The sequence below is a fragment of the Streptomyces sp. NPDC031445 genome (assembly GCF_055581365.1).
In genome coordinates this window covers 227,199-282,867 of record NZ_JBVIJO010000003.1, presented here as the reverse complement: position 1 = coordinate 282,867, position 55,669 = coordinate 227,199, and the positions used below count along the sequence as shown (strand labels likewise).

The following is a 55,669-nucleotide window of genomic DNA, read 5'->3' as shown; positions in this document are numbered from 1 at the left end:
TGTCGAAGAGGCGGGGGCGCTCGTGGGCGTACGCGGTGCGGAACAGGTGGATCAGCATCACCGTGCGCTTGCCTTCGAGCAGGTCGCCGAGGGGCTCCTTGCCGTACAGGGCCTCCTCGCCGACCAGGTTCAGGATGTCGTCCTGGATCTGGAAGGCGATGCCGATCAGGCGGAACGCCTCGTCGAACCGGCTGAGAACGGCGGGGTCGGTGACGCCGGCGCAGACGGCGCCGATGCGGCACGGACTGATGCAGGTGTACCAGCCGGTCTTCTTGGTGCTCATGACGAAGTAGGCGTCGTCGGTCTCGGGGACGACCTCGTGGCGGATCCAGCCCAGTTCCATGGCCTGCCCCTCGATGGACTCCCGGCACATGTGCACCGCCTCGTGGATGAGGCCGAGGGTGCGGACCAGGCCGAGCGTTTCGAGGTTGGACAGGACGGCGTCGACGGCGAGCAGGTTCATCCCGTCGCCCACGTTGACGGCCAGGCCCAGGCCGTGTTCCTCGTGCATGGTGGGCAGACCGCGCCGGTGGGTGGATTCGTCGGCGATGTCGTCGTGGACGAGGAAGCCGTTGTGGAACAGTTCGAGGGCCGCGGCGGCGCGTACGGCGTCGTCGGGGCGCCCGCCGAAAGCGGCACAGGCGGCGATGGTCAGGGTGGGACGCAGGCCCTTGCCCTGGCGGGCGGGGTAGGAGCGCATGAGGTCGTACAGCTCGGCACGCGGTTCGCGGTCCGGCAGCAGCCGTTCGATCTCCTCGTTGGTACGGGCCCGGCACCGGAGCATGGTCTCCATCAGGTCCGCGTCCCGGACGGTGTCCTCCAGCGACCAGTCGGTGCTGGTGCGGCCGTCCCACAGCAGGCGCGGCGCGGTGACGGTGGTGTCCCCGATCAGCGCGGGCGGCGCGGGCACGTCCTCGGGGGAGCGCCGGGCGAGGAAGTCCAGGGCCGTCCAGTCGACCGGGTCGGCGGCCGGTTCCCGGACGGCGGGTGTCGCGCTGCCCCACAGCTGGGGGGCCTGTTCGCGGTACACCCCCCACAGTTCCTGCATGCTGCGCAGGCCCGCCGCGCGCTGGGACAGCAGGGTGAACGCCCGCCAGACGGCGAGGGTGTCCTCGCGGGAGCCGCGGACGTCGAGGCTGTCGGGCAGGACCTGGTCGACGGGCCGGCGCTGGAGGTCGAACAGCAGGTTCATGGCCCGGTCGTCGAAGGCGGCCTCGACGTCGGGGTCCGGGCAGCGGCCCCGGTCCACCACGATGCGACTGTGCCGAGCGGTGAGCGTGGCGTGGCTGCCGTCGTTGAAGTGCAGGCCCAGCCGGATGCCGCGCAGATGGCCGGCCGCGGCGGCGAGGATCGCCGGCGCCCGGTCGGACAGGGCGGCGACCGTCTCGTCCAGCAGCCGGGCCCCGGTGAACGCGGGGGCGGTCTCAGTCACGGGCACCCCCGGCGAACTCCACGATGCCCCCGGTGTGGAAGCCGATACGGCGTCCGCCGACCCGCCCCTCCACGGTGCACGGGCCGAGGGTCTCGTGCACGCTGAACGGGTGCAGGCTGGTCTCGGAAGGGTTGACGATCCGGCCCGCCGTGTGCGAGCGGAAGTCCAGGACGAGGCGGTCGTCGCCGAGTCGGGCGGTGATCAGCAGCCGGCCGGGCACCGCGGCCATCGGCGGGGTGCCCAGCAGGCCCGCCAGCGGCGGCACCATCACGACCCGGTCGCGGTCCAGGGTGCCGCTCACCGCCACGCGCAGGTTGCGCCGCGGGAAGTGGCGGACCATGCGCCCGTCCCGCCACAGCATCACCGATCCGTTGGCCGCGTCCGCGGGGTACGCGGGCTGGATCAGGGTGAAGACGACGGCCGACGGCGGGGCCTGGTCGGCCGGGCCCGAGGGGTCGTTGACGAATCCGAACACCCAGCCGCCGAGCGTGGGCCAGGACCACCGGCCGCGTACCCGCTCGTGGTAGCCGAGCAGGTCCGTCTCCGTCGCCGTGCCGTCGCCGTGCCGCAGGGTTCCGGCGCCCAGGACGCCGGGCTCCGACTGCCAGCGCAGATGCTCGTCGTCCCCGAACGGAGCGCACTGGGAGGTGCAGGGCCTGCTGGTCCGGGTCAGCCGTACGTCGACCGCCGGGACCGCCGAGCGGGCCGCCACCCGGAACGCGCCCGGTTCCCTGTGCGGGTGCGGTAACCGGAAGGCCGACCAGGGCAGTTCGGGCTGTTCGGCGTTGAACTGCGTCGCACTCCAGCCGTACCCCTCCCCGTAGAGGAGCAGGATCGCCATGTGCTGCCCCTCGGCCGCCGTGCCGGTGCCGCTGCGGCGCCCGGTGGCCGGGGCGCCCGGATGCGCGAAGACCGAGCCGGTGGAGGAGCCGAGGACGGACAGGTTCGCGATGAGCGCCTGTCGCCCGCACCGCGACAGGAACGCGTAGTGCAGCCACTTGCGGTCGAGCGGGTGGGCGAGCGGGGCACACGGGAAGGGGCCCGGCGGACCGAGCCGTGGAAGGGCGGGCGTGGACACGTTTCGAACGCTAACTCAACGTAGCGGATCACGTACAGTTCGTGACCTTCGTGAGGGTGACCTGGGAGCACAGAAACGATTACCTCCGCACTCAGGGTTTGAGAACGCAAAGAGCCGCCCATGGCGGGTGGTCTGCCATGGGCGGCTCCGCATCTCGTGCGCGCCCTCGTCAGCTGTCGTCGTCTGCGAGAACGCTCGCCTTGAGGCGCACTTCCGGCCGGCCCGCGATCACCGCCCGCCCGTCGGTGTACCGGCCCGGCTCGGCGTCGTTCAGGGCGCGGATGCCGAGCGTGTAGACCAGGGCCGCCGCCGGATGGCCGGGGGTGTTCAGGCGGGGCTCGTCCGTGACGGCCAACGACCGGCCGCCGTCGCCCACCGTCCCCGTCGGGTTGCCGCCGGGGATGACCGTGCGATCCGCCCGGTAGTACGCGCAGGTCACCCGGCCGTCGAAGACGAAGCCCGTCGGAGCGGTGAAGTGGTGCTCCACCCGTCCGGGGGCCCAGGGATCGGTGGAGGAGACCCGTACGTGCAGCAACTCGCCGCCACCGCGCGGGACTTCCAGGCCGACCTCCTGGCGTACGAGTAGCTGGGCGGGGGCTGGGGTGGGAGCTGGGACGGGTGCGGGTTCCGGCTCCCCCTCCTTCTCCGGCTCCGGTTCGGGCCCCGGCTCCGGTTCGGGTCCCGGCTCCGGCCCCGGTTTCTCCTCCCGTGACCGCTCGGTGTCCTGCGAGGCAGCCGTGGCGAGGGGTACCGATGCGATGCGGTGGTGGAAGTTGTCCGCCACGAGCAGGCGCCCCACGGGATCCACGGCGAGACCGCACGGGTAACGCAGCGCGACGTGGGCGACGGCATCGGGCGTGTCCACGGACGCGGTGGCCTCACGGGCAGCCGGATCGGGTTGCCCCGCGACGACACGGACCGCTCCGCCGGCCAGCCGCCACACGCGGTGTCCGGTCTGGTCGGCGACGTAGAGCACCCCCTCACCGTCGAACGCCACCGCGCGCGGTGCGCCCCAGCCGGCCGCCGTGGTGTCGGCGGCTCCGTCCGGCGGACCCGCCAGTACCCGCAGTTCCCCGTCCGAACCGAGCAGCAGTACCCGTCGGCCCTCCGGGTCGGCGATGCACAGCCGGCCGGCCCCGTCGACCGCCAGGCCGGCGGGCAGGAACGCCTCGCCCGCGTCGGCCGCTCCAGAGCCGCCGGCGTGCCCGGACGCCGCGACGACCGTGCTGATGACACCGTCGCCGTCGATGCTGCGCACACGCGGAATGCCGGCTTCCCCGACGTACAGCCGGCCCACCGCGTCGACGGCCACGGCGCACGGGGAATCGAGCCGGGCGCGGCGGGCCGGGCCGCCGTCGCCGTCACCCTCGCCGTCACCGCGCGAGCCGTCTCCCGCGACGGTGTCGATGACACCCGAGGGGTCGATACGGCGGATCCGGTGGTTCGTCTCGTCGGCGACGAACACGGTCCCGTCCGCGGCGACCGCCAGCGCGGACGGGAAGCCGAGGCGAGCACGCACCGCTTCGCCGCCGTCGCCGGCGAAACCCCGCAGCCCGTCCCCGGCGATCGTCGTCAGGGTGCCGGTGCCGTCGATACGGCGGACCCGGTGGTTCGCGTGGTCGGCGACGAAGACCGCGCCGCCTCCCAGGGCCACGTCCGCGGGGAAGGCCAACTGTGCTTGCGGCGCGGGCCCGCCGTCCCCGGCGAACCCGGCCGTGCCGTTGCCCGCCACGGTGCCCGGCAGGCCGTCTCCGTCCGGCGCGTCCGGCGGACGCCGCAGCGCCGTATCCCTGGCCGTCACGCCATCACCCGGATCGGGCGCGGCCGGGCCTCGATGATGCCCGGCACCTCACACGTCCCCGGCCTCGTTCGCCTCATCCACGTCTCCTTCCGCACCGTCATCGGCATTCCCCCTGCATACCGGTCGGGAGCGGATCGCAGGAGCAGCCACCGCGTCGGCCACTCACACGAGGGAGGAACGGGGTGAGGCGGACAGCGACGTGCTCCCCTCCGCCCCTGTGCGCCGTTTCTCGCCTCAACTGAACTCGAACAAGTGACGCAGAATCGATTCGGCATTCCAAACGGGGGAAAGGCGGCATATCACCGGTCAGTCCGGGCTAACGATGGACCCGGAGGAAAGCCCGGTGCGTGCCGCGGTCCCCGCGCGGACGCCTCGCTCGAAGCCACGGGCGGCGTCCCGCGTTCCGTCTCACGGGCGCGACCTTCACGACGACCGCGATCGGTGCACCGTGCGGCGCGCGGCGCCGATGCTCCGGCCGCCCCCTGCGGGGGCCGGGCGACCCGCACCAGGACGCCTCCCTTTCCGTCGCCCGCTTCGACCACGACCCCAGGAGGACCCGGAGATGAGCACCGACGTGCAGACCAGGAAGGAAGCCTACAAGCGGGGGGAGGAACAGGGGCGTGCCGATGCGCTCGGCGGGAAGCCCTACGCCGACCCGCCGCGTGACGGCTCGCGCGGGGAGCAGGACCAGTACGCGAACGGCTATGACTGGGGTTACGAACAGGGCCGCGCCCAGAAACTCGACCTCGTGGTGTGGCAGGAGGGCGGGGTCGAGGACGCTCCCGGTGGGCTCGGCACCACCATCAACATCTGCGTCCGCACGCCGAACTGGAGCGAGACGGTCGACGCCGGCGAACGCGAGCACATCTTCACCGCCCCCACCGGATTCCGCTGGAACGGCACGGTGGGCGCCCAGTACAAGCGCATCGACCAGACGACGGGTGGCAGCCTGCCCCCCGTCCGGGCCACGGTCAGCGACGACGGGCGCACCCTGACCTTCACCTACCACGTGCACCTGAACACCGGCGGCGAGGACAAGGACTGCATCGTCTACACCTGCGGCCTCGAAGCCGTCGACGGTGCCAAGACCGGCCGCCACACCGACGGCGTCGCCCAGATCGGCACCGCACCGCCGGCCAAGCTCAAGGCCGAGGTCATCGAGGACGAGGACTGAGAGAGCGGGATCCAGACACCATGACCACCGTCGTCACCTCCGGCGTGTTCTCCTCCACCAACCCCGCCGTCTCACCGGTCAACGGCGTGGGCACCGACTACATCCAGTGGGGCAGCGCCGGCAGCCAGAGCGGCTACCAGTTCCGCGGTGCGGCCGCTGACGTCCAGCTCGACGGCACCGAGTTCGTCGTCGGCACCTTCGTCCACCGCAACAAACCCACGAACGTCAGCCCCGGCCAGTTCGACGTCCAGCTGACCGTCAACGTCATGTTCGAGGACGGCAGCACGACCGACCTCGACTTCAGCTTCCACCACAACGAGACGCCCAACACCACCGGCACCAGCCCGGCGGACGACGACCTGGTCGACCTGCAGACCTTCGTCCACCCCCAGCCCGTCACGATCGACGGCAAGCAGTACCGGGCGGTACTGAGCGGATTCAAGCGCAACGGCCAGATCGTCCGGCAGTTCCGCAGCCCGGAGGGCGGCATCAACTTCGCCGAGGTGGTGTGCATGTTCACGCTCGACGAACCCGACGTGATCATCTCCGGCCTGCGCTATCAGGGCACGAGCACCGGCCAGGCGGACGAATACGTCGAGATCTTCAACAAGGGCGGCGGACCGCAGGACCTGACCGGCTGGAAGGTGGAGGCCAAACCCACCGGCCGTTCGTTCCCCTTCCCGCCGGGAACGGTCATCCAGCCCGGCCAGCGCTACCGCGTCTACACCAACGAGAACCACCCGGAGTACGGCGGCTTCTCCTTCAGTTCCTCCAGCGAGGTCTGGCGGGACCAGGGCGGCATCGCCCGCCTGGTCGCGGACGACGGCTTCGTCGTCGACCAGTCCCCCTACCTGGACAAGGGGTTCAACAAGACCGGCACTCCGTGAGCCGGAATCCGTCGGCCCCTCGATGACAGGTGAGGGGGAACAACTCCTCACCTGTCGTCGCCGGGGTCGGTACGCGGCGCATCATCCGCATGGACACGGCACCGACGTGTGCACGGTCGCGCACTCCCGATCACGCTGTACGGCCCTCGCTGTCCGGGACCAGGCACATCTCACACGGCCGCTCCAACGTGTGAGGCGCCACCGGTCAGCCGGGCACGCTCGGCCGCCACGGCCTCCGGGTCGGCCGGCCCGTGCACCTTGTCACAGTCCGCGATCAGCCCGTCCAGACTGTCCCGCTCGATCCGGTTCCCGTCGCCCGCTGCATGAAGAAGGCCCAGGAAGAAGGCCCAGGTCGGAGACCCGGGCCGGTTCGCTGTTCTGGGCGATCAGTCGCCGCGTCCCAAATGCGGCGTTTGGTCGCGAGTGAGGCGGCTACCCGCCGCAGGGAGCCTGCTCGGACAGCGAGGAGTTGGTCGATATGACCATGGTGACACAAGGGGGCGGCGGAGGCGGTTCCAGCGGTCTGTACGACGTGCTGGAACTCGTCCTGGACCGCGGGCTGGTGATCGACGCGTTCGTGCGCGTCTCCCTGGTCGGCATCGAGATTCTCAAGATCGACGTACGCGTCGTTGTCGCGAGCGTCGACACCTACCTCCGCTTCGCCGAGGCGTGCAACCGCCTCGACCTCGAAGCAGGCCCCCGCAAGCCGGCCGGGCTCACGGAGCTTACGGGGAAGATGATGGAATCCGGCGCCCACGGCAAGACCAAGGGAGCCCTGTCCGGTGCCGCGGAGACCATTTCGGAGGCCTTCAAGCAGGCACGCGACGAGGGCCAGGAGCGGCAGGGCGACCGGGCCGCGCGCAGGAGGGGGGAATAGCAGATGAGCACCTATGTCTACGGGATCGTCCGCGCTTCCCATCCCCCGCTCCCCCAGGACCTGGAAGGCGTCGGGGCGTCCCCGCAGCCGGTACGCGTGCTGCGCCAGGGCGAGCTGGCCGCCATCGTCAGCGACGCCCCCGAGGAGCTGCGCCCCAAACGCCGTGACCTGCTCGCCCACCAGCGGGTACTGGACGAAGCCGGGGCGGACGGCGTGGTGCTGCCCATGCGGTTCGGCAGCGCCTCCCCGGACGACGACACGGTGATCACGGTGCTCGCCGAGCGCGCGGACCGGTTCCTCGAGCGGCTGCACGCGCTGGACGGCACGGTGGAGTACAACGTCAAGGCCAACCACGACGAGGAGGCCGTACTCCGCCTGATCATGGCCGACCATGACGACATCCGGTCCCTGGCGGCGGCGAACCGCGAGGCCGGCGGCGGCACCCAGGAGGAGAGGATCCGGCTCGGGGAGATGGTCGCCGCCGCCGTCCAGGAACGCGAGGCGGCCGACGCCGAGCTGCTCCGGCAGGCGCTCGCACCGATGGCCGAGGAGGTCAGCGCCGGGCCGCCGAGCAGCGGCTGGCTGGCCAACCTCTCCTTCCTGGTGGACCGCCCCTCGGCGGAGCGGTTCCTGAGCGCGGTCGACGCGTTCAGCCGGGAGAACCCTCACCTGGAGCTGCGCGTCAGCGGCCCGCTTCCGCCCTACAGTTTCGTCGAGTCCGCCTCCTCCGGGCAGGCGGAAGGCGGCACCACGGAAGCCTTCGGCAACGCCGCCGCCCAGCCGACCGGGTAGCAGGCCACCGCCGGCCGCCGATCAGCGGTCACGCGGGCAGGCCCGGAGGGCAGGGGCTGACGTCCTCACAACTGCCCCCGCCCCGACGCGTGCCGGCCGTTCGCGTGGGCCGGCCGGTGGTGCGGGTCGGTCGCGCGGGTGATGGCCGTCTCGACGGCCGTGATCCGGTCCGCGAGCAGCCCGAGCGCCCCCACGGCCCGGATGAGGGGGTCCTCTCCGGGGCCCCCGAGGGCCTCGCCGCGGACGTACGCCGTCTTCACCTCCGCCCAGCGGGCCGCCTGACCGGCGGTGAGGGTGCCGCACAGCTCGGCCAGCTTCAGCAGGTTGGCCTCGGCGACCGTCGTCAGGGTCTGCGCCTCGGCCGTGTAGTGGTCGTCGATCACGGCGGCCGGCTCGGCGTCGTTCATGACCGGCGCTGGGCGATCTTGTTCATGTTGCGGTAGGAGCCCTGGAGCCGGAAGGGCGGTTCGGTGCGGGCCGCGTCCGACTGCGCGGCCGAGGCGATGTGGGCGGCGTTGACCGCCAGCACCGTTTCCCGGGCGGTCAGCAGGTGGCGCAACACGGCCACGACGCGCTCCAGTTCGGCGGGCGGGCAGGCGTGGGAGAGCCGGTCGGCACGGGCCGTCGGGTCGCCCTGGGCGAGGCGGACCAGCAGGTCGGTGTCGGCGCGGTCGCGGCCGGCGAGCGGGGCCAGGACCGGGTTGGCGGTGAGCGCGTTCTCGACGAAGCTCAGCTCGAAGACGTCCTGGCTGCCGGTCAGGACATCACCGAGGTTCCACACGTCGGCGCGGTTCGCGAGCATGTCCGGCACCTGGAAGCGGCTGCCGGACTCGGTGTAGGGGTTGCCGGCCATGCAGACCGCGAACCGCTTGCCGCGCAGGTCGTAGGTGAGCGGTTCGCCGTCGCGGACGCCGTCGACGCGGCGGGTGGCGTCGCACAGCGGGATGAACTTCTGGAGCAGCTCGGGTGAGGTGTGCTGGATGTCGTCCAGGTACAGCAGGGTGTTGTTGCCCGCCGCCAGCGCGAAGTTGATTTTTTCGACCTCCTGGCGTGCGGTGGCGTTCGGGGCCTGGGCGGGGTCGAGCGAGGTGACGGCGTGGCCCAGTGCCGGGCCGCTGACCTTCACCAGCATCACGCCGAGACGGTCGGCGACGTACTCCATGAGTGTCGTCTTGCCGTAGCCGGGCGGGGACAGGAGCAGCAGCAGGCCGCCGGCGCCGGTGCGCCCGGTGTCGCCGGTGGTGCCCAGTTGCCTGGCCAGGCTGTCGCCGAGGAGCGGCAGGTAGACCTCGTCGACGAGCCGGTTGCGGATGAAGGAGGACATGACGCGCGGGCGGTGGTCGTCCAGGCGCAGGCGGGCGCGTTCGGCGGCGACGAGGGCGGTGCGCCGCCGCTGGTACGCGCGGTGGGCGGGTACGTCCTGCTCGGCGAAGCGGGCCGTGCGGGCGAGGAACTCGTCCAGGCGCAGCGGCAGTCGGCGTGCGGCGATGCGCGGGTGGGTGCCCAGCAGGCCCTCGGCCGTCGCCGTGAGGCAGGCGTCGCCGTCGTAGCGCGGCAGGTCCGGGCACAGCTCGGCCGCGACATGACCAGGTAGAGCCGGCCGTGGTGCGCGCCGAAGTCGTACACGCCGACGACGTTGGGGTGGTTGAGCCGGCCCGCGGTCTGGGCCTCCAGCCGGAACCGCTCCACGTCGGCGGCCTCGTCGGTCCGCAGCAGTTTGACCGCCACGGGCCGGCCGAGGAGGCGGTCGTCGGCCCGCCACACCTCGCCCATCGCGCCGCTCCCCAGCAGGTCCCGCAGCTGGTAACGACCGGCCGGCAACCCCTGCGCATCCACCCCGCTCACCAGGACACCGTACGTCCGAATCTGCGCAGGAGCCCCACACAGGCTGCACACAGCCTTGCGAAGGGGTCGTTACCGTTGCTGATCGCTCGACCCCCTGTACGAGCGTGACCAGGCCGTGGCCCGGGCGGGCCGACGGCGCAGTCAACCGAGGAAGACCGCAGATGGACTACTGCTCCACGTGTCGTCGGCATCTCAATGGCGCCCTGGTCTGCCCCGGGTGCGGTGCGTACGCCCCGGACATCGCGCCGCCGCTCCTCGCCGACCGCGTCGGTCCCGGCCGGTCTGCCGAGTGGACGGCCACGGACGCGCCCGCCCCCTGGGACAGCGAGCCGGGGCCGGAGCACGACACGGAGGCCGCCGCCGGGCCGTCCGCCGACACCCCGTGGACGTCCCCCGCGCGACCGGGCAGGGCGGCACGCCGCCGCCGGCTCGCCCGACTGAGGAAGCACCAGCGGCGGGCCATGGTCGCCACCGCCTTCGCACTCGTCGGCGGCGGCCTGTCGCTCGCCACGCTGGACCGGCACACCGCTGGCCAGGCGCAGGCGGCTGCCGCACCGGAGGACCGGAGCATGGGCGCGGCGAGGGAGCGGGTGGAGACGGAACCCGCTCCCCAGGCCCCCCGGGCTCCGCAGGCCCCTCGGGCTCCGCACGCCCCGGAGCAGCACGCGCCCCGCACCACGCCCGCGAGGCACGCAACGGTCGACGTCACCCCCCGGCAGCAGAGCCTCCCTGCCACGCCCGGCACCGCCGCCCCGGTGACCCGGGCGGACTCCGCTCCCCCTCACCGCCCGGCCGACGCGTCGCCCCCGCGGCAGCAGACCACCGGCCCCGCGCCCTCCGGCGGTACGGCGGACACCAGCGGACCGGCCCCGGGCCACACCGGCACGGCGACCCCGCCGGCCCCTGCCCCGACGACCGGCGGCACGGCCCCGGACACCCCCGGAACCGCGCCCGCCCCGGCGCCGACGTCCCCCACCCAGCTCTGCCTGCTGGGCCTCTGCCTCGGCTGACGTTCCGTCACGGCGGCTCGGACGCACGGAGTTCACCGTGGCCGTGCAGTGGCGCGCGGCTCCGGGCGCCTAGGCCATTCGGCTCCGAGGTGGTGTACGGAGCGAGCGCATCCGGAACGCTCCGGCATGGTGGCACTCGGCGGTGATCCGCGGGCGCTCACCTTCACAGGAACGAAGGAACCGGAGCTCGAGCATGAAACATCGCCTGGTCGCGCTCGCCCTGGTGAGCGCGCTGGCCGCGGCCGCCTCGGTCACGGCCGCCGCGGCCACGACCACTGCCGTCAGGACCACCTCCGTCACCACCACCGCGCCCCCGCCGGGCGGGGCCGGCGGTGAGGCCTGGGCGTGGACGCAGCTCACCGGCCGCGGGACCCAGATCCGCTACGTGTCCACCGACGCCAGCCAGCAGTGCCCCTCGGTCCGCTACACCCTGGGGACGGCCAGGGACACGCACCCGATGCACCGGGTGAGCACCCCCATGGGGGCGCAGTTCCCCACCACCGTCTGCGAACTGGGTGTGCCGCTCACGGCGTCCGGCGCGCGGCTGGAACAGGTGCCCGCGGCAGTGCTGCACCCCGGCGACCGCCGGCTCCCCCTGCCCGGCTGGACGGCGGCGACACGCCCCGAGAGGATCGCGGTCATCGGTGACACCGGCTGCTCGGTCCCGAAGACCGGCACGGTCCAGAACTGCGCGAACCACCAGACCGGCTGGCCGTTCCCGACGATCGCGAACAGCGCCGCCACCGTGACACGGCCCGACCTCGTCGTCCACGTCGGTGACTACCTCTACCGCGAGGACCCGGACCGGGAGAACGACAAGCAGCGGAACCCGGGCTGCACGACGACCGCCGACGCGGCGAGCTGGGCCTGTGTCGTCGCCGACTTCTTCCGGCCTGCGGAGACGCTGCTGGCCGGCGCGCCGGTCGCGTTGACCCGCGGCAACCACGAGGACTGCAACGCGAGTTTCCACGGTGGTGCGGGCGGCGCGTGGTTCCGCTACCTCGCCGACGACCTCCGCGACGACGGGTCGTGCGACCGGTTCACCGATCCCGTGGCGATCCGCGCGGGCCTGCTGAACCTCGTCTCCCTGGACTCCTCGTACGCCGACCCCGGGGACACGGGGAGCACGGCGGGCAAGGCCGTCTTCACCAGGCAGCTCGACCAGGTGAACCAGTACGCCCGGCGGCGTCCCGGCGAGGACTTCTTCCTGTTCACGCACAAGCCGCTGTGGATGGTGAAGGCGGCGGGGCACACGACCGGTGACGTGACCTGGCTGACCAGGGTCCTCAGTGACGCGGTCGCCGACACGGCACTGCACCGGCTGGCACGCAACGTACGGCTGGTGCTCTCGGGTCACGTGCACCTCTACCAGATGGTCGATTTCGGCACGGTCCGCCCACCGCAGCTGACCGTGGGCTCCTCGGGCGGCCCGCTGGACAACGGCCCGGACGACCTCCTGGTCCTCGGCCAGCCGGTCGGCACCCCGCCGCAGCCCGTCCACCAGTCGATCACCCAGACGGTGGGCCCCATGGGAGGCACGGGCATCGCCGGGTACGCGGACCTCGGCCACAGCTCCGCCGGCGACACGTGGGTCCTCACCTTCCGCACCACGAACGGCCGCGTGCTCGGCCCCACCTGCCGGCTCGCCCCGAGCCTGGACGACAAGTCGTTCCTGTGCCCGCCGGGCACCTCGACCGGGCCGGGAGCCGGCCGGCCCGGCGGATACGGGGTGGCGCGATGAGCCGCCGGTCCCGGCGCGGCGGGCACCGCGCGCGGCCGTTGGCCCTCCTCGCCGCCTGTCTGCTCGTCCTGGCGGGTGCCCCGGGCGCGTTCGCGCACGTCCGCGGTCACGCGGCGCTCTCCAGGGCCCGCTGTATCGCCACGCCCGCCGAGTACCGGGCCGCCTGGGACGCGCGGCGGGTCCGGTGCGTGTCACCGGCCCTGTTCGGCACCACGCACGCGCGGGGGGACTCCTCGCTCTATCCCCGCGGCTTCTGGTACGCGTGGGCCGGGTCCGACACCAACCTCGAACGGTACCTGGAGCTGCGCAGGCGGTACGGGGACCGGCCGCCGAAGGTGGGCATCGGGGTCCTGTCGTACGTCGGGTACCCGGGACTCGAGACCTGGTCCGTCCCGACGGACCTCGCCGTCTACACCCTCCCGCCGGGCGTCCGGGCGCTGGTGCCGAGCTTCGAGACGTGGTTCCGCGTGCTCGACGAACGGTTCGGCCACACGTCCGCGTACCCGCTCGCCGCCCAGCGGGACCTCGTCGTCGCCTATTCCCGGCTCCGCAGGGACGAGGACGTCGTGGGCGCGTTCCAGAAGGTGACCGGCTGCCGCCGTAGCGCGTTGCTCGCGGGCGCGGCGCCTTCAGCGGCCATCGGCTGTAACCGCTCCTTCCTCGGTGCGCTGGCGGCCGCCGGCCCGTCCCCGTACGACGGCGGCGACTCGAAGGCGTGCTTCGCGCACTTCCAGTCGCGGTACCGGGGCCCCCGGGACGCCGCCGCGCTGAGGGGCGCGCTGTACCAGTGCCAGGACGCGGGCTTCCTCAACACGGGCGTCGGGCTCGGCTACAACACGTACGCCAACCCGTTCGTGTGCGAGCCCGCCGCCCGGCAGTCCGTGCGGGAGAGGTACACCGGCCGGGAGTTCATCGTCCCGAACACACGCCTGCCGGCGCTCCCGGAGCACGTCGACATCCCGCTGGACCTGGGGGCGCCTTCCCGGCGCGGGTTCCTCCACGCCGGGTACTGCTGAGCCGCCGTCGCGGGACCGGGACGTCAGAACACGCCCTTGTACGCCTGCCACCCCGTGCCGATCCTGGCGCGGGGCCCGAACGACCCCGCGCCGTTGCCGCTGTTGCGCCACAGGTCGCCGGCGGTGTCGCGGGAGACGATGTCCGCCTTGCCGTCGCCGGTGATGTCGCCGACACCCACGACGACGTTGTACGACGAGCCCCAGCCGGAGGCCACCTTCACGCGGGACTTGAAGCCGCCGGAGCCGTTGCCGTCGTAGCGCCACAGCGTGTTGGAGCGGTCCTGGGCCAGGAGGTCGCCGCGGCCGTCACGGTTGAAGTCCCCGACACCCACGATCTTCTTGTAGCCCGACCAGTTCGCCGCGATCCGGACCCGTGCGGACAGCTTTCCCGCGCTCGTGCCCTTGTACAGGAACACCTCTCCCGTCGACGCCTTGCGCGCGATCAGGTCGGGGCGTCCGTCGCCCGTGATGTCCCCGGGAGAGGTCAGCACGTTGTACTGGTTCCAGCCGGTGCCCAGCGAGGTGTGCGGGGTGCTCGTGAGGAAGGCCTGCCCGCGCATGGTCCGGTACGCCCGCAGTTCGCCGCTGCCGAACCGGACGAGGATGTCGTTACGGCGGTCGCCGTTGAGGTCGCCGAACGGGACGAGTGTCACGGAGGAGGGCCAGCCCGAGGCGGGCATGCCCTTGGCGAAGGCGCCCGTGCCGTTGCCCGGCCGGTAGCTGACGACGCCGGACGAGGTGAGGGTCAGCGCGTCGCCGGTCCCGTCGGGCGCCCAGGTGCCGCCGTTGGTGAAGTCATGGCGTACGGCGGCCCCGACGGACACCTTCACCGTCCGCGACACCGTCAGTGCCGGTCCCGAACCGTCGGCGGGCGGGGCCGTCAGGGTGAAGGTGTACGTGCCGTTGGGGACGAACGCACCCTTGCTGTCACGTGTGTCCCACCGTACGGCCAGGGTGCCGTCCACCTCACCGCCGGAGACCTTGCGGACCACGGCGCCGGTGGCCTTGCTGGTGAGGGTGGCCGTCCAGGAGGCGGCGGGCTTGGACAGCAGTCCGCGCCACCGCCACCACGGGGCGCTCGCCGCGCTGCTCTCCCACGCGTTGTCGGTCACCTCGGACTCGACGACGGCGAGCCGCTGGGCGGCGACCCCGCTGGGGACGAGGTGGATGCGCTGATCGGCGTCCACATAGGCCACGGGGCCGCCGAACTTGTCCACGGTCCAGGTCACTCCGCGCAGGCTGGAGGTGCCCGCCGCGAGGTCGCCGATCTTGCGGGTGGTGGCGGTGCCGCCGGAGAAGGCGGTGAGGAGGAGCGCCCCGGCCGCGGTGTCGTGCCGGACGAGGTAGCCGTCACCGAGCAGCGCCTGGCCGGACGGTACGGGGATGTTCCTCTTCGCCGTGCGGTCCCAGACGCCGGCCGTCGCGGCCGGGCCGCAGGACCAGTAGATCCAGCGGCCCACCGCCTGGAGTTCCTTGGGGACGCACGGGGCGCCGGTGGCGACGGTGCCGGTGGTCTTGCCGGTCTTCAGGTCCTTCGCGGTGACGACTCCGGTGCCGGAACCCGGCGTCCACAGGCTGGTCCCCCAGACGGAGGCGGCCGTGACGGGGCGGGTGACGACGGGCTCCAGGTCGCTGTAGACGCCGAGGTCGCCGACGTACTGCTTGGCGGGGAAGGACCCGTTGACGATGGCGTAGCGGCCGGTGACGTCGAGGACGCTTCCGGAGGCGGAGGGCACGTGGAAGAAGCCGGCCTCGTCGTTCTTGTCGAGGGACTGGACGTATGAGCCGACGGGCTCGGGCTGGGTGGTGAACGTGACCGCGCGGCCGTCCCCGGTGGCGTACGGGCCCACCCCGCGAAGGTTCCAGTTCCGCCAGGTCGGCGCGCTCGGCGTTCCGTCGGCGGCGATCCGCCGGGTGTAGTAGCCGCCGATGAAGCTGCTGTCGGCCTCGTCGGTGGCCAGGGTGCCGTTCTGCAGCGACAGCCGGTCGATCTTCGCCGCCGTGGGCGGTACGGCGGTCAGCTCCGTCAGCGCCGGGGTGTCCGCCCCGGTGTCGGTGACCCTGCGCACCGCCCAGTGCCCGGCGTCGCTGCCGCCGACGGCCAGCAGGCTGCCGTCCGGTGCCGGGACGAGGGACGTGTTCGCGTGCCGGAGCAGGGTGAGCGGGTCACCGCCCGTGAGGGGGACGGCCATGAGCCGCTCGCCGGACTTGTCGGCCTGGTCCTGCAGGTCCCACGGCACGGAACGGGCCACCACCAGCCAGCGCCCGGCGATGCCCACGTGCGGCTCGCCCTCCGTGCCGGGCAGCGTCAGTGTCGTCTCGGCGGCGGAGAGATCGGCGCGGTCGAGGACGTGCGCCACCTTGAGGTCGGACCACCAGACCAGCCGGTCGGCGCTCAGCGCGACGCCCGTCGGGGCGACGGCCACGGCCACATCGCCGGTGACCCTCGCGGCGGCCAGGTCCACCAGCGCCAGGTGCTGCTCGCCGTCCGCCCGCGCGTAACCGATGACGGCGGTGCCGCTGTCGCCGCCCAGAACCCTCGCGTTCGCCATGATTCCGGCCGGCCAGCCGTCGACCGGGGTGCCCTCGGCGGGCGCGCCCTCGCCGTACAGCCACAGCACGCGGTCGCCGTCGGTGCCGCGGGCCTGGGTCAGCACATGGGCACCGAAGGTCGCCATGTACGCGCCGTGGGTGAGGGCGACGTCCGTGGTGGTGCCGGCGGACGGGTCCCTGAGGACGACCTTCCCGGTGGGCGAGACGACATCGGCCACGACATCGGACGACGACCCCAGGTAGCCGGGGATTTCGAGGCGCGCCAGGCTGCCCAGCTCGGTCGTCGCGCCGGTGTCGTACGACGTCCACAGGAAGCCGGAACGCCCCTCCTGCGCGTGCAGGTAGCCATGGGGGCCGGCGCTGTAGAGACGGTCCCTGCGCGGTGTGTAGCGGTCCGCCTGGAAGACCTTCTCCGCCGCGAGGGCGGTGCGCGCGACATCGTTGTCCGCGTCGGCCGCGTGGGCCAGCGGGCCGGGACCGGCGGTCGCGGTGAGGATCGCCAGCGCGGCGACGACGCCACGGCTGGTGGTACGACGGGCCATCGTCGCCTCCTGGGCTTCTCGGCGGGGGTGTGCGGGACGGGACGGCCGACGGCCGGTCGGGCGCACATCGACGGTGCTGCGGAAACACCCAGCCCCCCGGCTGCCCCCCGTGCACAGCGGCACGAGAGTAGCAGCAGGCCCGGGCCCGTCCGCCACGCCGGGGACGGAGATCGATAAGAGGCTCGGGGCGCGGCCTCCCCTGCGGAGTCACCGCTCAAGTCCGGCCATAGGACGGTGAGTTCTCCAGATCACTCGGCGCCTTGGGCCCCGCCCGACGGGGGCCGGGACTCCCATCGCCCCTGTGCCGCCGTCGAGTTCGGCGTACCGGCGACTCCAGGACGTCGTCGGCACCGAGGTGAATCGCCGGCCCCCGGCACTCCGCGGATGGCCAACGGCCGGCCGGCTCCACACTGCGCCTGGCCGGGCAAACCCCGTGCACCGGGCCACGGCACCCCCGTACGATCCCCTCGCCGCTCGTACGGCAGTGCGTATCGGCGCGCCGCGTGCGGGCACCCCATGGGGAGGGAACACTTGACCATGTCCTTCGGCGCGGGACCCCGTGCGGTCCTGGCCGCTCTGGGAACTCTCGCTCTCGCACTGGCCACCGCCGCGTCGCCCGCGCACGCGGCCGACGGGACGCCCGCCACGCCGACTCAGCTGTTCGACGGCCACCGGCACTGCTCGACCGACGCGGACCGGCCCTCGTACCGCTGGGCCGGCGACGGCCTCGTCGTCGAGGGTGTCCCCGGGGTCACCGGCACCACCGGCGCCTCCCTGGTCGGCGTCCGGTACCAGGCCTGGCCGGTCACCGACCCGGCGCGGATCACCACGGTCACCCGCGACCGCGTCACCCCCGGCTCCGAGGCCCCCGCCACCCTGCCCGCCGACGCGCTCGCCGACGGGCAGACGTACGCGTGGCAGGCGCAGACGGTGGCCGGGAACGCGGTCTCGGACTGGTCGGCCCCCTGCTACGTCACGATCGACGACACCCGCCCGGCGAACGCGCCCACCGTCACCTCCCCGAACTACCCGCCGGACGTGTGGAACGAGGGCGGCGAACGCGTCGAGTTCACGCTGGGCGCGGGCGGTGCCGACGACGTCGAGGGGTTCGAGTTCTCCTGGCAGCAGGATCTGCCGGTCATCGGCACCAGCATCGGTGACCACGGCGTGCCGCAGCCCGTCGACCCGTACGCCGACACGACGTACTTCAAGCGCGCCGACACGCTCGGCGGCTCGGCCACGCTCAGCCTGGTCCCGCCGCTCGGCTCCGGCCGGATGACGCTGTACGTGCGCAGCCTGGACCGGGCCTACAACGGGTCGGCGGTCGCCAGTTACAGCTTCCTGGTCAGCTCCCCCGCGCCCACCGTCACCCCGGCCGTCCCGCGGCCCGGGTTCGGTGAGCCGACCGAGTTCACGCTCCGTCCCGACCCCGGGCTCCAGGCGAAGAGCCCGGTCGTGAGCTACTCCGTGCGGACCTCGGGCGGTCAGAGCGACAGGACCATCGAGGTCGCGGCGGGGGCGGACGGCACGGCGACCGTGGAACTCGCACTGGACGGCATCTACGGCGAGAACGTCCAAGTGACCAGCACCGGCGCGAACGGCTGGGTGAGCGGATCCGCCTGGTGGGGCACCACCTACGACACCACTCCCACCGTCGCCTCGGACGTCTACCCCGAGAACGGCTCGGGCGGCGCCGCCGGCGTCCCGGGGACGTTCACGTTCACGCCGAAGGTGGCGGACGTCGTGAGCTACACGTACACCTTCAACGACGGTGACCCCGAGGTCACGGTCCCCGCGGACGCCCGGCACACCGCGAGCGTCGACTGGACCCCGGCCGCGGCCGGCTGGTACGACCTCACGGTCTACGCGACGACCCGCTCCGGCATCCAACTGGCGCCCTACGACTACACCTTCACCGTGAACTGACGCCTCGGCGAGCGGCGCGGTCCAGGTCCCTCGCCGTCGCCGGGGTCGTCCGTCATCCGCTCGCGGGGGCCCGGCCGGTGTCGGTGAAGAGGCGCTTGTCGAGGGCGATCGCCCAGAGCTCGTCCATGCCCAGGGCCGGCGTCGGGCGGGTCACCGGGGTGCTCTCGGCGTACGAGTTGACCTCCCGCACGGCGACCCGGCGGCCGTCCGGACGCAGGATGTCGACCAGCCACACCGTGGCCGGACCGCCCTTCTCGGAGGGGCCCCTGACCTTCTTGACCTTGGTTCCGTCGGCCAGGGTCGTGGCCTCGCACGCGCCGGCCACACCGGCGCAGCCCATGTGCCGGGCCAGGAGTCTGGTCATGCCGTACTGCGCGTCCACCTGCACCATGTTCCTCCCACGCCCGTCGTCGTAGACGAGCTGGACCAGATCGTCGCTCGCGTTCAGGCCGGAGATGGTCCCGCCGCGGGGCAGGTGCGACCTCAGCACCCGGGTCATCCGGGCGCCGGGCACCCGCCGCACCGCGGCGGAGGCACCGGTGGAGGCGGCTCCCCGCGGGACCGGCAGTGCGGCGATCGCCTTGTTCCAGGCCGGGCTGCGCACGATCGAGGTCAGCTGGGCGATCGACAGCAGCGGGTCGCCCCCGTCGGCCGAGCCCTTCTCGCTGCCGCCGCCGAACTCCTGCACCGTCAGCTGCGCCCCGGCCGGGGTGGTGAGCACCACGTACCAGCGTTTCTGCCCGGTGTCGCTGCTGGGATAGGTGAACGACTCGGTGGTGGTGAGCACCGCGCCGCCCGGGAGCTTGCGGGTGGCGCACTTGTCGTAGGGGCGGACCTCCACGGGCAGGCAGCCGTCCCCGCTCCCCTGGCCGGCGGTGGCGCCGGGATCCAGCCGCGCGACGGAGACGTCGATGCCGGAGGAGCCGTGCGCGGTGGAGTAGGTGAGCTCGGCGGTCGGCCAGACGGCGGGGCCGTCCCCCGCGGAGCCCCTGCCCGAGGCCGCGGAGACGGTGCCGCCGGGAGGCAGCAGGCTCTTCAGCGTGCGGACCATCTCCTCGCCGCTGACGGACGCCGGAGCCCGGGACGGCGACCGCACGGCGGAGTGTGCGGGACCGCCGGCCGTCGGCCGCCCGGGGGTGCCGCCGAGTGCGTCCGTGCCCAGCAGCGCGCCGCCCGCGGCGATCGCGGCGAAGGCGGCCGTGGCGGCGGCGACCTGGGCGGCGCGGACCAGTCGCATCCGCCGGCCCCGGACGACGGAACGCCGCACCAGGTCGGGGGAGTGGGGCGGGAACGTCTCGGCGGCGCCGGTCATGGCGCGGGTCAGCCGTCGCTCAAGGTCCTCGTCGCGTGACATGGCGGGTCTCCGTTCGTCTGGGGCGTCGGCCGGCCCGGGTGCGGAGCGCCGCCCGGCCGTGCTCGTCATGCGGTCAGGTCGGCCAGCTGGTCGCCGAGCAGGGCGCGCAGCCGCTCCAGGGCGCGCATGCTCCGGGCCCGCACGGCGCCCGGCGACACTTGGAGGACCTGTGCGGTCTCCTCCACCGAGCGGTCCTCCCAGTAGCGGAGCACCAGGACGGCACGGTCCTTGGCCGCCATCCGGGCCAGGCCGTCCAGCAGGGTCATCCGCAGCTCGGGGTCCCGCGCCGGGGCGGCGGCGTCGGGCAGCCGGTCGCTGGGGCGCTCCGTGGAACTGCGGCGGCGCCGCTGGGAGAGGAAGCTGCGGACGAGCACGGTGTCGGCGTAGGCCACCGGGGCCTGCGCCCGGCTGATCCGCCGCCAGGAGCGGTACATCTTGGCGAGGGTCTCCTGGACCAGGTCCTCGGCGAGGTGCCAGTCGCCCGTGAGCAGGCAGGCGGTCCTGAACAGCGGTCCGCTGCGGGCGGCTGCGAACTCCAGGTAGTCCGCGGGTGCTTCCCCCACCGTGTGTCCTTTCGTGGCCGGACGTCATCTCTTACACGCGGTGGGGGTGTTCCCGCGTTACGCCGCCGGCGGCACCGGATGCCGCTCAGGCGGCGCGGGAGGTGTGCCGGCCCGTCCGGGCACGGGCGGGGGGCTCCTGGCGGCCGCCCGCGATCAGACGAAGATGGCGTGCTCCGGCGTGCCGCGGCGGCCCCGGCGAGCGCGTCAGCCAGTCCTCCACACGGTCCATGCCGTACAGCAGCAGCCCCACGAAGGGCAGGAGAAGGCAGGCAACGATGACCACGGTCGGGCTCCCTCCCGGCAGGCGACCGTGGACGGGTGCCCACGGGGCGGCCGGCCACCGGGCGAGTGCGTGAACATGCTGTGTCCGCCCGCCCCGGCGTCGCCGCTTCGCCGTGGGCTCCCGGCGCTCCCGCTCCGGCGCTCCCGCTCAGGCGCTCCCGCTCAGGCGTGCCGCGCGTGGCGCACCCGCCGCGTGGTGGCCGTACCGCGCAGCCGCCGGGCCGCGGCCAGCACCAGCGCGCCGCTGAGCAGGGCGTAGACACCGATGGCCTGGGCGATGCCGAGGGCGCCCACGTCCGGCCGGGCCCGGACGAGCACCCCGGCCGCGACCGATACGACGCCGGCCAGGAACAGCGCCCACTCGTGGTGCAGTTCATGCCGGAAGCGCACCGCCGCCCAGATCTCCGCGCTGCCGGTGACCACGGCCCAGGCGCCGATCAGCGCGGCCAGGGCGAGGGCGGTGACGCCGGGCCAGGCGATGCTGACCACGCCCGCCGCGGTGCCCAGGACACCCCCGGTCGCGTGCGCGGCGCGGTGGGCCGCGTCCCCTTGCCGGCGGAAGGCGCTCGCCAGGAGGGCCAGGCCGTCGGCGAGCGCGTACACGCCGAAGAGGAGCGCCAGCGCGAGGACGGTCACCCCCGGCCACACCAGGGCGACCACCCCGAACAGCAGGGCCGCCGTACCCCGCGCCACGAGCATCCACATCAGCTGCCGCCGCACACCATCACCCCTTGATCCGCCGAACAGAGGTGTCCCGGGTACCCCGGCGCACGGCGCGCACCGATCTCGCGCAGGAGGAGGCCGTCATCACGGCGGGAACAGCGGGAACACCGGGAACACCGGGAAAACCGGGAAAGACAGGGAACACCGCGTGAAAGCACCGCGTGAATGCCCTGCCGCTATTTCCCCCACTTTTCCTTCACAAACAAGGCGCCTTCGAGGAATGCGGGCACCGGCCGAGGGCAAACGGTGGTCCAGGAGGTAGATGACTATGGTTCCCTTGCTGCTTGTTCTGCTCCTCGCGCTGATTCTCTTCGGCGCCGGATTCGCCATCAAGATCCTGTGGTGGGTCGCCGTCGCCGTCCTGGTGCTCTGGCTGCTCGGCTTCGTCATGCGCTCCACCAACGCGGGTGGTGGCCGCGGGCGCTGGTATCGATGGTGACCTGACGCACCACTTCCGCACGCGGGGACCGGCTGGGCTTCAGCCGGTCCCCGCGCGTGTGCCGGTCTACCCGGCCGTCGAGGGCGACGGCGGCTGGAAGCACGCGGTGACGTCCTTGCCGTACGGGCAGCGGTGGACCTCCACGGTGTCGGCCAGGGCGTCGACCAGGAGCAGACCTCGGCCGCCCAGCGCCTCGGCTCCGGGGTCACGCTGCTCGGGCAGCCGGGGGGAGGCGTCGTGGACGGTCACGTGCAGGCACGACTGGTCCCAGGTGAGGATCAGCTGTGCCGAGCTGCGGGCGTGTACATGGGCGTTGGTGACCAGCTCGGACACCGTCAGCAGCACCGAGTCCACCAGGTCCGGCGCCGTCTCGGCCCACCCCAGCGCCGCCAGGTGCACGCGCGTCCAGTCCCGGGCCGCCTTCACCCCGCTGCTGATCGGCAGTGAGCGCGCCCAGCCCACCGCCTTCACCGAGGAGTCCTCGGCCATGTTCTCCTCCTTCGTTCGTCCCGCCGGTGTTCCCCCCGTCTGCCCCGGATTCACGCGGAGGAGCACCGCGCACCGGTATGCACCGGTACGCGCCGCGAGCCGCCGGCCTCCGCCGGGGAGGTCCCCCCGATTCGTGCGGACCCGGGTGTAGGTGCAGGATGAGCGGGTAGCCGCTGCGATGACGCCGGCCAGGGCCGGCGGTCGCGGACAGTTCGAACTCGGGAGGGGAACAGCATGGTGCTCACGAGCACGACGGCATCCGACACGCGGACCACCGAACTGCCCGAAGTCGCCGACCCCTCCAAGGTGGCGCCCAAGGACGCCCGGGAGCTGTCGCGGCTTTTCTTCGAGCAGCTTGCGGTCCTGGAAGAGGGCACCCCCGAGTACAGCTACGCCCGCAACACGCTCATAGAGATGAACATGTCCCTGGTCCGCTACGCGGCCGGCCGCTTCCGCAGCCGTGGACCGGAGGAGATGGAGGACATCGTCCAGGTCGGCATGATCGGCCTGATCAAGGCGATCGACCGGTTCGAGCTGTCGCGGGAGGCGGAGTTCACCTCCTTCGCCATCCCCTACATCGTCGGCGAGATCAAGCGGTTCTTCCGTGACACCACCTGGGCCGTGCACGTGCCCCGCCGCCTCCAGGAGGCCCGCGTCCAGCTCGCCCGCGCCACCGAGGAGCTGCGCAGCCGGCTGGGCCGCACCCCGTCCGACAAGGAACTGTCGGAGCTGATGAGCCTGTCCGAGGACGAGGTCCGCGAGGCCCGCCTGGCCGCCAACGGATACAACTCCTCCTCCCTGGACGCCGCGATCAACGGCAGCGAGGACGGCGAGGCGGCCCTGCAGGACTTCATCGGCGCCGAGGACGCGGCCCTGGAGCTGGTGGAGGACTTCCACGCCCTGGCCCCCCTGATCGCCGAACTCGACGAGCGGGACCGGCAGATCATCCACATGCGCTTCGTGGAGGAACTCACCCAGGCCCAGATCGGCGAGCGCCTCGGTGTCTCCCAGATGCACGTCTCCCGGCTGCTCTCCCGCTGCCTGACCCGCCTGCGCGAGGGAATGCTCAGCACCCGCTGAAGCCACCGGGCGTCGACCCCCGCGTCGGTGTGCCCGGCACCGGCCGACCGGGCGATCCGGGCGTCCTGGTCGCCGGAAGCGCTCCCTGAGCACCCGCTCGCCGAAGCCGTCGGCCCCCGCCCGGCTGAACGCCTCGCGGGCGGAGCCCGGTAGGACGCGGCTGTCCTGGCGGCGGCCCCGGCGACGCGGCCGCTCGCCGTACGGCAGACGGGCGCGGCCTCGCTGAGCGGCGCGCGCGAGCCCACCGGCCGCCCAGGGCCCCCGGGCGGCCGTGAGCGTCTTCCCCGACGAGTCCTGCCGGAGCTGCCACCAGCCCGGCGGAGCGGGCGTATCCGGACCTCGTCCACTACGGCCAGCGCACCGTCGAGGCGGCACGGCCCCGACGCCCCCCGCCAGCCCCCGTAAGATCGGCTTCGACCAAGTCACGCCATATATGGGGGAATCAACTCATGACCAAGCGTCTTTCCGCCCTGGCCGTCTCCGCGGCCGTCGTCGGGGGCTTCCTCTTCACCTCGGTGCCCGCGCACGCCGCCACGCCGGCCGGCCGGGGCGCGGTCGGCGCCAAGGCCACCGTCACGTGCAACAAGAACCAGATGCGCCAGCAGATAGCCGCCCTCAAGGACAAGGCCGCGAGGCTGAAGCAGCTCGGGGAGACCGCGGCGGCCAAGAAGGCCCTGAGCGAGGCGGCCGCCATCCAGAGGAAGCTCGACGCGTGCATCAAGGCCGAGGAGGACGCGAGCAAGCCCTTCCCCGGATAACTTCCCCGGACAAGTCTCCGGCGACGCGTGGCGCCGTCCGGCCCGTTCCACGGGCGGGCGGCGCCACGCCTCTTCTCCGGCCCGGTGGCTGCGGCACCGGCCCGGGATCACACCCGCTCGGTGACGGCCGGCGCCTCCTCCTCGAAGGTCAGCTCCGGCGGGGGCGTGCGGAAGCCTCGGGTCAGGTAGGCCAGGTAGCAGATGCCGAGGGCGAGCCAGCAGACGCCGAGGACGAGGGCCTTGGTGTCGAGGTGGGTCAGGAGCCAGATGTCCACCACCGCGCCGATCGCGGGGGCGACCACATGGCCGAGCGGACCGGGGCGGCGGCCCGCGCGCCGTTCGCGCACGTACGTGGCGATCACCGAGAAGTTGACGAAGGTGAACGCGATGAAGGCGCCGAAGTTGATGAAGGAGGTGGAGGTCGCCACGCTCAGGCGCAGGGCGATCAGGCCGACCACGCCGGTGAGGAGGATGTTGAGGACCGGGGTGCGGTAGCGGGGGTGGATGTGCCCGAAGATCCGGCGCGGCAGGACGGAGTCGCGGCCCATGGCGTAGAGCAGCCGGGACGTGCTCGCCTGCGCGGCGATGCCGGACGCGAACTGGGCCACCACCAGGCCGGCCAGGAAGACGGAGGAGAACAGATCGCCGCCGATGGTCCGGGCGATCTCGAAGGCGGCCGAGCTGGGGTCGTCGAAGGAGCTGCCGGGGTGGGCCAGCTGGGTGGCCCAGGCGACGGCCACGAAGATGCCGCCGCCGATCAGGGCGATCAGCAGGATGGCCCGGGGCATGGTGCGCTGCGGCTCGATGGTCTCCTCGGTGAGCGTGGTGACCGCGTCGAAGCCGAGGAAGGAGTAGGCCGCGATCGCCGCTCCGGCGGAGATGCCCGCCAGGGTGGTGGCGTGGTTGGCGAACGGCGCCGTGCCGGCCAGCGCCCCGGCGCCCCCGACGTGCACCACGTGCCGCAGGGAGAGCGCGACGAAGATGCCGATGACCAGCACCTGGAAGGTCATGAGCAGGTCGTTGGCCCGCTCGGCGGTCTTGATGCCCCGCACGTTCAGGGCGGTGGTCAGCACGATGAAGCCGATGATCCACACCCAGAACGGGACGCCGGGGAACTGGGCCTGGAGGTAGGCGCCGCCGATCAGCCAGATGACCATGGGCAGGAAGAAGTAGTCGAGCAGGGTGGCCCAGCCGATCAGGAAGCCCACCCGCGAGTCGATGGCCCTGCGGACGTAGGTGTACGCCGACCCGGCCACGGGGTGCGCGGCGGCCATCTTCCCGTAGCTGTGCGCGGTGAACAGCATGGCGAGCAGGGCCAGCAGATAGGCGGTGGGCACGGTGCCGCCGGTGCTCTCGGCCACGACGCCGAACGTGCCGAGCACGATCAGCGGGGTCATGTAGGCGAGGCCGAACAGGACGACGGATCTGAGCGTCAGCGCACGGGTGAGGCCCTGGGCGGATGCGTTCTCCATAGCGGGCTCCATGTCGGGCTCCATAGCGGGCTCCATGACGGGCTCCGGGGGGAGCTCCGGGGGACGGGGACGGACGAGCGGGCGGACGGATTCAGCCGGTGGCGGGGCGCCAGCGGCCGGGGTCGATGCGGCCGCCGTACAGCGGCAGGTCGATCGGGGTGTCGGCGTCGGTGAACTGGTCCCACATGCGGTTGAGCCCCGCCGTGCCGAAGGTGCGGACGCGCGTGACGTCGTCCAGGTCGAGCACGTCGGTCAGCACGGTGGGGGCCGAGTCGGGGGCCTCGGCGCGCACCCGTCCCTCGGGGTCCACCACCAGGCTGCGGCCGGTGCCGAGGGGGCCGGCGGTGTTGACGCTGAGCACGAAGACCTGGTTGACGATGGCGTTGGCCCGGGCCAGCACCAGTTCCTGGGCGCGGTCCGCCGTGGTGGTCATGACCGGGTTGACGATCGCCTCGGCGCCCAGCCAGGCCAGCTGGCGCGCGACCTCCGGGAACCAGGCGTCGTAGCAGATGGAGATGCCGATGCGGCCGACGCCGGGCAGGTCCGCCACGACGAAGCGGTCGCCGGGGTCGTACGGCTCGTGCGGCCGCCACGGGAAGATCTTGCGGTACGAGGCGACGAGACGGCCCTCCGGCGAGTAGACCGGCGCCGTGTTGAACAGCTCGCCCCGCTCGCCGCGCTCGCACACGGTGCCCGGTACGAGCCAGATGCCCAGGTCGCCGGCCAGCTCGGCGAGCTGCCGGGAGCGGGGGCCGTCCAGCGGCTCGGCGGCCTCCTGGAGCTGCTCGGTCGCCGACGGCGAGCCGTCGACGCCGCACAGGTGCAGTTCCGGGTACACGGCGAGGCGGGTCTGCGGGAAGCGGTCCAGCAGCTGCCCGACGTCCTCGGCGAATCCGGACAGGGGTGCCGTCGCCGGGCGGGGAGGTGCCTGGACGAGGGCGAGGGGGAGGGGACGGGACATGGCGAGGAAATTAGCTCAAGGTGAGCTGTTAATCAATAGAATCATTTTGATCCGATTTCCGCTCTCGCTACATTGACGGCATGCCTCACCCCCAGGACGGCCCCGCCCCCGACGGCCCCGACACGCGGCCGGCCGGCGCGGCGGCACTGCCCTTCGACGCCCCCGCGCTCGACGGCATCCGCCGGCTCACGGCCCTGGACACCGTGCGCGCGCGCATCGGGCTCGCCGTCGACCTGGGGCTGCTCGCCCCGGGCGAGAAGCTCCCCCCGACCGACCGGATAGCCGCGGCGCTCGACGTCGGGGAGATCACCGTCCGCCGTGCGCTGTCCACGCTCTGCCAGGACGGCGTCCTGGAGCGCCGCCGGGGCCGCAACGGAGGCACCCGGGTCGCCGAGCGGCCGGCCCGGGGCGTGGTCGGCGCGATGGACGACTACCGCGCGCGGAACGACGAGGTCCACGCGCTCGTCGACCAGCGGCTCGTGCTGGAGTGCGGCCTCGCCCACCTGGCCGCCCGCAACGCCGACGAAGCCGCCCTGGCGCACCTGGAGCGGCTGGCCGACGAGATGGACCAGGTGCCGACCTGGGCGGAGTTCCACGGCTGCGACGAACGGTTCCACCTCGCCGTCGCCGCCGCCACCGGCGTCCCCGCGGCGGCCGAGGCCTACCGCGGCGTGCTCCAGCGGCTGTACCGCTTCTACCTGCCCTACCCGATGGACGCCCTGCGCGAGTCCAACCTCGAACACCGCGCCCTCGTCGACGCCCTGCGCGCCGGTGACACCGCGGCGGCGGCCGACATCGCGCGCCGGCACGTGGAGGTGCTCCACCGGACCATGTTCGTGGGACTGCTGGAGACGGCCGGGGGCCGCGGGGGCGAGCCGCGCGGGACCGCCTGACTCACCGTCCGCGGGGCTCCGTCCGGCCCGGGCGCGGCTGGGGCGGTGTGCGCAGGGCGAGGAGGGCCACGTCGTCGAGGCCGGGCGGGTGGACGCGGCGCAGGAGCTGGTCGGTGAGGGACGGCAGCGGGCGGTGGGCGAGGGCGGCGGCGTGCTGGCGCAGCCGGCTCAGACCCTCGTCGAGGGTGTAACCGGGTGCCTCGATGAGGCCGTCGGTGTACAGCAGCAGGGTGCAGCCCGGGGGCAGCAGCACGCTGGCGTCGGGGCGGGGCGCGCCGACCCCCGTGCCCAGCAGGAGGCTGTGACCTTCGGTGAGGTAGTCGGCCAGACCGTCGCGGGTGACGAGCAGGGGCGGGGGATGGCCGGCGTTCGTCCAGGTCAGCTCCCAGTCGCCGTCGTCCGTCCGGGTGAGCCGGGCGAGGATGAGGGTGGCCATGGTGACGTCGGTGATGGGCATGATCGCCTCATCGAGCCGCTGGACGATGCGGCTGGGCGGTTCCTGCTGGGACCAGGCGTAGGCGCGGAGCATGTTGCGCAGCTGGGCCATGCCGGCCGCGGCCTCCAGATCGTGGCCCACGACGTCCCCGACGGCCAGGGCGGTGGCACCGTCGGGCAGGGTGAAGGCGTCGTACCAGTCGCCGCCGACCTGGGAGGCGTCCGGGGCGGGCAGGTAGCGGACGGCCATCTGGAGCCCGGGGACCCGCGGCATCTGCGGCAGCAGGTGGTTCTGCATGGTCTCGGCGACCGCGCGCTGGCGCTGGTAGAGGCGGGCGTTGTCCAGCGCCACGCCGGCGCGGCGGGCGATGTCCTCCAGCAGGGGCAGATCGGCGGTGGTGAAGTCCCCCGGCTTCCCGGCCCGGCCCAGGGTGAGGGCCCCGAGGACCTCCCGGGTGCCGCGGATGGGGGCGATGGCCGCCGAGTGGATGCCCGTGGCCTCGAACAGACGGCGCTGTTCGACGGCGATGCCGGAATCCGGGGCACGCCGGTACGTGGCCGGCCCGGCCAGCGCGGAGGCGACACCGCGCAGTGCCCGGGACAGCGGCATCGGCGACTCCTCGGGCACCGGCGGCATCGGCCCTTGCAGGTCCTCGTGGTGGACCAGGCGGTCGCCCTCGGCGTGCACCACGGCGGTGCGCCACACCTCGTCGTGCTCGGTGATCAGGTCGATGACGGCCCAGTCCGCCAGCCGGGGCAGCACCAGGGACACCAGCCGGCGCAGTGCCTCGTCCACGTCGAGGGTGGAGGTCAGCCGGGTGGTGGTCTCGGCGAGCAGGGCCAGCCGTTCGAAGTCGGTCAGCGTCTCGGTGGCCCGCTCCGGGCGCGGCTCGGCGACGTCCGCCCGCTCGGGGGCGTGGAAGAGGACGAGCGTGCCGGTTCGCCGGTCGCCGGTGTCGCCGAGGTCGTACGGGGCGATCATCCAGGAGACGGGCAGCAGGGAGCCGTCACCGCGCAGGAAGTGCTCCGTGTGACCCTGCGCCGGGTTCCCGGCGTGGAACGCCTGGCGCATGGCGCACTGCGTCGTGGGCAGCGGCTGGCCCTGCGGCCCGCGGTGCAGCAGGTCGTGGGCGTCCTGGCCGAGCAGGTCCGCGGCGGGGCGGCCCAGCAGCCGTTCGGCGAGGGCGTTCACGGCGAGGATGTGGCCCTGCGCGTCGACGACGTAGGCTCCGGCGCCGATGGCTTCCACCGCGTCGGTGAGCCGGGCACGGGCACCGGGTTCCGTCCGCTGCCGCTGCCGGTCGGTCCCGGCTCTCTCCGCCCCTGCCATGTCGTGGCCTCCTGTGCTCGTGAGGCGCCGCGCGTGTACGTCGACCGGTGCCGTGGCGCCTGGTCTTCCGTATGCCCCGTCACGGGCGGGAACTCTCCTGACGGCTTGCGCACCGGCCCGGACAGCCGCACGCACCGGCTCCCGGGCACCCCTCCCGCCGGCCCCGGCGAGGCGGACGGCCTCACCTCCCGGCAGCCCGCACCGCCGCCGCCCGCACCTGGTGAACGACCGGCGGGCGCTACGCGGCGATGACGGCGACGCCCGTCCTGCCCCCGTCGACGTCCACCACGGTTCCGTGCACGAAGGCCGCCTCGTCGCTGGCCAGCCAGACCGCGGCATGGGCGATGGCGTCCGGCGTGCCGACGCCGCCGGCCGGGGTGCCCTTCATCATGACCTCGCCCGGATGCGGCTCGCCGCCCCGGGGCGCCGGGGGCAGGATCACGCCCGGTGAGACGGCGTTCACCCGCACGCCCAGCGGGCCGAACTCCGCGGCCCACGCCCGCGTGAGCGTCTCCATGGCCCCCTTGGTGGAGCTGTAGAGCGCACCGCTCGGCACGCCCAGGCGGGCGATCCACGAGCCGAGGTTGACGATCACCCCGGCGCCGGCCTCCGCCATGCCCGGGACGACGGCCGCCGTGAGGAAGAACGGCGCCTTGACGTTCACCGCGTAGACCTGGTCGAAGGTCTCCTCGTCGGTGGCGGCGGTGCCGGGGGCCGGGTAGACGCCCGCGTTGTTGACCAGGATGTCGATCCGCCCGCCCAGGGTCTCGCGGGCGCGGGCGGCCAGGTCCCGGGAGGCCGCGGCGCTGCCGTCGAGGTCCGCCGCCAGGAAGTCGGCCCGGCCGCCGGACGCGCGGATCCCCGCGACGACCTGGGCGCCCCGTTCCCGGTTCCGCCCGGACACGACGACGTGCGCCCCCTCCGCGGCGAACGCCTCCGCGATCGCCTGTCCGATGTTGCTGGTCGATCCGGTGACCAGTGCCGTCTTGTTCCGCAGCCGTCCGCTCATGGCGCGCTCTCCTCGTCTCGGGTGTGCGGGCCACTGTGCGCCGCAAAAAATGGACCGGCAAGTCCAGTCCACGCCGGCGCGGCCGACGGTACGGGCGGGGCGGGCGGATCAGGCGGTCCACCCGCCCCGGAGGGTCAGCGGTCCGGCCGTCCGGGCCCCGGGCCGGCCTCCGCGAACAGCGGCCCGAACTCCTCCGGAAGGGCACCGCGCAGGTCGGCTTCCAGGCCGGTGTCCTCGGCCGTGAGCCGGGAGACCACCGTCCGCGCCAGGAACAGCGCCTGCTCGGGGGTGGCGTCCACGGGCCGGCCGACGTCGGCCAGCAACGCGTCGAGCGGATCGGCCGGCCCGGCCGGCGCCTCGCCGCCGTGCCGCCGCGCGCCGATCTCCAGGGCGCCCCGCTCGTGGGGCGGCACGGCCTGCCGCAGGTGCTCCCGGTGCGGTGGGTCGAGGCGGCTGCTCAGCGCCGCGAGGACGAGGTGAACGGCGGCGTCGGCCGCCTCCTCGTCACCGAGACGGGCCCGTGACGCCACCTCTTCCACCAGATGCCGATGGCTGATCATGCTTCCTCCCGCTGGTGCGGTCAGGGGGTTGTCCTGAGGGTGGAGTAGCTGACGGGTGCCCGTGTGAACAGATGTGTACACCGCCCTCCATATCCCACTGAAGCGGACATGGAGGGGACAACGCGACGCGTATCCGGAGGGCCACCCGCGCGGCCTGGTGACGGACCGGGACTTCACCGTGCGGATACTGACCGGGGCTTCACCGTGCGGATACCGACGGAGGGCGGCGACGTCAGAGTGTGCACGTCGACGACGCGTGCGGCACCGACCTGACCACGGTCACCCCGGACGACCCCGTCGACCGCGTGGACGGCCTCATGCGGGAGAAGGCCGTGCGCCGGCTGCCGGTGGCCGATCCCGAACGGACCGCGTGGTCGGCATCGTCCCCCTGGGCGACCTGGCCGTCGAGCGCGACACCGACTCCGCGCTGAGCGAGATCAGCGCGGCCGACCCCCACACGCAGGCCGGCCGGCGTTCCCGTCCGCCGACACGCGTACTCCGTCCACCGATGGGTGGACGGAGCAGGCGCATCGGTTGCCGCGAGAGGAAGTCTGTCACGGCGAGGACAGATCTCCTAGGCCATTGGCGTCAGAGTTGGGCCTCCTCGCCGCACCCCGGGACGAAGGCGCCATGCCCGCCGAGAACGCCCCCGTCGCCGGCGACCTGGGCGACGGCTACCCCGCCTGCACGATGGGGCGGGCCGCCGAACGCGGTGCGGATATCTAGAGCCGCCACTGCAGAAATTCCGACCACGACGGCGTCAGAATACCTGGACGATCACGAAAACACGTGGGGCTTCCGGCCTGCCTGTGTTAGCGTGATACCAGTTGCAGTTTTGGTTGCCAGAGATTTTTCTTTGCAGAGCTTTCCGGATTCTTCCGGAGGGGTGATCATCGCGGCGACTCGGCTCCGTAAAGTGCGGAGTCCGGCATGGCCCCCGAGGGAGATTCAATATGGCATCTGGCACCGTGAAGTGGTTCAACGCGGAAAAGGGCTTCGGCTTCATCGAGCAGGACGGCGGCGGCGCCGACGTGTTCGCCCACTACTCGAACATCGCCACCTCCGGCTTCCGCGAGCTTCAGGAAGGCCAGAAGGTTACCTTCGACGTCACGCAGGGCCAGAAGGGCCCGCAGGCCGAGAACATCGTTCCCGCCTGACGCTGACGCGCTGCATGGTGCTGGGGTCCGCGCTCTCGAGGTGCGGGCCCCAGCCCGTTGTTTTCCCGGCCCAGGCCGGATTTTCGCATTTCCGTCGGCTCATTCTTGTGAATCCACGCGCGGCTCGTTCACCGCTGGGCGGAATTCCTCGATACGCCGCATCGAGGAAGGTTCCCTCATGAACCGCACCCGTCGCACCGGCGGCGAACCAGGCCGCTTCCGCGCGGACCGGACCTCCACCCGGACGGCCGGCGGCACGCGCGGCGGCCGTTCCCGTGCACAGGAGCAGGGCCGGCAGGGCGCCCGTCCGGGCACCGGACGCAGGAGCGGCGCCGGCGCGCGCTCCGGCACCCGCCGGCAGGAGTTCGCCCTGCCGGTCACCCTCACCGAACCGCTGCCCGCGGTCGAGACGTTCGCCGAACTGGACATGCCCGCACGCCTGCTGGCCGCGCTCGGCGCCGAGGGCGTCACCGCGCCCTTCCCGATCCAGGCGGCCACGCTGCCGAACGCGCTGGCCGGCCGGGACGTCCTGGGCCGCGGGCGCACGGGCTCGGGCAAGACGCTCGCCTTCGGCCTGCCGCTGCTGGCCCGTCTGGACGGGCAGCGGGCCCAGCCCCGGCAGCCGCTCGCGCTCGTCCTCGTGCCCACCCGGGAACTGGCCCAGCAGGTCACCGACGCCCTCACCCCGTACGCCCGCGCCCTGCGGCTGCGGCTCGCCACGGTGGTGGGCGGCATGTCGATCGGCCGTCAGGCGAGCGCGCTGCGCGGCGGCGCCGAGGTCGTCGTGGCCACACCCGGCCGTCTGAAGGACCTCATCGAGCGGGGCGACTGCCGGCTGGACCAGGTCGCCGTCACCGTCCTGGACGAGGCCGACCAGATGGCCGACATGGGCTTCATGCCGCAGGTGACGGCCCTGCTCGACCAGGTCGCCGACGGCGGCCAGCGGCTGCTGTTCTCGGCCACCCTGGACCGCAACATCGACCTGCTGGTACGGCGCTACCTCCACGATCCCGTCGTGCACTCGGTCGACCCGTCCGCGGGAGCCGTCAGCACCATGGAGCACCATCTGCTGCACGTGCACGACGACGACAAGCACACCGCCGCGACCGAGATCGCCGCCCGGGACGGGCGGGTGATCATGTTCCTGGACACCAAGCACGCGGTCGACCGGATGGCCAGGCACCTGCTGTCCGTCGGGGTGCGCGCCTCGGCCCTGCACGGCGGCAAGTCGCAGCCGCAGCGCAACCGCACGCTCGCCCAGTTCAAGGACGGCCACGTCACGGTCCTGGTGGCGACCAACGTCGCCGCCCGCGGCATCCACGTCGACGGCCTCGACCTCGTCGTCAACGTCGACCCGCCCGGGGACCACAAGGACTACCTGCACCGGGGCGGCCGTACCGCCCGGGCCGGCGAGTCCGGCACGGTCGTCACCCTCGTCCTGCCCCACCAGCGGCGTGCGATGGACCGCCTGATGGCCGACGCCGGCATCACCGCGAGCAGCGTCCGGGTCCGCCCCGGCGAGGCCGAACTGCACCGCATCACCGGCGCCCGCACCCCCTCCGGCGTGCCCGTCACGGTCACCGTGCCGGCCGCCGAACGCAGCGAGCGCACCGCGTCCGCCCCGCGCAGCCGCCGGGGACGCGCCGCCGGCCGGGGGGCGGCCGCCCGCACCCGTCGCTCCGCCCCGAGGAACAACTCGTAGTCCAGGCACCGGGATTCGCTCCCCGCGTCCGGGGCGAGCCTACGGTCGATCCCTCCGCTGTCCCTCCCCCAACCCTGTGGAGTCCGCCATGCGCTGTGTCATCGCCCGTTTCCCCTTCGACCTGACCAAGAGCGAGGTCGAGCAGTCGATGAACGGGATCTCGCCCGAACCGGTCACCGGCATCTCGGTGAGCATCGGCCGCCGCGTCTACCCCGTCATGCAGGTCGGCGAAGTGATCACCAAGCAGGACCGCCGCGACTTCACGTCGGGCGAGATGCGCCGGGCGCTGACCCGGCTCGGCTTCACCTGCCACGACGCGCCCCCGGCCGCGCCGGCCGCGCCCGCCGCGGCCCCGGCCCCGCGCGCCGACGAGGACGCCTGGCGCTGGTGACCTCCCGGTGACCACGGCGTCCCGGTTCACGGGTGTGAGCCGCGTGGGATGTGGCACCCGGAGACGGAGCGGGCCGGACCTGCGCAGTGTCCCGTGCGGCAACCGGTTCGGCCACGAGCCGGTTCCCGTGCCGGGGTGCCACGGCCCGCGCCGCCCGGTTGTCGCCGCGAACCGCCGACGACAACCGGTGTGGCCCGCGCGGCGGACCCCGGACGCCGTGCGCCCGGGACGCGGAGCCCGGGACCGAACGCCGGGTTCAGGCGGGTGCGTTCGCCCGTGCCACCGCGTCCTGCCGCTCCCGCACCACGCGCCGCCGCGGGGCCGGGACGAACAGCGGGTTGGCGACGCCCCAGGCCGCGCCCTTGCAGACCAGTTCCTTGTAGACGGCGGCGATCCGGCCGGTCAGGGCCGCCCGCACCGCGCGGTCGTCGGCGGTGACGTACTGGATCAGGCCCTCCTTGCGGCCCAGCGAGACGCACTGGTTGAAGTAGCGCAGCGGCACCTTCGGGAGCTTGCCGCCGGTCAGGCGCGCCGCGATGGCGTCGGCGGCCTGCCAGGCGGTGGGGACGCCCGAGGCGCACGACATCCGCAGCGGCTTGCCGCCGGGGCCCGTCGCCAGGGCCGCGTCGCCGACGGCGTACACGTCCGGGTGTGAGACCGAGCGCATGGACCGGTCGACGACGATCTGGCCGGTTCCGGTGACCTCCAGGCCGGTGGCCCGCGCGATCGGGTGGACGGCGAAGCCGGTGGTCCACACGGTGACCGCGGCCGGGACCGCGGTCCCGTCGGCGGTGGTGACGCGGTCGGCCGCCACGGCCGTGACGTCGGTGTGCTCGTGCACCGTGACGCCGAGCCCGGCGAAGACCTTGCGCACGTGCGCGCGGCCCTTCGCGGAGAGCCAGTCGCCGAGGCCGCCGCGGCCGACGAGGGCGACGTCGAGGTCCGGTCGGGCCTCGGCGATCTCGGCCGCCGCCTCCAGACCGGTGAGGCCGCCGCCGACCACGACCACCGGCTGCCCGGCCGTCAGCCCGGCCAGCCGCTCGCGCAGCCGCAGCGCTCCGGCACGGCCCGCGATGTCGTGGGCGTGCTCCGCCACGCCGGGCACGCCCTGGTCGTCCCAGCCGCTGCCCAGGGCGTACACGAGGGTGTCGTACTCCAGTTCCCCGGGGCCGTCCGCGTCGGTGACGGCGACCGTCCTGCGGTCGACGTCGACGCCGGCGACCCGTGCGAGCCGCAGCCGCACACCGGTGCCCGCGAACATCTCGCTGAACGGCCGGGGCTTGAGGTCCTGGCCGGTGGCGAGCTGGTGCAGCCGGACGCGCTCGACGAAGTCGGGTTCGGCGTTGACGAGAGTGAGGGAGACGTCTTCGGGGCGCAGCCGCCTGGCGAGGCGCCCGGCGGTGATGGCTCCGGTGTATCCGGCTCCGAGGACGACGATGCGGTGCGGCATTTCCTGGCTCCTGTCTTGAGCGGATTCGCCCCTTGAACCGGGCGGCCCGCCATTTCCTGACAGGAACGGGATGTGAAGCACGTCACACCGACGTCGGTGGGTGGGGAAACCGGGATCAGAAGGGGTGGAGCAGGGGTTCGCCGTGGTCGGTGGCCGCCCAGTGCCGGGTCGCGCGTTCGAGCTTGTCCGGGTTGGCCTGGCCGCGGAACGCGCGGATGCCGTCGGCGGTGACCTCCAGGCAGATGACGCCGACGACCCGCCCGTCGAGGACCGCCACGACGGCCGGCTCGCCGTTGGCGGTGGTGGCGTAGATCCCGGGCGAGCCGCCGAGCAGGTTGCGCTTGGCCGTGCCGGGCTTGAACAGGCCCCGCATGAACGTGGCGACCGCGAGCGCGCCCTCGAACGCCTTCGTGCGGGCCGGGACCTTGCCGCCGCCGTCGCCGATCGAGACGGCGTCCTGGGTGAGCAGCCGCACCAGGGGCTCGGTCCGGCCGCTGGTGGCGGCGGCCAGGAACTCCTCGACGATCCGCCGGGCGGCGGCCTCGTCGATCTCGATGCGGGCCTTGCCGTCCGCGACGTGCTTCTTGGCCCGGTGGAGGATCTGCTGGCTCGCGGCCTCGCTGATGTCGAGGATCTGGGCGATCTCCCGGTGCGGGTAGTCGAAGGCCTCCCGCAGCACGTACACCGCCCGCTCGCTGGGGGCCAGGCGCTCCAGCAGGGTGAGGACGGCGTACGACACCGACTCGCGCTGTTCCGCGGTGTCGGCCGGCCCCAGCATCGGGTCCCCGGCGAGCAGCGGCTCGGGCAGCCACTGGCCCACGTAGGTCTCGCGCCGCGCGCGGGCCGAGGTGAGCTGGTTGAGGCAGAGGTTGGTGAGCACCTTCGTCAGCCAGGCCTCGGGGACCGCGACGTGGCCGGCGCCGGCGGCCTGCCAGCGCAGGAACGTCTCCTGCACGGCGTCCTCGGCCTCGCTCGCCGAGCCGAGCAGGCGGTAGGCGATGGCCTCCAGCCGGGGCCGGGCCGCCTCGAACCGCTCCACGTCGCTCACTGTCAGGGCCATGCCCGGGATCCTAGCCGTCACGGCTCCCGCCGGGCGGGGCCGCGGGCTCTTCCCGCAAGAGGCGCCACGAGGCCCGCCGGAACGCGAGGGAGGGCCACGGGCCCCGGCTCGTTGGGCCGGACGGGTGCATCCGTCATCCGAATGGCCGCACGTCGCACGCTCAGGGCCTCCGGCGCGGCCTCGCGTGGCGAGGATGGCGGGTGACCGACGTCCTGTCGTGGGCGGACGGCGAGCATCGGGAGACGGACGACTGGTGAGCATCCTCAACGAACCACAGGGCGGTGGCGCCCCAGCCGAGGACTCGTACGAGAACGAGTTGCCGGTCCGGCGCAAGCAGCCCGGCAATGTCGTGGTGAGGTGGCTGACGACCACCGACCACAAGACGATCGGCACCCTTTACCTGTCGACGTCGTTCGGGTTCTTCCTGGCCGGCGGGGTGATGGCGCTGATCATCCGCGCCGAGCTCGCCCGTCCCGGACTCCAGATCATCTCGAAGGAGCAGTACAACCAGCTGTTCACGATGCACGGCACCGTGATGCTGCTGATGTTCGCCACCCCGCTGTTCGCCGGCTTCACCAACTGGATCATGCCGCTGCAGATCGGCGCGCCCGACGTGGCCTTCCCCCGGCTGAACATGTTCGCCTACTGGCTGTACCTGTTCGGCTCGCTCATCGCGGTGGCCGGCTTCCTCACCCCGAACGGCGCGGCCGACTTCGGCTGGTTCGCCTACACGCCCCTGTCCGACGCGATCCGCACCCCCGGGGTCGGCGCGAACATGTGGATCCTGGGTCTGGCGTTCTCCGGCTTCGGCACCATCCTCGGTGCCGTCAACTTCATCACCACGATCACCGCGATGCGCGCGCCCGGCATGACCATGTTCCGCATGCCGATCTTCACCTGGAACGTGCTGCTGACCAGTGTCCTGGTCCTGTTCGCCTTCCCGGTGCTGGCCGCCGCCCTGTTCGCGCTGGCGGCCGACCGCATTCTCGGCGCCCACGTGTACGACGCGGCCAACGGCGGCCCGCTCCTGTGGCAGCACCTCTTCTGGTTCTTCGGCCATCCGGAGGTGTACATCATCGCGCTGCCGTTCTTCGGCATCGTCACCGAGGTCATCCCGGTGTTCTCGCGCAAGCCGATCTTCGGCTACATGGGCCTGGTCGCCGCGACCATCGCCATCGCCGGCCTGTCGGTCACGGTGTGGGCGCACCACATGTTCCCCACCGGCGCCGTGCTCCTGCCGTTCTTCTCCTTCACGACCTTCCTGATCGCCGTGCCGACCGGGGTCAAGTTCTTCAACTGGATCGGCACGATGTGGAAGGGCTCGCTGTCCTTCGAGACACCGATGCTCTGGGTGACCGGCTTCCTCGTGACGTTCCTCTTCGGCGGCCTGACCGGTGTCATCCTGGCCTCCCCGCCCATGGACTTCCACGTGACGGACAGTTACTTCGTGGTGGCCCACTTCCACTACGTCGTCTTCGGCACGGTGGTCTTCGCGATGTTCGCCGGCTTCCACTTCTGGTGGCCCAAGTTCACCGGCAAGATGCTCGACGAGCGCCTGGGCAAGATCTGCTTCTGGACCCTGTTCACCGGCTTCCACGGCACCTTCCTGGTCCAGCACTGGCTGGGCGCCGAGGGCATGCCGCGCCGCTACGCCGACTACCTGGCCGCCGACGGCTTCACCGCGCTGAACACGGTGTCTTCCATCAGCTCCTTCCTGCTCGGTCTGTCGATCCTGCCGTTCCTCTACAACGTCTGGAAGACGGCCAAGTACGGCAAGCCGGTCGGCAGGGACGACCCGTGGGGCTACGGCCGTTCGCTGGAGTGGGCGACCTCCTGCCCGCCGCCCCGGCACAACTTCGTCACCCTGCCCCGCATCCGCAGCGAGTCCCCGGCGTTCGACCTGCACCACCCGGACATCGCCATGCGGGAGCAGGAGGGCCACAGCACCGCGATCACGAGCGACCGGGGCCGGGAGTGAGCGGTCTGCCCCAGCAGGGGACCGGAGTGAGCGGCGACCTCGGCAACGAGGTCGAGGGCTATCTGCTGTGGCAGGCCAGGGTCGCGGAGGCGGAGCAGCGCGCCCGGGAGTTCGCCGGCTCCCTCGACTGGCTGACGACGGCGCAGCGTGAGGAGGTCGAGCGGCGGTACACCGCCGACAGCCTGCTGCGGGCCCGGGCCGACCTCGAACGCGTCGCGGCCCGGTGCGTGTCGCTGCGGGCCGAGTACGAGCAGCGGTACGCCGAACTGCGGCGGCGTTGCGTGGGCGTGGCGCTCGCGGTGTGCGCCGGCTTCACCGCCCTGGCCGCGCTGCTGCTGGCCCTCTGACCCACGCCGGCCGGTTTGCCGGGGCACGCGTGGGTCACTCGGGACCGGTGGCGTCCAGGGGGGCACGAGGTGACCGGGAGGAAGCCGATGAGCGCGGTGACCGTGGCCCGGGCGCAGGGCCTGTTCGATCTCGTCGGCGGTGGGTGGCCCCTGCTGCGCACCGGTCCGGCCCCGGAATCGCTCGGCCAGGCGCGCCGGGCGGGCATCGGGCCCGCCGTGACCCTGCCGGCCGTCGACCTCGTCTACGTGCCCCTCGGCCGGATCCGCCCCACGTACCTGCTCGACGCGGCGATGCAGGCGGGCTGGTGGCGGTGCGGGAGGCCGCGGTGCGCGAAGCCCGGCGGGAAGCGCCGGGGCGGTGCCCGGTCCGTGCCGCGCTTCCGGTGACGCGGTGCAGCGGTGACGGGTGACGCGATGCCCGGCCGGCGGACGCGGACGCGTTTCGAGGGGTGGATCGTCGGGACCGGGACGGCGTCCGGCACCCGGGTGGTGCTGGGCCACTGGGACCGGTCGCCGTTCGGGCGGTTCGGCGACGTCATGGTCGAGCGGGCGGACGGGCACCGGCTGCTGTTGGCGCCGTCCCGGCGGACCGCCGACTTCATCGCCGCGACCTACACCTTCGACGACGTGGTGGTCACGCCCGTCACCGTACGGATCGCGGGCCGGCACTGGGAGATCACGGCCGGCCCGCTGGACCTGCGCCTCACCACCGGCCCGCGCGGCCTCATGGGCCGGCTGCTGCGCGCCGTGCCCGCGCCGCTCGCCGCCCGGCCGGCCTGGACGGTGCTGACGTACCCGCCCGCGCGGCTGCTGCTCGGCGTGCGCACCCGGGGCAGCGCGGGCGGCGGGCGGCGCGAGTGGTACGGCGCCCTGGACCTGCTGCCGGTCGTGTCGGCCACCACGGTGTACGACGGCCGGGACCAGGGCCCGCTCGCACCGGTCGCGCCGCCCGTGCGGTTCGGGTTCGGCTCCACGCCCCGCGCGCCCAGCGCCGTACGGGTGGTCACGACCGTCGGGCTCCGCCGGTCTCCCGGCCCGGTGCCTCCCGACTACTCCTCCTCGCTGGTCCTCACGTGTGTCGCCCTGCCCGGCTCCGGCAGCTGGGCCAGCTCGGAGCGCAGGAGCAGTACGTCGCCGATGAACAGGTCGTAGACCACGATCCCGATCACGCCGCCGACCAGCGGACCGACGATCGGGATCCACCAGTACGCGCTGAAGGAGCCGGACACGCTCCCCGGGAACGCCAGGCTGCCCCAGCCCGCCGCGTAGGTGAGCAGGCGCGGCCCGAAGTCACGGGCCGGGTTGATGGCGTAGCCGGCGTTCGCGCCGTAGGACATGCCGACCGCGGCGACGACGAAGCCCACGACCAGTGGGCCGAGATTGGCCCTCACGGCCTGGTTGCGCAGGTCGAGCACGGCCGCGATCAGCATGAGCAGGAAGGCCGTGCCGACGATCTGGTCGATGAGCGGCCCCCAGATGCCACCGTGGAAGTACGGGGCCGGGAACGTGGCGAAGATCGAGAACGTCGTGTTGGTGTGCCCGTTCACCTTCGGTCCCGGCACGGTGCTGTCGTAGGCGTCGATCGCGTTGTGGTAGACGAGGTAGACCAGCGCGGCACCGGTGAGGGCGCCGACGACCTGCGCGAACCAGTACGGCAGCACCTTGGCCCAGGGGAAGCCGCGGCGCACGGCCATGGCCAGGGTCACCGCCGGGTTGATGTGGGCGCCGCTGACGCCGCCGGCCACGTAGACGCCGAAGACGACGGCCATCGCCCAGCCCCAGGTGACCAGCAGCCAGTCACCGGCCGCGAGGAAGATCGTGGTGGGGGTGGCGGCCCGTCCCGAACCGGGCAGCGCCGCGACCGCCATCGCGACCACACCGCAGCCGAAGGCGATGAGGACGAAGGTCCCGAGGAACTCCGCCAGGCACTCGCCGAGCAGCCCGCCCCGGCTTCTGAGCCGTGACGTCCTGACGAGCGGAGGGATGTCGACAGCCATGGAGGCCCCCTTTGAAGAGAGCGAAGCGGCCAATAGCCCCATATTGGCCCACAACGTCACTCCCCGCAGGGTGACCGCTTCCAGCCGGTCAGCAGCCGGGTCAGCGCAGCGCTCAGCCGTCGAGGTCGTCGGCGTAGTGCCGGAACCCGTGCCGCTCCCGGTGCAGGCTCCACAGCCGCTCCGCGAGCACACCCGGGTCCTTGCGCTCGTGACCTGCCGTGATGACCCCGGGAATGACCAGCTGGGCGACATGGATGCCCTCGCCCGCCAGCCGGTCGTGCAGCAGGTGCCCGTACGCGCTCTCCGCCGCGAAGGCGATCGAGGTGCCGGCCCGCTCGGGATGCGGTACGGCGGCGCTCCCGCCGTTGACGAACAGGATCGTCCCGCGCCCCAGCCGTCGCATGCCCGGCAGCACCTGCTGCACGGCGGCCACCGGCCCGTACACGGAGAACTCGATCGGCCCCACCAGGTCCCGGTGCCGGGTCTCCAGCACGGGCCGCATGAAGTCGCGGTGCGGCACCGGGCTGTACTGGAGCACCTCGACGGTCCCGAGGGCGTCGGCCAGCTCGTCCAGCGCCGCGGCCAGCTGCTCCGGCCGGCGCACGTCGGCGGCGAACCCGCGGGCGGTGACGCCCTCGGCCGCCAGTGCGCCGGCGATCGCGTCCAGCCGCCCCCGGTCCCGGGCGACGAGCCCGACGGCGAACCCCTCGCGCCCGAACCGCCGCGCGACGGCGGTCCCGAGTCCCGGTCCGGCTCCCACGATGGCGACACTGCTCATACCGGTCATGGGTACCGCACGCCCGGCCCCCTCACACCGTCCGCGGCCGGACGCGGGGGCGGGCGGTGTGCGGCCGTACCGGTCAGGCCATCCAGAAGAACACCGCCGTCATCCGCTTCTCCTCCAGCGTCCGGCCGGAGTAGCCGGTCGCGCTGTGCACCAGGTTGGCGTGGTAGAGCAGCAGGCGGTTGTACCGGTGCGGGACGCGGACGTCCTCCTCGAAGTGGTCCGCCGGGACGAACCGCGTCCCCAGCGCCTCGACCAGGTTGGTGTGCGGGGCCTGCACGATGTTGCCGCCGAGCCGTCCGCCCGGCAGCGACTGGCGGTAGAAGGCGGTCCCGCAGTCCTTGGGCGCCCGGGGGTTGAGGTAGAGCACGGCCGCGTACCGGCACAGCGCGCGGGAGTCGGTGTGCGGGCGGGGCTCGCTCTCGCCCTCGCCGACCACCTGGACGCAGTTGTGGTTGAGGGTGCCGCCGCCCGGCGCCCGCTGCACCCACAGCTCCCGCGCCCCGGTCGCCTTCCGCACCAGCCGCTCGATCCGGGCGAGTTCCCCCGGCTCCAGGGCGGGCATGGCGCGCAGGCCGGGCCAGGTCTCGGAGGTGTACGGGTACCCCTCGGCCCAGTCGTCCTTGGCCAGGCACCGCTCCCGTACGGCGTCGGCGTCCGGCAGGACGTCGTCCAGCACCCAGTAGTCGCGGCCCCGGGTGGGCTTGCGGTAGGGCAGGACGGGCAGCGCGGCGGGGGGCCGGTGAGGCGACGGTGGGGGCATGCGGCGAATCTAGGGGCGGTCCCGGTCTGCCTTCTCCCGGGGAGTGGTCAACCTTGTGCCGGGCAGCGGTCAACCTTGTGCCAACCGCCCCGGAAGATTCTTTACCCGCGCCCACTGAGCCGAACGGCCTCCGCGTCCGTACTGCTGTGCGTCCGAACGACGGGCGGGACCCGCAGGCAGGAGGAACGGTGCGCTTTTCGCGGAACGCGACGGGAACTCTCTTCGTGGGCGGTGCGATGGCCCTGACCCTCGCGGCCCTCGCCTACCCGGGCATGCTCGGGCTGAGCACCGTCTCCAGCTCACAGTCGCGGATCATCGCGCAGACGCAGTGGGGACCGCTCACCGAGGCGGACCGGGACTTCGTGGTCAAGGTGCGGGCGGCCGGCCTGTGGGAGTACCCGCTCGGCCAGATCGGGCTCCAGAAGGGCTCCAGCAAGGGGGTCAGGACGGCCAGCGAGCACCTGATCGACGGACACGCCGCGCTGGACGCGTCCTGCCGCAAGATCGGCCCCATGCTGAACATCACGCTGCCCAACGTGGCGAGTCCGCAACAGGTCGGTTTCGTCGACCAGTTGAAGGGCGAGAGCGGCAAGCAGTTCGACACCGACTTCGCCAACATCCTGCGCATGACGCACGGCTCGATCTTCAACACGATCGCGAAGATCCGCTCCACCACCAAGAACTCGCTGGTGCGGGCCCTCGCCGACCAGGCCAACGACACCGTCCTGGACCACATGACGGTGATGGAGAAGACCGGTCTGGTCGACTTCGACCAGACCATCTTCAACCAGACCACCCCGCCGAAGCTGCCGTCGTCCGACCTGACGCCGCCCGCCCCGCCGGCGGGCCAGCCGGAAGTGGTGCTCACCCCGCCGCCGACCGCCACGTCCACCCCGCTGGACCTCGGCGCCCTCGGTGGCGGCACGGGCGGCGGCGGTGCGGGCGCCGGCACGGGCGCCGGCCTCACCCCCAGCCCGGCGCCGCCGGCCGGCTAGGGTCTGCCGGCCTGGTCCGGCCTGGTCCGCACGAGAGGCCCTAGGCCAGCCAGACCGTGGTGTCCGGCGGCAGGACCCTCCCCTCCGGCAGCGGGCCGCTGCTCAGCAGGACCTCGCCCGGTGGCAGCGGCACCGGCTCGCCGCCGAGGTTCGTGACGTTCCGCCAGGTCTCGGTGCGGCCGAAGTCCAGGACGTCCCGGGGCGCGTCCGGCGTCCAGGTCAGCGTCTCGCCCTGGAGGAGCTTGCGGCGCAGCCGCAGGGCCGAGCGGTACAGCTCCAGCGTGGAGCCCTCGGCGCCGGCCTGCGCCTCCACGGCGTACCCGGCGAAGGCCGCCGGCTGCGGCAGCCAGCCGGGCCCGGGCCCGAAGCCGTACGACGGTCCGGTCGTCGTCCACGGCAGCGGCACCCGGCAGCCGTCGCGGCCCTTGCGGACATGGCCGGTCTGCTCCCAGATCGGGTCCTGGAGCACCTCGGTGGGCAGGTCGGCGACCTCGGGCAGGCCGAGTTCCTCCCCCTGGTAGAGGTACGCGGAGCCGGGCAGCGCCAGCATCAGCAGGGTCGCCGCCCGGGCCCGGCGCAGTCCCGCCGCCGTGTCGATCGCGGGCGCGGCGCCGCCGGACAGCAGCCAGGCGGCCGGGTCGGTGCCGGCCGGCAGCACGAGCCGGGAGGCGTGCCGCACGACGTCGTGGTTGGACAGCACCCAGGTCGCGGAGGCGCCGGCGGCCCGGGCCGTGACCAGCGAGGCGGCGATGACGTCCCGCAGCTCCTCCGCGTCCCAGCGCGCCTCCAGGTACTCGAAGTTGAAGGCCTGGCCGAGTTCGTCCGGGCGGGCGTACAGGGCGCGGCGGGCCCCGGGGACCCAGGCCTCGGCGACGGCGGTGCGCGGCGGGCTGTAGGCGTCGAAGATCTTGCGCCAGTCGCGGTAGATCTCGTGGACCTCGTCCCGGTCCCAGTAGGGGTGGCTGCCCGGCGGCACCAGCGGCAGGGCCTGCTCGCCGGTCGCGCCGATGCCGCCGATGTCCCGCAGCGGCTCGGTGAGGTCCTTGGCCAGGCCGTGGGCGACGTCCACGCGGAAGCCGTCCACGCCCCGGTCCGACCAGAACCGCAGGGTGCTGCGGAAGTCGGCGCGGACCTCCTCGTCGTCCCAGTTCAGGTCGGGCTGTTCGGGGGCGAACAGGTGCAGGTACCACTCCCCGTCGGGCACCCGCCGCCAGGCGCTGCCGCCGAACACCGACTGCCAGTCGCTGGGCGGCAGTTCACCGTGCGCGCCGCGCCCCGGCCGGAAGACGTACCGCTCCCGGGCGGCGGACCCGGGCCCGGCACGCAGCGCCTCCTGGAACCAGCGGTGCAGGTGGGAGGTGTGGTTGGGGACGATGTCCACGACCACCTTGAGCCCGAGCCGGTGCGCCTCGCCCACCAGGGCGTCGAAGTCGTCCAGGGTGCCGAGGCGCTCGTCGACCCCGCGCGGGTCGATGACGTCGTAGCCGCCGTCGGCGAGTTCGGAGGGGTAGAAGGGGCTCAGCCACAGGGCGTCCACGCCGAGGGAGGCGAGATGGCCCAGGCGTTCGGTGATGCCCCGCAGGTCGCCGAGGCCGTCACCGTCGGCGTCGGCGAAGCTGCGCGGATAGATCTGGTAGACGACGGCCTGCCGCCACCAGTCGGGGTTCCTGGACGAGAGGTCCGGCGAGAGGTCTGCCATACGGGCTCCCAGGGGACGGACGACGGTACGGAATCTGTATCTGTCCACATTGCCCGGAAAGGGAACCCTGCGCGGCCGTTCAGCCCACGCAGTGCTCCAACAGCCCCCGGACGTCCGCGTCCACCACCCTGTACCGCACCACGCGCCCCTCCTTCTCCCCCGCCACGACCCCGGCCGCCCGCAGCAGCCGCAGGGCCTGGGAGACGGCGGGGTCGTTCATCCCCGTGGCGATGGCGAGGTCCGACACGGCGAGCGGCCCGGTGCGGTGCAGCGCGACCAGCAGCGCCAGCCGGTTGGCGTCGGCGAGCAGGGAGAAACGGTCGGCCCAGGTGCGCAGGCGCCCCGCCTCACCGATGGCGGCGATCGCCTCGCAGACCCGGTGCCCGTCGATGGAACGACGGTCGGCTCGGTCGGCAGGCACGAGATGCATGGGGCCAGTCTGGCAGGCCCCCTCTCTGTGATCTTCGATACCTGCGCAGGTGCGCAGCTATGCAGGAAACCGCGTGCCCCTCTACGGTGGGCGGGCCGTGGTGTTCGGGAAGTCGATGGAAGGTCGACGCGGCCCTCGCCACTGTGATCGGGGAGTTCCCGTTCCGTCCGGCACCGCCGGGCCACTGGTCGCAGACCGGGAAGGCAGGAACGGCGGACGTACGACCCGTAAGCCAGGAGACCGGCCACGGCAGCTCACGAAGTGATCCACGAGGTGCTGGAGCGTGAACCCATGGCCGATGCCGTTTCTTTCCGCTGGCGACGCGAGGACACCGTCAAGACGGTGGGGCTGCTGGCGGTGATCGTCGCCCTCCACGTCGTCGCGTTCGGAATCCTCTACGTCCTCGTCGCGCCCGAGCACTACAGGGTCGGCTCCGACGTCTTCGGGGTCGGGCTGGGCATCACCGCCTACACCCTCGGCATGCGGCACGCCTTCGACGCCGACCACATCGCGGCGATCGACAACACCACCCGCAAGCTGATGGCCGACGGCAAGCGGCCGGTGTCGGTGGGGTTCTGGTTCGCGCTGGGCCACTCCAGCGTGGTGGTGCTGCTGGCGCTGCTGATCGCGGGCGGCACCTCGCTGGCCGGGAAGGTCATGAACGAGGGCTCCACCACCCACCAGGTGCTCGGCTTCCTCGGTACGACGGTCTCCGGCACGTTCCTCTACCTCATCGCCGCCCTGAACCTGGTCGCCCTGGTGGGCATCCTGAAGGTCTTCCGGGCGATGCGGGCGGGCGCCTACGACGAGAAGCAGCTCGAAGCGCACCTGGACGCCAGGGGGTTCATGAACCGCGTCCTCGGCCGGCTGACGAAGTCCGTCTCCCGGCCGGGGCAGATGTACCCGCTCGGCTTCCTCTTCGGCCTCGGCTTCGACACGGCCACCGAGGTCACGCTGATGGTGATGGCGGGCTCGGGCGCGGCGGCGGGACTGCCCTGGTACGCGATCCTCTGCCTGCCCCTGCTCTTCGCCGCCGGGATGAGCCTGTTCGACACCCTCGACGGCACGTTCATGAACTTCGCCTACCAGTGGGCCTTCTCCAACCCGGTCCGCAAGGTCTTCTACAACCTCGCCATCACCGGTCTGTCCATCGCGGTCGCCTTCTTCATCGGCACCATCGAGCTGGTCGGCGTCCTGCACGAGAAGTTCGGCCTGCACGACGACATCACCGGCTGGATCGCCGGCCTCGACCTGGACAACGTCGGCTACCTCATCGTCGGCCTGTTCGTCCTGGTGTGGGCGGCGGCGCTGGCGTACTGGAAGGTCGCCCGGGTCGAGGAGCGCTGGGCGGTCTCGCCGTCCGCCGCCGACTAGCGCCTACCGCGCGACGGTCTCCAGGTACAGCTTCGCGTACCGGTCGGCGTCCACCTCCAACGCCACGTCCACCAGGGCGCGTTCGCGTCCGCCCTCGTGGATCTCGGACTCGCCGGGGCGGAGTCGGCGGTCGACGATCGTCTGGCCCCGGGTGGGGCCCGGGGCGAGGGAGACCTCGACCGGGAGCCGGCGGGTGGTGATGCCCTGCGGGTCGGCGACCGCGCACACCGCGCCCGCGTCGCCGAGGCCGCCCGCCTCCTCCGCCTGGGGCGGCTCGCCCTGGTGGGCCGGCCGGTGGGCGAGCAGCTCACCGGCCAGCCGGGTGCCGGGCTCACCGCTCGCGCGCAGCCGGTGGACCTCGGCGCTGTCCACCACGACCTGCTGGAAGACGTCCAGGCCGTACATCGTGATCGGCACCCCGGCGGTCAGCAGGACCGCCGCCGCCTCCGGGTCGTGCCAGACGTTGAACTCCGCGACCGGCGTGGCGTTCCCGGTGGCCACCGCCCCGCCCATGAACACGATCCGCTCGATGTTCCGGGTCACCTCGGGGTGGGTGCGCAGCAGCAGGGCGATGTTGGTGAGCGGCGCGGTCGGGATCAGCGTCACCGGGCGCGGGCAGGCCAGGATCTCCCGGCGCAGCAGGCTGACGGCGTCGATGTCCACCGGGGTCCGGGTGGGCGCGGGCAGGCCCAGGTCGCCCATGCCGTCGGCGCCGTGCACCGGGGCCGGGCGGGCCGGCTCCAGCAGCGGGCGCTCGGCACCCCGGGCCACCGGTACGGCGGGAGCGCCCGCCTGCTCCAGCACGGTGAGGGTGTTGCGGACCACCCCGTCCACGTCGGTGTTCCCGGCCACGCAGGTCACCGCCCGCAGGTCGAGTCCGGGGTGGCGCACGGCGAACAGCAGGGCCAGGGCGTCGTCGACGCCGGTGTCGCAGTCGATGATCACGGGAATGGGCTGACCGTCCACGGCGGACTCCTTCCGTCGTGCCGACCTTAGATCAGTCCCGTCCCGGGACGGTCCGCGGCGCCGTCGTGCTCGACGGGCACAGGCGGGCGCGCGGCGCGGACGGCACCGCACCGGTCCCGCGGGGGCCGTGCCACGGATTTCCCGGCGCCCCCTCACCCGTACGGCCCGGAGCGTTGGTGCGCAGGTCAGGGCGGTGGTGCCGTGAGACCAGGCACCCCGGCCGCCCGCAGCCCAGGAGGCACCGATGTCCCCCGAGATACCCCACCTCCCCCGTGCCGTGACCCTCTCCCTGACCGGCGCCGGCCTGCTGACCGCCGGCGCCTGCGCGGCCTTCGGCCTCAACCACCCGGCGAGCGCGCCGCACCCCCTGCCCACGCTCGACCGGCCCGCCCCGACGCCCCGGCCGTCCGCGCGGGCCGGCGGTTCCTCGCTCAGCGACGAGCAGGCGCAGGCCGCGCTGATCGGCCCGAGCGACCTCGGCGATCCCTGGACCGCTTCGCGCGGGGCGGCCACCTGGCACGACGGGCTGCTGAAGGCGCGGACCTCGGCCGGGGAGTGCCAGCGGCTGCTGGACGCCCTGTACAGCGACGAGCTGCTCGGCGGACCGGCCCGCGTCACCGCCGGCCTGGACGACGCCGACACCGACGCCCAGCTCCGCTACCAGATCGGCGCCCGCCGCCCGGCCGACGTCGACGCCGTGCTGGCGTGGCTGCGGACGCTCCCGGCGCGGTGCGCGCGGTTCACGGCCACCACCGAACTGGGGCTCGAGGAGGACGTGCAGGTCGTGGACGCCCCGCTGCCCGAGGTGGGCGACGCCCGCCAGGGGCTGCGCGTCACCGTCGCCGGTACGACGCCCGACGAGCAGGAGTTCCGGCTCACCCTGGACGTGGCCGCCGTCCGGGTCGGCGAGGACGCGTTCGCGCTGACCAACGGCGGCCTGGGTGACGTACCGAACGACGCCACCCAGGCGGCCGTGCAGGTCGGCGCCCTGCGCCTGGCCGACATCCGCAAGCAGGGCCGGGCGCAGGTGTGAGTCGTCAGAGCGGCGGCTGGGCGGGGGCCGGGCCGAGGGTGGTGGTGCCGGGGGCGGTGCGGTGGCCCAGGCCGGTGCGGTAGGCGTCCAGGGCGGCCTCCACGCGGCCCGTACGGCGGAAGAGGTCGCCGAGGAGGCGGCACAGGTCGGCGAGGTCGCCGGCGGCGCCCGCGCGTTCCAGGAGGCTGAGGGCGCGGACGTAGTGCTCCTCGGCCGCCTCGGTGTCCCGGGCGTCCTCGGCGATGATGCCGAGGAGGCGGTGTGCGCCGGCGGCGTGGACGGCGCCGCGCTCGGAGGAGAAGTCCCCGAGGACCTCCTCCAGCAGTCCGGCGGCCTCCTGGGACTTGCCCCGGCGGTGCAGGACGTCGGCGAGTTCCACGGCGGCCTGGCTGCGGTACAGGGCGGCCCGGGTCTCCGACAGCATGGTGTGCGCCTGGCGCAACTCGTGCTCGGCGCGCTCCAGTTCGCCGTTCTGGGCGCAGACGTAGCCGCGCATCCAGTGGCAGTTGGCCAGCTCGGTGCGCAGGCTCAGCCGCCGGTACAGCTCGGCGGCCTTGGCCAGGGAGGCGTCGGCCTCGTCGGCGCGGCCCTCGGCGAGCAGGGTGCGGGCCACCGAGCGGTGCATCCGGGCGATCAGCGCGGGGTCGCCGGCCTGCGGGGCGAGTGCCAGGGCGAACTCGGCGGCCTGGGCGGCGCGGGCGTGGGCGCCCATGTCCATGTACGGGCCGATGATGCTGGCGTAGAGCAGCAGGAGGGCGTCGGGGTCGTGCAGTCCGCCCCGGTTCAGCTCGTCGAGCGCGGTCTCCAGCAGGTAGACGGCGTAGCGGAGTTCACCGGCGAGGTAGTGGGCGACGGCCCGGCCGCGCAGGGCGGGCACCCGGACCGGCAGGGTCTCGTCGGCGAGCCGCTCCTCGGCCTGCTCGAAGCACTCGCGCGCCGTGGTCAGCTGCCCCGTCTCCAAGGCGCACTCCCCGAGCCCGAGCAGGGCGGCGGCGTGCTCGTGCGCCAGTGCGTGGGCCTCGGCCTCCGCACGCAGCAGGGCGTACTGGGCGGCCGCCTCCTCGGCCCGTCCGTCGGCGAGGACCCGCTGGGCCTCGGTGAGCCGCAGCCGCAGGTCGGTGGCGAGGTGGGCGGGCCGGCCGACGGCCAGTTCCTCGAAGGCGACCCCCAGCCGGTCGGCGATGTGCCGCAACGCCTCGTCGGAGGCGCGCACCCGGCCGGCCTCCAGGGTGGAGATGTAGGCGGGGGTGTACGCGGGCTCCGCCAGCTGTCGCTGAGTGAGCCCCCGCTGATTGCGCAGCCGCTGTACCCGCCGCCCGATGACCTCCGGGTCGTCCCGCTCCCGCATGCCGCCTGCTCCCCCCAACTGGCCTGTCACCCCTTGCCGTTGCGCTTCGGCAGCCCCTAGGTTAAACGGCGAGTTAAACATGCTTAACACGCCGCTGTTGTGTTGTGAGGTCGCCGTGCCCGGACGTACATCCGCACCCTACGCACCGCCGCACTCCCGCACCCGCCCGATCGGCCGAACCTCCACCGCACGGGGGATCATCGCAGCCGTCATCGCCGCCGCGGCCCTCCTCCTCGCGGCGAACGCCGGCCCGGCCCGCGCGGCCGACACACCCCCGGCACCCACGACGACCCACCAGACGAACCCCTGACGCCCCCGGACGCCGGAACACTCGCCCTCCGCCGGGAACGCCGACCCGGAGCCCGGACCACTTCTCGGGGCCCGGATCGCCGACACCCGCCGCTGTCGCTGCCGCACCTTTGACGGCCCCGGCCGGCGCCCCGCCGCGCCGGGACACTCGGCTGCGGGCGGGAACACCGGTCCGGAAGGGGGGCCGCCCCGTGCTCCGGGACCGGCGACGCCCGTGAGCAACTGACGTCCACGGCCGTCCGGGGCCGCGCGCCTGGATACTCGCCTGCCCGGGAAAGCCGGCCCGGAAGGGGGGCCGCCCCCTGTCCCCGCGTCACCGTGCGGCAGCCGCCCCGCTCCGCACGTCCGGGCTGTCCCCAGGCGCCCCAGATGTCCGCGCGCCCGCCTCCGGGGCCGGCGGGCTTTTGTCAGTGGCATGACCTAGTCTTTCCACACTCGCCGCACCAGGCACACACGGCTCATGCACAGGGGGCGGACGCATCGCCCTGCCCACGCGGCGCCCATGTCTTTCTTTTTCATTCGTTCCGGGGGGTTCGAATCAGCGTGCGCAAGCGCTCTCTCACAGCCGCCACCACCCTGGCGGTCCTGTTCAGCTCGGCGGCCCTCGCCGTCAGCCCGGCCTTCGCCGACTCCACCCAGATCCTGCCCGTCAGGACGACCGGTGACATCGTCGTCGACGCCGTCCACCAGCAGGTCTTCATCAGCGACCCGCTGAACGGCAAGATCGTCGTCACCGACTACGCCGGCAGGGTCTTCAAGCAGCTCACGACCAACCTGTCCGGCGTCGCGGGCCTTGAGCTGTCCGCGGACTCCGGCACGCTCTACGCGGCCGTGCAGGACCTCGACGCCATCGCCGTCATCGACACCGCCACCGACACCGAGACCACCCGGTACGAGGTCGGCGACAAGCCGCTCAGCGTCGCCCTCGCGGGCGGCAAGCTGTGGTTCGGCTACGGCGGCGCCACCGCGGGCAACATCGGCTCCGTCGACCTGACCGCCGAGGACCACACGGTCACGCTCGGCCAGGACGGCGACTGGTACGCGGCCCCGCTGCTGGACGCCGCGCCCGGCTCCAGCACCCTGGTCGCCGGTGCGATCGGGCAGAGCCCGGTCGAACTCGCCTCGTACGACGTCGCGTCCGGCACCGCCACCAAGCTGGCGAGCACCCGCGAGGCGGGCAGCAACCTCGGCGACCTCCAGGTCACCCCCGACGGCAAGGACGTCGTGGTGGCCAGCGGCGCGCCGTACTACCAGCAGGTGTTCCGGACGTCCGACCTCAACGAGGACGGCAAGTACGTCACGGACGCGTACCCCAACTCCGTCGCCATCGCGCCGAACGGCACGGTCGCGGCCGGTATCGACGGCTCCTACGAGCCGGACGTCTACATCTTCAAGCCCGGCACCAGCGAGGCGGTCCGCACCTACGACTTCCCCAACACCGGCAACACCAGCGGCTCCGACCTGCTGGCCCGGGGCGGCCTGGCCTGGACCCCGGACGGCTCCCGGCTGTTCGCGGTGACCAGCAACAGCGAGGGCGTGTTCTCCCTGCGCGTCCTGAACGCGCCCACCAAGGCGGTCTCCACCGTCACCGTGGACGCGCCGGCCACCGCCACCCGCGCCAAGAAGCTCACCGTCAAGGGCAAGGTCGCCTCCAAGACGGCCGTCCCGGCCGGCACCAAGCTGACCGTGACCCGCACCGACCTGGAGTCGCCGAAGGGCAAGGCGCTCGCGGCGGCGGTCACCAAGGCCGACGGCACGTTCTCCTTCACCGACACCCCGCCGGCCGGCGGCAAGGTGAAGTACACGGTGGCCTACGCCGGCGACGCCGCCCACACGGCGGCCTCCGGCTCGGACTCCGTCGACGTCTCCCGCGCCAAGCCGACGCTGACGATCAACAACAACGGCAAGGTGTACGCGTACGGCAAGGACGTCAAGTTCACCGCCCACCTGGGCAAGACGTACAAGAACCGCACGGTGGAGATCTGGGCCGACCCGTTCGGCCCCGACAAGCCGAACAAGCGCGTGAAGTCCGGCAAGGTCAACTCCGACGGCAACCTGTCGGTCACGCTGGACCTCAAGCGGGACACCAAGGTCACCGCGAAGTTCGCGGGCGACTCCCGCTACAAGCCGGCGTCCGCCGCCAGCACCGTCGGCGCCAAGGTCAGCGTGTCCACCTCGGTCAGCAGCCACTACAAGGCGAAGTCGGCGTGGGGCCACACGTACTACTTCTTCCACAAGACCAAGGACCCGCTGATCACGACGAAGATGTCGTACTACCCGGGCCGCGCGCAGAAGTTCGAGTTCGAGGTGTACTACCAGGGCCGCTGGTACCCGGGCGACCCCGAGTACTTCAAGCTGGGCTCCGACGGCGTCTCCAAGGTCCGCATCACCGGCAACCACGCCGAGGACGTCGGCTGGCGCTTCCGGGTGCGCTCGTCGTACATCAACAGCTCGTCCGGTGACATCGTGAACTCCACGACGCACGGCGCCTGGAAGTACTTCACGTTCACCAAGTAAGGCTCACCGGGCGGCCTGGAGCCGGCCGAGCTCCCGCTGGACGCTCTCCAGCGCGCCGCGCCGGCGTCCCGGCACCCTGAGCCGCAACTCAGCGAGCGCGGGCCCGAGTTCACGGGCCCGCGCCGTGTCGTTGATCCGGGTCCACTGGTGGTGGGCGCGGTCCACGGCCGCCTCCACGGCGGGGGCGTCCACCGCCTGCCCGGCGGCCAGCCGCGTCTCGGCCACCGCCAGCCAGGCCCGGCAGCTGCGCACCGGGTCCCCCGCGAACATCGCCAGATCGGCCCGCACCTCGCTCCAGTGCAGCGCCTGCTCGGCAGCGGCGCCGTACCCCCGCACCGCCTCCGCCTCGTACCGGGCGGCCATCCCGTCCGCCTCGGCGTGCCGGCCGGCGCGCACGGCGGCACTGATGGCGGCGTGCGGGTCCTCGGTGCGGGGGGCGGGGAGCGGAGCGGTGAACGCGGTGAACTCGGTGAACGCGGTCGGGGAGGCCGGTGAGGCGGGAGGGACCCCTGGGACGGGTACGGCGTGGCCCCCCGCGTCCGCCAGCAGCAGGTCGCCCGTCGTCTCCCGCGCGATCCGGCCCACCGCCTGCTGGTGCAACTCCTCCAGCGGGGGCCGGTGGCCGCTGCGCAGCAGCGTGGCCACCGTCTTCATGTACGCAGGCTCCGCCAGGCCCCGCCGTGCCGCCGCCGGGGCGACACGGCCGTACACGGCGGTGTTCCGGCCGGAGTCGAGGCCGCGTTCGGTGACGTGCCGCCAGGCCTCGGCGTCCGCGTGCAGGTCCACGACGAGCGCGGTATCGGCGGCGGAGCGCAGGCGCAGTTCCTCGCGGATCCAGTGCCAGGGCAGCGCGGTGTAGCGGACCGTGGCCGGGGTGGTGCGGGCCAGCGCGAGGTGGGGCCGGCGCTGTCGGCGGTCGAGCTGCAACTGGCCGGTGACGTACACGGTGAGCGGGCCGGGGGAGGCCGCGGCGGCCCGCAGCCGGGTGAGGACGGCCTGCGGTTCCAGCGGGTCGGCGAGTTCGACGACGTTCGCGGTGTCCGTGCCGGACAGGACGGCGGGGGCGACCGCGGCCAGCACCGGCAGGACACCGGCCGCGTCCACCAGGCGTCCCCGGCCCAGCGGCGCGGCCGCGAGCAGCAGCACGGTTCCGGGCATCGTGCCTCCCCCAAGTCACCCTGTGGACCCCGCGACCCCCGCGTACCGGGGGCCCCGTGGATCCGTTCTCCAGCCAGCACCGTAACCGCTGCGCCTGCAAAGCGAGGCGTCCCCCTGGCAAACACCCTCCTTCGCGCACTGCCCGGCCCCCCGTCCGGGGCTCCCCGTCAGCCGCGCGCGCCGTCACCCGCCCCGCACCCGGCCGGTGCCCGGGTCGCCGGTCGCCGGGGCCTCCGGATTGGCCACGCCGCCCGCACGGGCCGCACCCCCCGCGCCGGGCCGCCCGCCGTCGTCCGGCAGCCGCCGGACCGCGAAGATCGTCGTGTCGTCCTCCAGGCGGCCGCCGCTGTGGCGCAGGACGCCGTCGCGGACCCGGCGGACCAGTCGGCGGGGATCCGAGCGGCGGGGGTCGGCGCGGACCGCGCGGGACACCTCGCCGGCCAGGTCGTAGAACTCGCCGGGCTCGTCGCGGGCCTCGGTCACCCCGTCGGTGACCAGCAGCAGCGTCTCGTCGGCGGCGAGCGGCACCCGGTGCACGGGCGGCGGGCCGCCACCGAGGTCGCCGAGGCCGAGCGGCAGCCCGTCGCCGGCGGGCAGCTCGCGGACTCCGCGCGGGCCGACGGCGAGCGGGGGCTCGTGGCCGAAGTTCGTGAGGTCGATCGTGTCCGTGGTGCCGCGGGGGAAGGCGATGAGGACGGCGGTGGCGAAGCGGTCGCCGTCGTCCCGGCCCAGCGCGGCGGTGTGGGCGCGGTGCCGCCACATCCGGGTCTCCAGGCGGGCGGCGACGGTCCTGAGATCCCTCTCGTGGTACCCGGCCTCGCGGAACGTGCCGAGCAGCGCGGCCGCGGCCTCCACCGCGCCCAGCCCCTTGCCCTGCACGTCACCGACGAGCACCCGGGTGCCGTGCGGGCTGGGCTGGATGTCGTAGAAGTCGCCGCCCACCCGGGCGTCGACGTCGGCGGCCAGGTACACGCCCGCGTGCTCCAGCCCCGCCCAGCACGGCGGCAGCGGACGCAGCACGGTGCGCCGGGTGGTCTCGGCGATGTCCCGCATGTGCCCGACCTGCCGCTCCTCGCGCACGCGCACGACCGCGGCCAGGGTGGCGAGGGCGCCGCCCAGCGCGACGAGGAGGAAGTCGCCGAACCCGGCCTGGTACTGGTCGGGCCAGGCGCTGTCGACGAGGACGTAC

Annotated in this window: 50 protein-coding genes, 2 pseudogenes and 1 riboswitch (2 of these 53 only partly in view); of the genes and pseudogenes, 25 read left to right on the top strand and 27 right to left on the bottom strand. The window is 73.2% G+C overall.

Features of this window, described 5'->3' with window-relative positions:
• The 3 genes from ACZ5DC_RS11535 to ACZ5DC_RS11525 all read right to left on the bottom strand — a co-directional run.
• Positions 1–1,432, bottom strand: the 5' portion of a protein-coding gene (locus tag ACZ5DC_RS11535; RefSeq protein ID WP_468651711.1) for a polyprenyl synthetase family protein. Its footprint begins 221 nt before the window's first position; 1,432 of the gene's 1,653 nt are visible here — the first part of the coding sequence; the start codon lies at positions 1,430–1,432; the stop codon falls past the left edge of the window.
• Complete coding sequence (locus tag ACZ5DC_RS11530; RefSeq protein WP_468651709.1) at positions 1,425–2,510, bottom strand: hypothetical protein; 1,086 nt, start codon at positions 2,508–2,510, stop codon at positions 1,425–1,427. Before ACZ5DC_RS11530 ends, ACZ5DC_RS11535 begins: the two co-directional genes overlap by 8 nt.
• A 169-nt stretch (positions 2,511–2,679) precedes the next feature.
• Positions 2,680–4,311: an NHL domain-containing protein gene (locus ACZ5DC_RS11525; protein ID WP_468651707.1), complete on the bottom strand. Its 1,632-nt coding sequence runs from the start codon at positions 4,309–4,311 to the stop codon at positions 2,680–2,682.
• A gap of 562 nt (positions 4,312–4,873) precedes the next feature.
• On the opposite strand from ACZ5DC_RS11525, the gene ACZ5DC_RS11520 reads away from it, so the two are divergent.
• The 4 genes from ACZ5DC_RS11520 to ACZ5DC_RS11505 all read left to right on the top strand — a co-directional run bounded on the left by ACZ5DC_RS11520 (position 4,874) and on the right by ACZ5DC_RS11505 (position 8,041).
• Positions 4,874–5,485: a hypothetical protein gene (locus ACZ5DC_RS11520; RefSeq protein WP_468651705.1), complete on the top strand. Its 612-nt coding sequence runs from the start codon at positions 4,874–4,876 to the stop codon at positions 5,483–5,485.
• 20 nt (positions 5,486–5,505) lie between these two features.
• Positions 5,506–6,372 (top strand): choice-of-anchor K domain-containing protein, encoded by an 867-nt coding sequence (locus ACZ5DC_RS11515; RefSeq protein ID WP_468651703.1) that lies wholly within the window; start codon positions 5,506–5,508, stop codon positions 6,370–6,372.
• Between the two features lie 478 nt (positions 6,373–6,850).
• Positions 6,851–7,249 carry a gas vesicle structural protein GvpA gene (locus ACZ5DC_RS11510; protein WP_366750090.1) on the top strand — a complete coding sequence of 133 codons (399 nt, stop codon included), beginning with the start codon at positions 6,851–6,853 and terminating at the stop codon, positions 7,247–7,249.
• A 3-nt stretch (positions 7,250–7,252) separates the two neighbouring features.
• Positions 7,253–8,041: a GvpL/GvpF family gas vesicle protein gene (locus ACZ5DC_RS11505; protein ID WP_468651701.1), complete on the top strand. Its 789-nt coding sequence runs from the start codon at positions 7,253–7,255 to the stop codon at positions 8,039–8,041.
• A 65-nt stretch (positions 8,042–8,106) separates the two neighbouring features.
• Here the strand turns inward: ACZ5DC_RS11505 and ACZ5DC_RS11500 are convergent.
• Together ACZ5DC_RS11500 and ACZ5DC_RS11495 are read right to left on the bottom strand one after the other, a co-directional pair.
• A pseudogene (locus ACZ5DC_RS11500) lies at positions 8,107–9,623 on the bottom strand (AAA family ATPase); the annotation flags it as partial.
• A pseudogene (locus ACZ5DC_RS11495) lies at positions 9,623–9,889 on the bottom strand (protein kinase domain-containing protein); the annotation flags it as partial. The pseudogenes ACZ5DC_RS11495 and ACZ5DC_RS11500, both read right to left, overlap by 1 nt.
• Positions 9,890–10,047: 158 nt before the next feature.
• Here ACZ5DC_RS11495 and ACZ5DC_RS11490 point away from each other — a divergent pair.
• From ACZ5DC_RS11490 to ACZ5DC_RS11480, 3 genes are all read left to right on the top strand, one after another.
• Positions 10,048–10,896: an SCO2400 family protein gene (locus tag ACZ5DC_RS11490; protein WP_468651699.1), complete on the top strand. Its 849-nt coding sequence runs from the start codon at positions 10,048–10,050 to the stop codon at positions 10,894–10,896.
• A gap of 193 nt (positions 10,897–11,089) precedes the next feature.
• On the top strand, positions 11,090–12,637 hold the full coding sequence (locus ACZ5DC_RS11485; RefSeq protein ID WP_468651697.1) for a metallophosphoesterase family protein: 1,548 nt from the start codon (positions 11,090–11,092) through the stop codon (positions 12,635–12,637).
• Positions 12,634–13,653 carry a hypothetical protein gene (locus ACZ5DC_RS11480; RefSeq protein WP_468651696.1) on the top strand — a complete coding sequence of 340 codons (1,020 nt, stop codon included), beginning with the start codon at positions 12,634–12,636 and terminating at the stop codon, positions 13,651–13,653. The genes ACZ5DC_RS11485 and ACZ5DC_RS11480 overlap by 4 nt, the downstream gene beginning before the upstream one ends.
• 23 nt (positions 13,654–13,676) lie before the next feature.
• On the opposite strand, the gene ACZ5DC_RS11475 is transcribed toward ACZ5DC_RS11480, so the two are convergent.
• Complete coding sequence (locus tag ACZ5DC_RS11475; RefSeq protein ID WP_468651694.1) at positions 13,677–16,748, bottom strand: FG-GAP-like repeat-containing protein; 3,072 nt, start codon at positions 16,746–16,748, stop codon at positions 13,677–13,679.
• A 537-nt stretch (positions 16,749–17,285) separates the two neighbouring features.
• Between ACZ5DC_RS11475 and ACZ5DC_RS11470 the strand changes: the two genes are divergently transcribed.
• Positions 17,286–18,674, top strand: a complete 1,389-nt coding sequence (locus ACZ5DC_RS11470) for a hypothetical protein (RefSeq protein ID WP_468652071.1) — start codon at positions 17,286–17,288, stop codon at positions 18,672–18,674.
• A gap of 52 nt (positions 18,675–18,726) precedes the next feature.
• On the opposite strand, the gene ACZ5DC_RS11465 is transcribed toward ACZ5DC_RS11470, so the two are convergent.
• The 4 genes from ACZ5DC_RS11465 to ACZ5DC_RS11450 all read right to left on the bottom strand — a co-directional run bounded on the left by ACZ5DC_RS11465 (position 18,727) and on the right by ACZ5DC_RS11450 (position 21,593).
• Positions 18,727–20,028, bottom strand: a complete 1,302-nt coding sequence (locus ACZ5DC_RS11465) for a hypothetical protein (RefSeq protein ID WP_468651692.1) — start codon at positions 20,026–20,028, stop codon at positions 18,727–18,729.
• A 65-nt stretch (positions 20,029–20,093) separates the two neighbouring features.
• Positions 20,094–20,591, bottom strand: coding sequence for a SigE family RNA polymerase sigma factor (locus tag ACZ5DC_RS11460; RefSeq protein ID WP_366750079.1), 498 nt, complete (start codon positions 20,589–20,591; stop codon positions 20,094–20,096).
• Between the two features lie 85 nt (positions 20,592–20,676).
• Positions 20,677–20,874: a hypothetical protein gene (locus ACZ5DC_RS11455; protein ID WP_468651690.1), complete on the bottom strand. Its 198-nt coding sequence runs from the start codon at positions 20,872–20,874 to the stop codon at positions 20,677–20,679.
• Between the two features lie 161 nt (positions 20,875–21,035).
• A complete protein-coding gene (locus tag ACZ5DC_RS11450; RefSeq protein ID WP_468651688.1) occupies positions 21,036–21,593 on the bottom strand; it encodes an HdeD family acid-resistance protein in 558 nt (185 codons plus the stop codon).
• Positions 21,594–21,864: 271 nt separating this feature from the next.
• Between ACZ5DC_RS11450 and ACZ5DC_RS11445 the strand changes: the two genes are divergently transcribed.
• Positions 21,865–22,035 (top strand): hydrophobic protein, encoded by a 171-nt coding sequence (locus ACZ5DC_RS11445; protein ID WP_171154443.1) that lies wholly within the window; start codon positions 21,865–21,867, stop codon positions 22,033–22,035.
• 66 nt (positions 22,036–22,101) lie between these two features.
• Here ACZ5DC_RS11445 and ACZ5DC_RS11440 read toward each other — a convergent pair whose 3' ends face one another.
• Positions 22,102–22,524, bottom strand: a complete 423-nt coding sequence (locus ACZ5DC_RS11440; protein ID WP_468651686.1) for an ATP-binding protein — start codon at positions 22,522–22,524, stop codon at positions 22,102–22,104.
• Positions 22,525–22,758: 234 nt separating this feature from the next.
• Here ACZ5DC_RS11440 and ACZ5DC_RS11435 point away from each other — a divergent pair, with 234 nt between their 5' ends.
• Both ACZ5DC_RS11435 and ACZ5DC_RS11430 read left to right on the top strand, forming a co-directional pair.
• Positions 22,759–23,604: an RNA polymerase sigma factor SigF gene (locus ACZ5DC_RS11435; protein ID WP_468651684.1), complete on the top strand. Its 846-nt coding sequence runs from the start codon at positions 22,759–22,761 to the stop codon at positions 23,602–23,604.
• 449 nt (positions 23,605–24,053) lie between these two features.
• Positions 24,054–24,362, top strand: coding sequence for a hypothetical protein (locus tag ACZ5DC_RS11430; RefSeq protein ID WP_468651682.1), 309 nt, complete (start codon positions 24,054–24,056; stop codon positions 24,360–24,362).
• 107 nt (positions 24,363–24,469) lie between these two features.
• Here ACZ5DC_RS11430 and ACZ5DC_RS11425 read toward each other — a convergent pair whose 3' ends face one another.
• Both ACZ5DC_RS11425 and ACZ5DC_RS11420 read right to left on the bottom strand, forming a co-directional pair.
• Entirely contained in the window at positions 24,470–25,834 is a 1,365-nt protein-coding gene (locus ACZ5DC_RS11425) for an APC family permease (protein WP_468651680.1), read from the bottom strand.
• A 91-nt stretch (positions 25,835–25,925) separates the two neighbouring features.
• A complete protein-coding gene (locus ACZ5DC_RS11420; RefSeq protein WP_366750071.1) occupies positions 25,926–26,795 on the bottom strand; it encodes a carbon-nitrogen hydrolase family protein in 870 nt (289 codons plus the stop codon).
• An 80-nt stretch (positions 26,796–26,875) separates the two neighbouring features.
• Here ACZ5DC_RS11420 and ACZ5DC_RS11415 point away from each other — a divergent pair, with 80 nt between their 5' ends.
• A complete protein-coding gene (locus ACZ5DC_RS11415; protein ID WP_468651677.1) occupies positions 26,876–27,688 on the top strand; it encodes a FadR/GntR family transcriptional regulator in 813 nt (270 codons plus the stop codon).
• A gap of 1 nt (position 27,689) precedes the next feature.
• Here the strand turns inward: ACZ5DC_RS11415 and ACZ5DC_RS11410 are convergent, their stop codons facing one another.
• The 3 genes from ACZ5DC_RS11410 to ACZ5DC_RS11400 all read right to left on the bottom strand — a co-directional run bounded on the left by ACZ5DC_RS11410 (position 27,690) and on the right by ACZ5DC_RS11400 (position 31,022).
• Positions 27,690–29,453 (bottom strand): SpoIIE family protein phosphatase, encoded by a 1,764-nt coding sequence (locus tag ACZ5DC_RS11410; RefSeq protein ID WP_468651675.1) that lies wholly within the window; start codon positions 29,451–29,453, stop codon positions 27,690–27,692.
• 238 nt (positions 29,454–29,691) lie between these two features.
• Entirely contained in the window at positions 29,692–30,462 is a 771-nt protein-coding gene (locus ACZ5DC_RS11405; RefSeq protein WP_468651673.1) for an SDR family NAD(P)-dependent oxidoreductase, read from the bottom strand.
• Between the two features lie 134 nt (positions 30,463–30,596).
• Positions 30,597–31,022 carry a DUF2267 domain-containing protein gene (locus tag ACZ5DC_RS11400; RefSeq protein WP_366750065.1) on the bottom strand — a complete coding sequence of 142 codons (426 nt, stop codon included), beginning with the start codon at positions 31,020–31,022 and terminating at the stop codon, positions 30,597–30,599.
• A gap of 239 nt (positions 31,023–31,261) precedes the next feature.
• Here ACZ5DC_RS11400 and ACZ5DC_RS11395 point away from each other — a divergent pair, with 239 nt between their 5' ends.
• The 5 genes from ACZ5DC_RS11395 (at position 31,262) to ACZ5DC_RS11375 (ending at position 34,272) form a co-directional block, all read left to right on the top strand.
• On the top strand, positions 31,262–31,453 hold the full coding sequence (locus tag ACZ5DC_RS11395) for a hypothetical protein (RefSeq protein ID WP_468651671.1): 192 nt from the start codon (positions 31,262–31,264) through the stop codon (positions 31,451–31,453).
• Between the two features lie 151 nt (positions 31,454–31,604).
• Positions 31,605–31,748, top strand: coding sequence for a hypothetical protein (locus ACZ5DC_RS11390; RefSeq protein WP_468651669.1), 144 nt, complete (start codon positions 31,605–31,607; stop codon positions 31,746–31,748).
• Between the two features lie 227 nt (positions 31,749–31,975).
• Entirely contained in the window at positions 31,976–32,179 is a 204-nt protein-coding gene (locus tag ACZ5DC_RS11385; protein ID WP_007383480.1) for a cold-shock protein, read from the top strand.
• Positions 32,180–32,357: 178 nt separating this feature from the next.
• Complete coding sequence (locus ACZ5DC_RS11380; protein WP_468651667.1) at positions 32,358–33,881, top strand: DEAD/DEAH box helicase; 1,524 nt, start codon at positions 32,358–32,360, stop codon at positions 33,879–33,881.
• Positions 33,882–33,969: 88 nt separating this feature from the next.
• Complete coding sequence (locus ACZ5DC_RS11375; protein ID WP_468651665.1) at positions 33,970–34,272, top strand: SCO5918 family protein; 303 nt, start codon at positions 33,970–33,972, stop codon at positions 34,270–34,272.
• Between the two features lie 256 nt (positions 34,273–34,528).
• Here ACZ5DC_RS11375 and ACZ5DC_RS11370 read toward each other — a convergent pair whose 3' ends face one another.
• Positions 34,529–35,722: an NAD(P)/FAD-dependent oxidoreductase gene (locus tag ACZ5DC_RS11370; protein WP_468651663.1), complete on the bottom strand. Its 1,194-nt coding sequence runs from the start codon at positions 35,720–35,722 to the stop codon at positions 34,529–34,531.
• A 115-nt stretch (positions 35,723–35,837) separates the two neighbouring features.
• Entirely contained in the window at positions 35,838–36,782 is a 945-nt protein-coding gene (sigJ, locus tag ACZ5DC_RS11365; protein ID WP_468651661.1) for an RNA polymerase sigma factor SigJ, read from the bottom strand.
• A gap of 253 nt (positions 36,783–37,035) precedes the next feature.
• Here sigJ and ctaD point away from each other — a divergent pair, with 253 nt between their 5' ends.
• The 4 genes from ctaD (at position 37,036) to ACZ5DC_RS11345 (ending at position 40,259) form a co-directional block, all read left to right on the top strand.
• Complete coding sequence (gene ctaD / locus ACZ5DC_RS11360; RefSeq protein ID WP_468651659.1) at positions 37,036–38,760, top strand: aa3-type cytochrome oxidase subunit I; 1,725 nt, start codon at positions 37,036–37,038, stop codon at positions 38,758–38,760.
• 26 nt (positions 38,761–38,786) lie between these two features.
• Positions 38,787–39,107 carry a cytochrome C oxidase subunit I gene (locus ACZ5DC_RS11355; protein WP_468651657.1) on the top strand — a complete coding sequence of 107 codons (321 nt, stop codon included), beginning with the start codon at positions 38,787–38,789 and terminating at the stop codon, positions 39,105–39,107.
• Between the two features lie 87 nt (positions 39,108–39,194).
• Positions 39,195–39,494 (top strand): hypothetical protein, encoded by a 300-nt coding sequence (locus tag ACZ5DC_RS11350; RefSeq protein ID WP_468651655.1) that lies wholly within the window; start codon positions 39,195–39,197, stop codon positions 39,492–39,494.
• A 27-nt stretch (positions 39,495–39,521) separates the two neighbouring features.
• Positions 39,522–40,259 carry a hypothetical protein gene (locus ACZ5DC_RS11345; RefSeq protein ID WP_468652069.1) on the top strand — a complete coding sequence of 246 codons (738 nt, stop codon included), beginning with the start codon at positions 39,522–39,524 and terminating at the stop codon, positions 40,257–40,259.
• Here the strand turns inward: ACZ5DC_RS11345 and ACZ5DC_RS11340 are convergent.
• From ACZ5DC_RS11340 to ACZ5DC_RS11330, 3 genes are all read right to left on the bottom strand, one after another.
• Positions 40,157–41,104, bottom strand: a complete 948-nt coding sequence (locus ACZ5DC_RS11340; RefSeq protein WP_468651653.1) for an MIP/aquaporin family protein — start codon at positions 41,102–41,104, stop codon at positions 40,157–40,159. The two genes, ACZ5DC_RS11345 and ACZ5DC_RS11340, sit on opposite strands and share 103 nt — an antisense overlap.
• A 112-nt stretch (positions 41,105–41,216) precedes the next feature.
• Positions 41,217–41,882, bottom strand: coding sequence for an SDR family NAD(P)-dependent oxidoreductase (locus ACZ5DC_RS11335; RefSeq protein WP_468651651.1), 666 nt, complete (start codon positions 41,880–41,882; stop codon positions 41,217–41,219).
• A gap of 82 nt (positions 41,883–41,964) precedes the next feature.
• Positions 41,965–42,651 carry a DUF6445 family protein gene (locus ACZ5DC_RS11330; RefSeq protein ID WP_366750055.1) on the bottom strand — a complete coding sequence of 229 codons (687 nt, stop codon included), beginning with the start codon at positions 42,649–42,651 and terminating at the stop codon, positions 41,965–41,967.
• A 224-nt stretch (positions 42,652–42,875) separates the two neighbouring features.
• Here ACZ5DC_RS11330 and ACZ5DC_RS11325 point away from each other — a divergent pair, with 224 nt between their 5' ends.
• A complete protein-coding gene (locus ACZ5DC_RS11325; protein WP_468652067.1) occupies positions 42,876–43,646 on the top strand; it encodes a DUF4142 domain-containing protein in 771 nt (256 codons plus the stop codon).
• Between the two features lie 40 nt (positions 43,647–43,686).
• On the opposite strand, the gene ACZ5DC_RS11320 is transcribed toward ACZ5DC_RS11325, so the two are convergent.
• Positions 43,687–45,345: a glycoside hydrolase family 13 protein gene (locus tag ACZ5DC_RS11320; RefSeq protein WP_468651649.1), complete on the bottom strand. Its 1,659-nt coding sequence runs from the start codon at positions 45,343–45,345 to the stop codon at positions 43,687–43,689.
• 79 nt (positions 45,346–45,424) lie between these two features.
• A complete protein-coding gene (locus ACZ5DC_RS11315) occupies positions 45,425–45,775 on the bottom strand; it encodes an ArsR/SmtB family transcription factor (RefSeq protein ID WP_030640383.1) in 351 nt (116 codons plus the stop codon).
• Between the two features lie 81 nt (positions 45,776–45,856).
• A riboswitch (cobalamin riboswitch) is annotated at positions 45,857–46,038 on the top strand.
• A 28-nt stretch (positions 46,039–46,066) separates the two neighbouring features.
• On the opposite strand from ACZ5DC_RS11315, the gene nicT reads away from it, so the two are divergent.
• Positions 46,067–47,149, top strand: coding sequence for a Nickel transporter NicT (gene nicT / locus ACZ5DC_RS11310; protein WP_468651647.1), 1,083 nt, complete (start codon positions 46,067–46,069; stop codon positions 47,147–47,149).
• Between the two features lie 3 nt (positions 47,150–47,152).
• Here the strand turns inward: nicT and ACZ5DC_RS11305 are convergent, their stop codons facing one another.
• A complete protein-coding gene (locus ACZ5DC_RS11305; RefSeq protein WP_468651645.1) occupies positions 47,153–48,115 on the bottom strand; it encodes a nucleoside hydrolase in 963 nt (320 codons plus the stop codon).
• A 244-nt stretch (positions 48,116–48,359) separates the two neighbouring features.
• On the opposite strand from ACZ5DC_RS11305, the gene ACZ5DC_RS11300 reads away from it, so the two are divergent.
• A complete protein-coding gene (locus ACZ5DC_RS11300; protein ID WP_468651644.1) occupies positions 48,360–49,148 on the top strand; it encodes a hypothetical protein in 789 nt (262 codons plus the stop codon).
• Positions 49,149–49,152: 4 nt separating this feature from the next.
• Here ACZ5DC_RS11300 and ACZ5DC_RS11295 read toward each other — a convergent pair whose 3' ends face one another.
• Complete coding sequence (locus ACZ5DC_RS11295) at positions 49,153–50,496, bottom strand: helix-turn-helix domain-containing protein (protein WP_468651642.1); 1,344 nt, start codon at positions 50,494–50,496, stop codon at positions 49,153–49,155.
• An 852-nt stretch (positions 50,497–51,348) separates the two neighbouring features.
• Here ACZ5DC_RS11295 and ACZ5DC_RS11290 point away from each other — a divergent pair.
• Complete coding sequence (locus tag ACZ5DC_RS11290; RefSeq protein ID WP_468651640.1) at positions 51,349–53,322, top strand: Ig-like domain repeat protein; 1,974 nt, start codon at positions 51,349–51,351, stop codon at positions 53,320–53,322.
• A gap of 3 nt (positions 53,323–53,325) precedes the next feature.
• On the opposite strand, the gene ACZ5DC_RS11285 is transcribed toward ACZ5DC_RS11290, so the two are convergent.
• Positions 53,326–54,480, bottom strand: coding sequence for a hypothetical protein (locus tag ACZ5DC_RS11285; RefSeq protein ID WP_468651638.1), 1,155 nt, complete (start codon positions 54,478–54,480; stop codon positions 53,326–53,328).
• 183 nt (positions 54,481–54,663) lie between these two features.
• Positions 54,664–55,669 carry the 3' portion of a PP2C family protein-serine/threonine phosphatase gene (locus tag ACZ5DC_RS11280; protein WP_468652065.1) on the bottom strand. It continues 218 nt past the right edge of the window, so only the last 1,006 of its 1,224 coding nucleotides appear in the window; its start codon lies off the right edge, out of view — the gene reads right to left on this strand; the stop codon is at positions 54,664–54,666.

Bases quoted from the DNA above. Each gene is read 5' to 3' on its own strand.
- ACZ5DC_RS11335 (WP_468651651.1), bottom strand. From the start codon at position 41,882: ATGAGCAGTGTCGCCATCGTGGGAGCCGGACCGGGACTCGGGACCGCC.
- ACZ5DC_RS11420 (WP_366750071.1), bottom strand. From the start codon at position 26,795: ATGTCCCGTCCCCTCCCCCTCGCCCTCGTCCAGGCACCTCCCCGCCCG.
- ACZ5DC_RS11515 (WP_468651703.1), top strand. From the start codon at position 5,506: ATGACCACCGTCGTCACCTCCGGCGTGTTCTCCTCCACCAACCCCGCC.
- ACZ5DC_RS11505 (WP_468651701.1), top strand. From the start codon at position 7,253: ATGAGCACCTATGTCTACGGGATCGTCCGCGCTTCCCATCCCCCGCTC.
- ACZ5DC_RS11405 (WP_468651673.1), bottom strand. From the start codon at position 30,462: ATGAGCGGACGGCTGCGGAACAAGACGGCACTGGTCACCGGATCGACC.
- ACZ5DC_RS11295 (WP_468651642.1), bottom strand. From the start codon at position 50,496: ATGCGGGAGCGGGACGACCCGGAGGTCATCGGGCGGCGGGTACAGCGG.
- ACZ5DC_RS11345 (WP_468652069.1), top strand. From the start codon at position 39,522: ATGCCCGGCCGGCGGACGCGGACGCGTTTCGAGGGGTGGATCGTCGGG.
- ACZ5DC_RS11370 (WP_468651663.1), bottom strand. From the start codon at position 35,722: ATGCCGCACCGCATCGTCGTCCTCGGAGCCGGATACACCGGAGCCATC.
- ACZ5DC_RS11490 (WP_468651699.1), top strand. From the start codon at position 10,048: ATGGACTACTGCTCCACGTGTCGTCGGCATCTCAATGGCGCCCTGGTC.
- sigJ (WP_468651661.1), bottom strand. From the start codon at position 36,782: ATGGCCCTGACAGTGAGCGACGTGGAGCGGTTCGAGGCGGCCCGGCCC.
- ACZ5DC_RS11300 (WP_468651644.1), top strand. From the start codon at position 48,360: ATGTCCCCCGAGATACCCCACCTCCCCCGTGCCGTGACCCTCTCCCTG.
- ACZ5DC_RS11430 (WP_468651682.1), top strand. From the start codon at position 24,054: ATGACCAAGCGTCTTTCCGCCCTGGCCGTCTCCGCGGCCGTCGTCGGG.
- ACZ5DC_RS11485 (WP_468651697.1), top strand. From the start codon at position 11,090: ATGAAACATCGCCTGGTCGCGCTCGCCCTGGTGAGCGCGCTGGCCGCG.
- ACZ5DC_RS11425 (WP_468651680.1), bottom strand. From the start codon at position 25,834: ATGGAGAACGCATCCGCCCAGGGCCTCACCCGTGCGCTGACGCTCAGA.
- ACZ5DC_RS11285 (WP_468651638.1), bottom strand. From the start codon at position 54,480: ATGCCCGGAACCGTGCTGCTGCTCGCGGCCGCGCCGCTGGGCCGGGGA.
- ACZ5DC_RS11465 (WP_468651692.1), bottom strand. From the start codon at position 20,028: ATGTCACGCGACGAGGACCTTGAGCGACGGCTGACCCGCGCCATGACC.
- ACZ5DC_RS11415 (WP_468651677.1), top strand. From the start codon at position 26,876: ATGCCTCACCCCCAGGACGGCCCCGCCCCCGACGGCCCCGACACGCGG.
- ACZ5DC_RS11320 (WP_468651649.1), bottom strand. From the start codon at position 45,345: ATGGCAGACCTCTCGCCGGACCTCTCGTCCAGGAACCCCGACTGGTGG.
- ACZ5DC_RS11410 (WP_468651675.1), bottom strand. From the start codon at position 29,453: ATGGCAGGGGCGGAGAGAGCCGGGACCGACCGGCAGCGGCAGCGGACG.
- ACZ5DC_RS11480 (WP_468651696.1), top strand. From the start codon at position 12,634: ATGAGCCGCCGGTCCCGGCGCGGCGGGCACCGCGCGCGGCCGTTGGCC.
- ACZ5DC_RS11375 (WP_468651665.1), top strand. From the start codon at position 33,970: ATGCGCTGTGTCATCGCCCGTTTCCCCTTCGACCTGACCAAGAGCGAG.
- ACZ5DC_RS11340 (WP_468651653.1), bottom strand. From the start codon at position 41,104: ATGGCTGTCGACATCCCTCCGCTCGTCAGGACGTCACGGCTCAGAAGC.
- ACZ5DC_RS11475 (WP_468651694.1), bottom strand. From the start codon at position 16,748: ATGGCCCGTCGTACCACCAGCCGTGGCGTCGTCGCCGCGCTGGCGATC.
- nicT (WP_468651647.1), top strand. From the start codon at position 46,067: ATGGCCGATGCCGTTTCTTTCCGCTGGCGACGCGAGGACACCGTCAAG.
- ACZ5DC_RS11440 (WP_468651686.1), bottom strand. From the start codon at position 22,524: ATGGCCGAGGACTCCTCGGTGAAGGCGGTGGGCTGGGCGCGCTCACTG.
- ACZ5DC_RS11510 (WP_366750090.1), top strand. From the start codon at position 6,851: ATGACCATGGTGACACAAGGGGGCGGCGGAGGCGGTTCCAGCGGTCTG.
- ACZ5DC_RS11435 (WP_468651684.1), top strand. From the start codon at position 22,759: ATGGTGCTCACGAGCACGACGGCATCCGACACGCGGACCACCGAACTG.
- ACZ5DC_RS11470 (WP_468652071.1), top strand. From the start codon at position 17,286: ATGTCCTTCGGCGCGGGACCCCGTGCGGTCCTGGCCGCTCTGGGAACT.
- ACZ5DC_RS11315 (WP_030640383.1), bottom strand. From the start codon at position 45,775: ATGCATCTCGTGCCTGCCGACCGAGCCGACCGTCGTTCCATCGACGGG.
- ACZ5DC_RS11330 (WP_366750055.1), bottom strand. From the start codon at position 42,651: ATGCCCCCACCGTCGCCTCACCGGCCCCCCGCCGCGCTGCCCGTCCTG.
- ACZ5DC_RS11380 (WP_468651667.1), top strand. From the start codon at position 32,358: ATGAACCGCACCCGTCGCACCGGCGGCGAACCAGGCCGCTTCCGCGCG.
- ACZ5DC_RS11445 (WP_171154443.1), top strand. From the start codon at position 21,865: ATGGTTCCCTTGCTGCTTGTTCTGCTCCTCGCGCTGATTCTCTTCGGC.
- ACZ5DC_RS11400 (WP_366750065.1), bottom strand. From the start codon at position 31,022: ATGATCAGCCATCGGCATCTGGTGGAAGAGGTGGCGTCACGGGCCCGT.
- ACZ5DC_RS11350 (WP_468651655.1), top strand. From the start codon at position 39,195: ATGAGCGCGGTGACCGTGGCCCGGGCGCAGGGCCTGTTCGATCTCGTC.
- ACZ5DC_RS11385 (WP_007383480.1), top strand. From the start codon at position 31,976: ATGGCATCTGGCACCGTGAAGTGGTTCAACGCGGAAAAGGGCTTCGGC.
- ACZ5DC_RS11520 (WP_468651705.1), top strand. From the start codon at position 4,874: ATGAGCACCGACGTGCAGACCAGGAAGGAAGCCTACAAGCGGGGGGAG.